The organism is Streptomyces aureus, from assembly GCF_000725495.1.
GTDB classification, from domain to species: Bacteria; Actinomycetota; Actinomycetes; order Streptomycetales; family Streptomycetaceae; genus Streptomyces; species Streptomyces aureus_B.
This window is the reverse complement of record NZ_JNZD01000019.1, coordinates 57672-114532: the sequence shown is the minus strand read 5'-3', so window position 1 is coordinate 114532 and position 56861 is coordinate 57672. Positions and strand designations below refer to the sequence as shown.

Below are 56861 nucleotides of genomic sequence, written 5' to 3'. Positions count from 1 at the left end.
GTGACCAGGCCGTGTCCGGAGGCGGCGGGTTCCAGCCAGCAGCCGACCTCGCAGGTGCCCTGGTCCGCGTCGAGCTTCATGCAGAGCACACCGCCGACGAGCTTCCCGTCCAGCCACAGGCCGTGCAGGGCCCCGGTGCCCTCGGTCCGCATGTCGGCCCACCGCCGGAGCTCGGTCCGTGCGGAGGCCACGTCCGTGGCCCCGGCGCCGAAGGGGATGAACCGCCCGATGAACTCACGCCCGCGGTCCAGGTGGGCGAGGAACTCCTCGTCGTGCCAGGTCTCCAGGGGCCGCAGTTCCGCTCCGTCGTCCCCGAGGCTCCTGGCGTACACCCGTCAGCGCTCCTTCGTCGTCACATCCGTCGGTCCGGCGTCCGCCACGTCGACGTCCCCGGCCTCGGCCGCGGCGCGGCCCAGTACCTCCGCCGCCTCGGCGTCCGTGGCCTCGGCCAGCCTCTCATGGGCGGCCCGGCACTCGGGCGGCTCGATGCTGATGCGGGGCAGCCGCTTGTCGAGCGCGCGGGGCAGCCACCAGTTGGCGTCGCCGAGCAGGTGCATGAGCGCGGGGACGAGGAGGGTGCGCAGGACGAAGGCGTCCAGGGCGACGGCGGAGGCCAGCGCGATGCCGAACATCGCGATCACGCGGTCGCCGCTGAGCACGAAGGCGAGGAAGACCGAGATCATGATGACCGCGGCGGAGTTGATCACCCGGCTGGTCTCGGCGAGGCCGACCCGGACGGCACGCCGGTTGTCACCGGTCTCGAGCCACTCCTCGTACATCCGGCTGACCAGGAAGACCTGGTAGTCCATGGAGAGCCCGAAGAGCACGGACACCATGATCACCGGGAGGAACGGCTCGATCGGGCCCGCGCGGCCGAGACCGAGCAACTCGCTCCCCCAGCCCCACTGGAAGATCGCGACGACGACGCCGAACGCCGCGGCGACGGCGGCGATGTTCATGGCCGCGGCCTTCAGGGGGATGCCGATCGAACGGAACGCGAGCAGCAGCAGGACGCAGCCGAGGCTGATCACCACGCCGACGAACAGCGGGAGCTTGCCGATGATGACGTCCGCGAAGTCGTCGTAGCTCGCGGTCACCCCGCCGACCTGGACGTCGAGGGAGGTGCCGGACTCGGCGCGCGGCAGGACGTCGTCGCGCAGCCGGTCGACGAGGTCGCTGGTCTTCTGGGACTGCGGAGCGGAGGCCGGGACGACGGTCAGGAAGGCGGTGTCGCCGGAGCTGTTGTAGGTCACCGGGGTGGCCGAGGCGACGCCCTCGGTGGCCCGCAGGGTGGCGTCCAGGTTGTCCAGGGCGAGCCGGTCCTCGGCGCCGCCGACCTTCGTGACGAGGGTCAGGGGCCCGTTCACACCGGGGCCGAAGCCCTCGGAGACCAGGTCGTACGCCTGCCGGGTCGTCGTCGTCTTCGGGTCGTTGCCCTGGTCGGACGTACCCAGGTGGAGGGAGAGCGTGGGCAGGGCGAGGACGGCCATCACGACGACGGCCACGACGCCGAGCAGCTTGGGGTGGCGCTCCACGAAGGCGGACCAGCGGGCGGCGAACCCGGTGGCCATCTCCGGCTCGGGCCCGTGCTCCTCCAGGCGCCGGCGCTCGCGGCGGCTGAGCGCGCGCGGCCCGATGAAGGACAGCAGCGCGGGCAGCAGGGTCACGGAGGCCGCGACGGTGAGGACGACGGTCAGGGACGCGGCGATCGCCACGCCGTTGAGGAAGCTGAGCCTGAGGATGAGCATGCCCAGCAGGGCGATGCAGACCGTGGCTCCGGCGAAGACGACCGCGCGTCCGGTGGTGGCGACGGCGTTCTGCGCCGCCTCGGCCACCGGCAGCCCGCGTTTGAGGCCGCGCCGGTGTCTGGTCACGATGAACAGCGCGTAGTCGATGCCGACGCCGAGGCCCACCAGCATGCCGAGCATGGGGGCGAAGTCGGCGACGGTCATGGCGTGCCCGAGGAGCACGATGCCGAAGTAGGCGGTGCCGACGCCGACCAGGGCGGTGGCGATGGGCAGCATCGAGGCGGCGAGGGAGCCGAAGGCGAGGAAGAGGACCACGGCGGCGACGGCCACGCCGACGATCTCGGCCATGTGCCCGCCGGAGGGCTTGGTGAGGGCGATGGCGGTGCCGCCCAGCTCGACGTCGAGCCCCTTGGACTCGGCGGCCTTCGCGGTGTCGACGACGGCCTGGACCTCGCCCTTGTCGAGGTTCTCGGCCCGGTCGGCGAAGGTGATCGTCGCGTACGCCGTCCGGCCGTCCCGGCTGATCTGTCCGGCCGCGTCGGTCCGGCCCGACCCCTGGTGGGTGTACGGGCTGTCGACGGAGGCCACTCCGGGGAGCTTCTCGATCTTGTCGAGGGCCTGGGTCATGCTCTGCTCGACGTCGGCCGAGCGCACGGTGCCCGGATCGGTGTGCCAGACGATCGTGTCGCTGTCACCGCCGAGGCCGGGGAAGCCCTTGTTCAGGAGCTGCGTCGCGTGGCCCGACTCCGTGCCGGGGACCTCGTAGTCGTTGGAGTAGGCGGAACCCGTCACGGCAGCGGCGGCGGTCACACCGCCGAAGGCCAGAAGCCACAGCAGAACGGCGACGAGGCGATGCTGGACGCACCACCGTGCAAGGGCTGCCACGAGCGAGCTCCCTGGGGGATTTGTGGATCTTTATCGGGAACTGCCCGCAAAGAACACATGACTAATGCGTCATCACTCTTGCAGCCGGAAATGATCCTTTGTCGCATTCGTGGGCTTACTCACAGGACTGCGACCGAGGTCACAGCAGGTTTCCGTGGTCCGCGTCACCCTGTCGGACCCGCTCAGTCCAGTTGGTCACCCACGGCCATGACCATCACCCCGACGATCATCAGCCACAGGGCCCGCCGGGTGCGGCCCTTGGCCCCGAGCGCCGACGCCCCGGCACACAGGAGGGCTCCCGCGGCGTAGGAGAGGGGTATGAGGGCGGTTCCGGAGACGGAGGTCCGCATCACCGACGCGGCGAGTCCGGCGACGGTCAGCAGGACGCCCGTCGCGACCGCGGTCCAGCGCGCCCGCCGCGCCTGCGGGTCGTACTCGTCGTATTCCGAGTCGTCATCGTGCGGGTCACCGCCGTCGGGGTCGTCACCGTCGGGGTCGTCACCGTCGGGGTCGTCACCGTCGGGGTCGTCACCGTCGGGGCGGGGGTCTTCGGGGGCGGGGCCCTCCGGGGCCCGGTCGCCGTCCCGGTCCTGCGTCTCCGGGGCCGCCGTCGGGGCCGGGACCTCCGGGGTCCGGACCCGGTCGTCGCGGGTCTCGCGGTCCTGCGTCGTGCGGTCGGGCGTCTCGGAGTCCGTACTTCCACTCATGGCGCGGGAGCGTAGCGCGTTGACCTGAGCACGCCGACACAGACCCCAGGGGGTGCGCCGGTGACGGCGCACCCCCTGGGATGTGGGAAAACCCGGATCTCAGCCCTCGGAGACGCCCAGCTTCTCCAGGATGAGCTCCTTGACGCGCGCGGCGTCGGCCTGGCCGCGGGTGGCCTTCATGACCGCGCCGACGAGCGCGCCCACGGCCTGGACCTTGCCGCCACGGATCTTGTCGGCGATGCCCGCGTTCCCGGCGATGGCCTCGTCGACGGCGGCGGTGAGCGCGCCCTCGTCCGAGACGACCTTCAGACCGCGCTTGTCGACGACCTCGTCCGGGGTGCCCTCGCCGGCGAGGACGCCCTCGATGACCTGACGGGCCAGCTTGTCGTTCAGGTCACCGGCGGCGACCAGCGCGGACACCCGGGCGACCTGTGCCGGGGTGATCGGCAGGTCCTCCAGGGCCGTGCCCGACTCGTTGGCGCTGCGGGCCAGCTCGCCCATCCACCACTTGCGGGCGGAGGTGGAGTCGGCACCGGCCTCGATCGTCGCGACGATCGAGTCGATGGCACCGGCGTTCAGCATCGACTGCATGTCGTGGGCGTTGACGTCCCACTCCTCGCGCAGCCGGTTGCGGCGGGCCAGCGGCTGCTCGGGCAGCCCGGCACGCAGCTCCTCGACCCACTCGCGGGAGGGGGCGACGGGGACGAGGTCGGGCTCCGGGAAGTACCGGTAGTCCTCCGCCTCCTCCTTCACGCGGCCCGAGGTCGTGGACCCGGTGTCCTCGTGGAAGTGGCGGGTCTCCTGGATGATCGTGCCGCCGGAGTTCAGCACCGCGGCGTGGCGCTGGATCTCGAAGCGGGCGGCCCGCTCTACGGAACGCAGGGAGTTGACGTTCTTCGTCTCGGAACGCGTGCCGAACTTCTCACGCCCGTGCGGGCGCAGGGAGAGGTTCACGTCGCAGCGCATCTGGCCCATCTCCATGCGGGCCTCCGACACGCCGAGCGCCCGGATGAGCTCGCGCAGCTCGGCGACGTACGCCTTGGCGACCTCGGGGGCCCGCTCGCCGGCGCCCTCGATCGGCTTGGTGACGATCTCGATGAGGGGGATGCCGGCGCGGTTGTAGTCCAGCAGGGAGTGCGAGGCGCCGTGGATGCGGCCGGTGGCACCGCCGACGTGCGTCGACTTTCCGGTGTCCTCCTCCATGTGGGCGCGCTCGATCTGCACGCGGAAGACCTCGCCGTCCTCCAGCTGGACGTCCAGATAGCCGTTGAAGGCGATCGGCTCGTCGTACTGGGAGGTCTGGAAGTTCTTCGGCATGTCCGGATAGAAGTAGTTCTTCCGGGCGAAGCGGCACCACTCGGCGATCTCGCAGTGCAGCGCGAGGCCGATCTTGATGGCGGACTCGACGCCGGTCGCGTTGACGACCGGCAGGGCGCCGGGCATGCCGAGGCAGGTCGGGCAGGTCTGCGAGTTGGGCTCGGCGCCCAGCTCGGTCGAACAGCCGCAGAACATCTTCGTCTTGGTGCCGAGTTCGACATGGACTTCGAGGCCCATGACGGGGTCGTACGACGCCAGCGCGTCCTCGTACGACACCAGGTCGGTCGTGGTGGTCACGGTGAAAACTTCCCTCTCAGCCCAGCAGGACGTCGTCGTCGCCCAGGCGCTTGAGCTCCCGGTAGAGGATGGCGAGGCCGGTGACGATGGCGGCGGCGGACACGGCCGCGTCGATGAGGCGCAGCGTGTCGTTCTCCTTGCGGGCCTTCTTGACCTGCTTCGCGACACCGATGGCACCGAACGCGGTGCCCGCCATGGACAGATACGTGCCGGACTTGGACTTCTTGAAGCCCTTGGCCTTGGACATTGCCTTGCTCACAGCGACGGAGCCTCCTCAAGCAGCGGGTGACCCCACTTTTCCACGAAGGCGGCCTCGACGGCGGCACCCACCTTGTACAGGCGGTCGTCCTTCAGCGCCGGAGCGATGATCTGCAGGCCGACCGGGAGGTTGTCCTCCGGGGCGAGACCGCAGGGCAGCGACATGGCGGCGTTGCCGGCGAGGTTGGTCGGGATGGTGCACAGGTCCGCGAGGTACATCGCCATCGGGTCGTCGGCGCGCTCGCCGATCGGGAAGGCGGTGGTGGGCGTGGTCGGCGAGACGATCACGTCGACCTGCTCGAACGCCTTCTCGAAGTCGCGCGTGATGAGCGTGCGGACCTTCTGGGCGCTGCCGTAGTACGCGTCGTAGTAGCCGGAGCTGAGCGCGTACGTGCCGAGCATGACGCGGCGCTTGACCTCGGGGCCGAAACCGGCCTCACGGGTGAGGGCGGTGACGTCCTCGGCGGAGCGCGTGCCGTCGTCGCCCGTGCGCAGGCCGTAGCGCAGGCCGTCGAAGCGGGCGAGGTTGCTCGAGCACTCGGACGGCGCGATCAGGTAGTACGCGGAGAGCGCCAGGTCGAAGGACGGGCAGTCCAGCTCGACGATCTCGGCGCCGAGCTCCTTGAGCATCGCGACGGACTCGTCGAAGCGCTGCACGACACCGGCCTGGTAGCCCTCGCCGCGGAACTGCTTGACGACACCGACGCGCATGCCGCTCACGCTGCCGTTGCGGGCGGCCTCGACGACCGGCGGGACCGGGGCGTCGATGGAGGTCGAGTCGAGCGGGTCGTGCCCGGCGATGACCTCGTGGAGCAGGGCCGCGTCGAGGACCGTACGGGCGCAGGGGCCGCCCTGGTCCAGGGAGCTGGAGAACGCGACCATGCCGAAGCGGGAGACCGCGCCGTACGTCGGCTTGACGCCGACCGTGCCGGTGACGGCGGCCGGCTGGCGGATCGAGCCGCCGGTGTCGGTGCCGATGGCGAGGGGCGCCTGGTACGAGGCGAGGGCCGCGGAGGAGCCGCCGCCGGAGCCGCCGGGGATCCGGGTGAGGTCCCAGGGGTTGCCGGTGGGGCCGTACGCGCTGTTCTCGGTGGAGGACCCCATGGCGAACTCGTCCATGTTGGTCTTGCCGAGGATGACGACGTCGGCGGCCTTGAGCCGCTTGGTGAGCGTCGCGTCGTACGGCGGGATCCAGCCCTCGAGGATCTTCGACCCGACGGTGGTCGGGATGCCCTCGGTGGTGAAGATGTCCTTGAGCGCGAGCGGCACGCCGGCGAGCGGGCCGAGCTTCTCGCCGGCCTCCCGCTTGGCGTCCACGGCGCGCGCCTGGGCGAGGGCGCCCTCGCGGTCGACGTGCAGGAAGGCGTGCACCTTCTCGTCGACGGCCTCGATCCGGGCGAGGTGCGCCTCGGTGACCTCGACGGCGGTCAGTTCGCCCGCGGCGATCCTGCCGGCGATCTCGGCCGCGGTGAGCTTGATGATGTTGACGTTGGTGTCCGTCATGGTGATTAGTCCTCCCCCAGGATCTGCGGCACCTTGAAACGCTGCTGCTCCTGGGCCGGGGCGCCGGAGAGCGCCTGCTCGGGGGTGAGCGACGGACGGACCTCGTCCACGCGCATGACGTTCGTCAGCGGCAGCGGATGAGAGGTCGGCGGTACGTCTTGGTCGGCGACCTCGCTGACGCGGGCGACCGCGCCGATGATGTCGTCCAGCTGGCCTGCGAAGTGGTCGAGCTCTTCGCCCTTCAGCTCCAGACGCGCCAGCCGTGCGAGGTGGGCGACCTCCTCGCGCGTGATGCCAGGCATGCAGCGATCCTCTGGGGGTGAGTGCGTGTGTTTTGGCCCAATCCTATGGGCCCCGCCCCCATGCCCGCGCCCGGGTTTGCCACCACCCCGACCACCCGCCCCTCCAGCCGGACGACTCACCGGCCTCCGGCCGGGCGTTCCCCGCCCACGCACCACCCGTTCGCCCCCTGCCAAGCCGGGCTCCGCCGCCTTGGTGGCGCGCCGCCGGCGACCGCCGGACGGTTGAACCCATCGGCCTCCGGCCGGGTCTTCCCCGCCCACGCACCACCCGTTCGCCTCCTGCCAAGCCGGGCTCTGCCACTTTGGTGCTGCGCCGCCGGCGGCTGCCGGACAGTTGAACCCACCGGCCTCCGGCCGGGTGCTCCCCGCTTCTGCCCCGCGGCCGCACGCCGCCGACGGCGGGGCGGGAAAGCGGGCGAGCCCGGGTTGTCAGCTGGGGGTGAACGGGTGGTGCGTGGGCGGGGAACACCCGGCCGGAGGCCGGGGATACTCCCCTGCTGCCCCGCGACCGCATGCCGCCGACGGCGGGGCGGCGAAGCGGGCGAGCCCGGGTGGTCGGCTGGGGGTGAACGGGTGGTGCGAGGGCGGGGAACGCCTGGCCGGAGGCCGGGGGGAGTTACTCCGCTGCCGGGAGTGCGGCTCGGGGGCGTTGCCAGCCTCGGACGCCCCGCGCCAGGAGCCACGCCGTGGCCTCGTCCGGCGGCATCGCCGCGGCCACCAGCCACCCCTGCACCGCGTCACACCCCAGATCCCGCAACCGCTCCCACGTCTCGTCGTCCTCGACGCCCTCCGCCACGACGAGAAGCCCCAGCGAATGCGCGAGGTCGACGGTGCACCGCACGATCTCCGCGTCCTCGGCGTCCACAGCGAGCCGCGCCACGAACGAGCGGTCGATCTTCAGCTCGCTGACCGGGAGCCGGCGCAGATGCACCAGCGAGGAGTACCCCGTGCCGAAGTCGTCCAGGGACATCTTCACGCCGTGCCCGGTGAGCGCCGCGAGCGTGTCGGCGGCCCGCTGCGGGTCCTCCAGGAGCACATGCTCCGTTATCTCCAGTTGGAGCGCTCCCGCGGGAACTCCGTGCCGCGCGAGACGAGCGGCGACGGCACCGGCGAACCCCGGCGTGTGGACGTCGCGCGGCGACACGTTGACGGCGACGGGCACGTACAGCCCCTGGGCCCGCCAGCGCGCGACCTGCCCGAGGGCCGTCTCCAGGACGTACTCGGTGAGATGGGGCATCAACCCGGAGGACTCGGCGATGGCGATGAACTCGTCCGGCGGCACCTTGCCGCGCTCGGGATGCACCCAGCGGACCAGGGCCTCGAGGCCGGCCACCTGCCCGTCGAAGCGGACCTTGGGCTGGTAGTGCAGCTGGACGTCGCCGGTGTCCAGGGCCCGGCGCAGATCGCCGAGCAGGCCGAGCCGGTCGGGCGTGTTGGAGTCCCGCTTGGACTCGTACACCTCCACTCCCGTGCGGTCCCGCTTCGCCTGGTACATCGCGATGTCCGCGCGGCGCAGCAGCCCCTCCGCGTCGAGCGCGTGGTCGGGGAAGACGGCGAGCCCGGCGCTGGCCTCCAGGACGAGGGTGAGTCCGTCCAGGTCGAGCGGCGAGCCGAGGGTGGCGACCAGATTGCGGGCGACCCGGGTGGCCGAGGTGGTGGAGTCCGCGACCGGCAGTAACACGGCGAACTCGTCTCCGCCGAGCCGCGCGGCCTCCGCCCCGCGCGGCAGGGCCAGCCTCAGCCGCTCGGCTATCTGGACGAGCAGCCGGTCACCGGCGAGGTGTCCCAGCGTGTCGTTGACCGAACGGAAGCGGTCCAGGTCGATGAGCATCAGGGCGGAGCGGGCACCGATGCGCTCGGCGTCGTCCAGCGCGGTCCAGGTGCGCTCCAGCAGCCACTGACGGTTCGGCAGCCCGGTCAGCGGGTCGCGCAGTTGTTCCTCGGCCCGCGCGCGGGCTATCCACAGGGTGGAGTCGAGGGCGATCAGGGGGATCGAGAACAGCGGCAGCAGCGCCGGCTGGGCCGTCGCGACCACGCAGATCAGCGGCGCGATGCCGAGCAGCGCGACGGCGACGAGCCCCTGTCTGACGAGGGCGGTGCGGGCGACGGTGGGCAGGCCGCCGCCCGGTGTGTTCAGGTACCAGAGCAGGGCCCGGGTGACGGCGAGATAGGCGCCGGCGACCAGCACGAGCTGGGGTACGGCGTAGAACGTCCAGGTGGCGGGGGCCCAGGGGGTCTCGACGCTCGGGAACCGTCCGAACGAGGCGAGGACCAGGGCTCCGGCGCCGATGCCGAGGATGTCGACGGCGCCGTGCAGGACGCCCTGGCGCCAGCGGTTGCGGCGGGCCGTGCCCACCAGGACGACGACGGTGAGGCTGACCATGCCGGCCGGCACCCAGCCGTACAGCAGCAGGACCGCGAGGGTGAGGGCGGCTCCGGAACCGGTGCCGCCCCACCAGCGGGCCCGGCCGAGCGCGACCAGGTGACCGACGATGACGCCGGTGAGCAGCGCCAGCGCCCAGCCGACCGTGCCGCACGGGAAGAGCGCGTGATGACCGCTGAACGCTCGGTAGAACCCCGCGCCCAGGACGAACGCGGCGATGGCCACGACCGCCGCGGGCAGCGCGGGCCAGGACAGATGTCGTTCGGGGTCCTGTCCCGGCAGGCCGGTGCCGCGCTCGGCGGTGAGGGTGCCGGGGACGGCGGGAAGGTTGCGCGGCGCGCCGGCTCCGCCCCGGGCGGCGCGGTCCGGAGCCCGTCCCGCCCGCAGGCCGCTCAGCCACGCGCCGGTCGTCCGGCGCAGGCGCAGCCGTGAGTCGGGAGCGGCGCTCTCGGTCGGTTCCATTCCCGTCCCTCTCACTGCCGGCGGTACCCACGCCACGCGATCCGTCGCCGGCGACCACTGCCAACGGTGCCGCGTCGGAAAACCCTTCCTCCGGCTCCTCGGGAGCGGAGGATGCGCCGACCGCTGCCGGGCACGGTGGGCGCACACGTCAACAGTAGGCCGCGGAAGGCTTCCACGGGCAGCGGTCGTCGACGGTTGCCCGAATGCGGCCTGGTCACCCCTATGCATCCGATATGCGCCGAACGGGTGGTGTTCAACCGCTATTCCTCGACGGAAAGCGCGGCCTCCGCGGCCGCGTCCGGTCCTTGCTCCAACAGCACGGCGAAGCCCTCCTCGTTCAGGACCGGAACCTTCAACTGCATCGCCTTGTCATACTTCGATCCGGGATTGTCACCCACTACAACGAAAGATGTCTTTTTCGAAACAGAGCCGGTCACCTTTGCTCCACGGCTCTGCAGTTCGTCCTTCGCCCCGTCCCGCGTGTGGTGTTCGAGCGTGCCCGTGACCACGACGGTGAGGCCTTCGAGGGGACGCGGTCCCTCGTCCTCACCAGCGCCTTCGTCCTCCATCCGGACTCCGGCCGCCTTCCACTTGCGGATGATCTCGCGGTGCCAGTCCTCGGCGAACCACTCCTTGACCGAGGTCGCGATGATCCCGCCGACCCCGTCGACCGCGGCGAGTTCCTCCTCGGTGGCCTGCTCGATACGGTCGACGGAACGGAACTCGCGGGCCAGCGCCTCGGCGGCCACCGGACCCACGTGCCGGATGGAGAGCCCGTTGAGGAACCGGGCGAGCGGACGGGTCCTCGCCTCGGCGATCTTCTCCAGCAGGGCAAGCGTGTTCTTCTTCGGCTCGCCCTGCTGGTTGGCGAAGACCGTGACGACCTTCTCCTCCCCGGTCTTCGGGTCCCGCTTGGGCAGACCGCTGTCCGAGTCCAGGACGTACGCCTTGATCGGGAGCAACTGCTCGACGGTGAGGTCGAAGAGGTCGCCCTCGTCCACGAGCGGCGGGGCCACGGGCTCCAGCGGACGGGTCAGCGCCGCCGCGGCCACGTTCCCGAAGTGGTCGATGTCCAGGCACTCCCGGCCCGCGAGATAGGCGACGCGCTCTCTCAACTGCGCCGGGCAGGAACGGCCGTTGGGGCAGCGCAGGTCGATGTCGCCCTCCTTCATCGCGCGCAGCGGCGTCCCGCACTCGGGGCACTCGGACGGCATCACGAACTCCCGCTCGCTGCCGTCCCGCAGGTCGGCCACCGGTCCGAGGATCTCGGGGATGACGTCACCGGCCTTGCGCAGCACCACCGTGTCCCCGATGAGGACGCCCTTGGACTTCACGACCTCCTGGTTGTGCAGGGTGGCGAACTCGACCTCGGAGCCGGCGACCGTGACCGGCTCGACCTGCGCGTAGGGCGTGACCCGGCCCGTACGGCCCACGCCGACCCGGATGTTGACGAGCTTGGTGTTGACCTCCTCGGGCGCGTACTTCCAGGCGATCGCCCAGCGGGGTGCGCGCGCGGTGGAGCCGAGCCGGCCCTGGAGCGGGATCTCGTCGAGCTTGACGACCACACCGTCGATCTCGTGCTCCACGGAGTGACGGTTCTCGCCGTAGTACGCGATGAACTCCCGTACGCCGTCGAGGTCGTCGACCACCTTGGCGTACCGCGTGGTCGGCAGCCCCCAGGAGTGCAGCAGGCCGTAGGCCTCGGACAGCCGGCCGAGCCCCTCGAAGCCTTCCAGGGCACCGATGCCATGGACGACCATGTGGAGCGGGAGCGTCGCCGTGACCTTGGGATCCTTCTGCCGCAGCGAACCCGAGGCGGAATTCCGGGGGTTGGCGTACGGCTTCTCTCCGGCGGCCACACGTCGCGCGTTGAGGTCTCCGAACGCCTTCATCGGGAAGTAGACCTCGCCGCGGATCTCGACGAGCCGGGGAAAGTGATCGCCCTTCAGCCGGTGCGGGATCTCGGCGATCGTCATGACGTTCGGCGTGATGTCCTCGCCGGTCCGGCCGGTGCCACGGGTGGCGGCGCGGGTGAGCCGTCCGTCCTCGTACGTCAGGTTCACGGCGAGACCGTCGACCTTGAGCTCGCACAGGAAGTGGTAGTCGGACGTGCCCACGTCCTTGGCCACCCGCCCGGCCCACAGGGCGAGCCCCGCGTCGTCGAAGACGTTGTCCAGGGAGAGCATGCGCTCGCGGTGCTCGACCTCGGCGAGGTCGGTCTCGTACTCGACGGCGACCTTCTGGGTCGGCGAGTCCGGCGTCCGCAGCTCGGAGTACTCCTCCTCCAGCGCCTCCAGGGACCGCAGCAGCGTGTCGAACTCCGCGTCGGAGACGACCGGGGCGTCCTTCACGTAGTACCGGAAACGGTGCTCCTCGATCTGCTCGGCGAGCTGCGCGTGCCGCTCCCGTGCCTCGGCGGGTACCGATGTGGGCTCTGCGTGCTCTTCGCCGGCCACCGTTGTGTCCTCCCGTTACTCTGGGTTGTCCGCGAGGGATCTCGCCGCCCGGACGCAGTGGGCCAGCGCCCTGCGCGCGAAGTCGGGGGAAGCCCCCGCGAGTCCGCACGACGGAGTGAGCGTGACCGCCTCCGCGAGCAGACCCGGCCGCAGCCCCAGCCTGCGCCACAGCGTCCTGACACCCATGACGCTACCGGCAGGGTCGGACAATGGGACGTCCACTCCGGGGACGACACCGGCGAACAGCCGGGTGCCGCCCTCGACCGCCTCCCCGATCGCCTCGTCGTCACGCTCGGTGAGAAGGGAGAAGTCGAAGGAGACCGCCGCCGCGCCCGCCCGGCGCAACAGGGCGAAGGGGACGTCCGGCGCACAGCTGTGGACGACGACGGGACCGCCGCCGTTCGCCCCGATGACGTCCCGGAGGGTGGCCTCCGCGATCTGCCGGTCCACCGCGCGGTGGGTGCGGTAGCCGCTGGCGGTGGGCACCCTGCCGCGGAGCACGGCGACCAGGGAAGGTTCGTCGAGCTGGAGGACGACCTCGGCGCCGGGCACCCGCCGGCGGACCTCGTCGAGGTGGAGGCGCAGTCCCTCGGTGAGCGATCCGGCGAGGTCGCGGCAGGCGCCCGGGTCGGAGAGGGCGGACTCGCCGTTCCGCAGCTCCAGCGCGGCCGCCAGGGTCCAGGGACCGACGGCCTGGACCTTGAGCGGGCCCTCGTATCCCTGGGTGAACTCCTCCAGGGCGTCGAGGTCCTCCCCCAGCCACGACCTGGCGCGCTTGGTGTCCCGGCCGGGCCGGTCCCCGAAGCGCCAGCCGCTGGGCTCCACGCGCGCGTACAGCTCGACGAGCATCCCCGCGGTCCGGCCGATCATGTCCGCCCCGGGCCCGCGCGCGGGCAGTTCGGCAAGGAAGGGGAAGTCCTCGAAGGAACCGGTGACGGTCTTCGCGGCCTCCCGCGCGTCACCGCCCGGCATGGACCCGACCCCGGTGGCGGGACCGAACCTGAACTCGCTGTTTTCGCTCACCCCGGAAGCCTACGGAATCCCGCGGGCACCCCGGCCTCCCGGGCGTCCCCCGCGGACCGCAGGCCTCAGCCGCCCGGGCGCACCGTCAGGTCGTTGACCTCGGCGTCGCGGGGCAGGTCGAGCGCCATCAGGATCGTCGTCGCCACCGACTCGGGGTCGATCCACTTCGAGGCGTCGTACTCCTTGCCCTCCTGCCGGTGCACCTTGGCCTGCATGGGACTCGCGGTGCGGCCGGGGTAGACGGAGGTCACCCGGACCCCGGCCGCGTGCTCCTCGTGGCGCAGGGAGTCGGCGAGGGCCTTCAGGCCGTGCTTGGAGGCGGCGTAGGCGGACCAGTCGGCGTGGGCGTTCAGACCGGCGCCGGAGTTCACGAAGAGCACGTGGCCCTGGGCGAGACGCAGCTGGGGCAGGAAGTGGCGGGTCAGCTCGGCGGGGGCGATCAGGTTGACGTTGAGCTGGTGGCGCCAGGCCTTGGGGGTCAGTTCGCCGACCGGGCCGAGGTCGACCACGCCCGCGATGTGCAGCAGGGAGTCGACGCGGCCGGGGAGCGCCTGGTGGGAGAACGCCCAGGACAGCTTGTCGGGGTCCGCCAGGTCGCCGACCAGGGTCTTCGCCCCGGGGAAGGCCGCGGCCAGTTCCTTCGCGCGGCCGGCGTCGCGCGCGTGGAGCACGAGTTCGTCCCCGCGCGCGTGCAGACGGCGGGCGACGGCCGCGCCGATGCCGGAGCCGGCCCCGGTGATCACATGTGTAGGCATGGACGCCATGCTCGCATCACCGGCGGCCGGTCCCGGCCACCCGCGGGTGGCTCAGGGGGTGCCTCAGCGGATGCCGACGCTCTCCTCCAGGTAGGCCAGCGCCCCCACCGGCTCCTCGGCGAAGAACACCAGGTCGGTGAGCGGGCGCGGCAGGAAGCCCTCGGCGTCCATCCGCCGGAACTGCTCCTTCAGGCCGTCGTAGAAGCCGGCCGTGTTGAGCAGGACGACCGGCTTCTCGGTCTTGCCGTGCTTCTTCAGCTCCAGGATCTCGGTCGCCTCGTCGAGGGTGCCGGTGCCGCCGACCATCACGACCACCGCGTCGGCCTTCGCCAGCAGCAGTGCCTTGCGCTCGGCCAGGTCACGGGCCACGACCATCTCGTCGGCGCCGGGGCGGGCCCGGTCGGCGAGGAAGTCCACGGAGACGCCCACCAGCCGTCCGCCCGCCTCCTGCACGCCGTCGGCGACCACCTTCATCAGACCGACGTCGGAGCCGCCCCAGACGAGCGTGTGGCCGCCCTTGCCGAGGAGTTCGGCGAACTCCCGGGCGGGGCGGGTGTAGCGGTCGTCGAGGTCGGCGGCGGAGAGGAAGACACAGATGTTCATGGCTTCACCGTACGCGGGAACGAATCGGGACCCGCGAGCGCTTTCCGTACATGGCTGAAGGACACACGATCACCATCGAGCAGGGCACACGGCACGTCCGCGTCGTGCACGACGGCCAGGTCCTGGCGGAGAGCGACCGCCCCCTGGTCCTGCGCGAGACGGGCTGTCCCGTGCGCTACTACCTCCCGCCGGCGGACGTCCGGCTGGACCTGCTGACGCCCTCCGACACCCACACGTACTGCCCGTTCAAGGGCACCGCGTCCTACTGGTCGCGTCCCGGCGCGGCCGATCTGGTGTGGGCCTATCCCGATCCCAAGCCGGACGTGGCCGCGATCAGGGACCACCTCTGCTTCTACGAGGCGGAGGTGTCCTGAGTTCCGGACGGCCCGGGCGTGGTGCCCCGATGAGTCCGCGGGCGGCGGGCAGTCTCTTACCGCATGGACAACAAGACCCTCTCGCGCGACGGGACCCCGATCGCGTACGAACGCCACGGTGACGGCCCGACGGTCGTGCTGGTCGGCGGCGCCATGTGCACGGGCGCCACGCTGGCGCCCCTCGCCGAGGCCCTCTCGGACCGCTTCGGCGCCGTCACCTACGACCGGCGGGGCCGCGGTGCCAGCGGCGACACCGCGCCCTTCGCGGTGGCCCGCGAGGTCGAGGACATCGCGGCGCTGATCGACGTCTTCGGGGGCAGTGCGGCGCTCTACGGCATCTCGTCGGGCGGCGCGCTGGCCCTGGAGGCCGCCATGAGCGGACTGCCCGTCCGCGAAGTCGCCGTCTACGAGACGCCGTTCGCGGTGGACGAGGTGGCGGGAAAGCAGCGGGCGGAGTACACGGAGCGGCTGGCCGAGCTGCTCGGCCAGGGCCGGCGCGGCGACGCGGTCGAGCTGTTCCTGGCCCTGGTGGGCACGCCCCCGGAGATGATCGCCGGGGTGCGCATGTCCCACGCCTGGCCCGGGATGGAGGCCATCGCGCCGACCCTGGCGTACGACGACGCCGCGATGGGCGAGAGCCGGGTCCCGGGCGAACGGCTGGCCGCGCTGTCGGTGCCCCTGCTGTCCGTCGCGGGTGACGCGAGCCCCGCGTGGATGCGCGAGGCGGCGCGGCGCATCGCCGAGGCGGCGCCGAACGGCTCGTACCGCACGCTGGAGGGGCAGACCCACATGGTGGACCCGGGGGTGCTCGCACCGGTGCTGGCGGAGTTCTTCCGCACGGACGGATAGCCGGCGTCCCGTGCGGCCCGGCGGCACCTGCGCCGGGCCGGGCCGGGCCGGGCCGCACGGGACGGGGAGTTCTAGACGTCCGCCGTCGCGCGCGTGGTCGTCGCGATGGTCGCCGAGCCGACGACGCGCGTGCCGTCGTACAGGACGATCGCCTGGCCGGGAGCGACGCCGCGGACCGGCTCCTCGAAGGTCACCCGCAGCTCGCCGTCGACGAGTTCGGCGTCCACCTCGGTCTCGCCCCCGTGGGCGCGCAGCTGGGCGGTGTAGGTGCCGGGGCCGGCCGGGGCCGCGCCGCACCAGCGGGGCTTGATCGCGGTCAGCGCGGACACGTCCAGGGAGGCGGCCGGTCCGACCGTGACCGTGTTGTTCACCGGCGAGATGTCGAGCACGTACCGGGGCTTGCCGTCGGCGGCCGGGGTGCCGATGCGCAGTCCCTTGCGCTGGCCGATGGTGAAGCCGTACGCGCCCTCGTGGGTGCCGATGGTGGCTCCGGACTCGTCGACGATGTCGCCCTCGGCCTTGCCGAGCCGGTTCGCGAGGAAGCCCTGGGTGTCGCCGTCGGCGATGAAGCAGATGTCGTGCGAGTCCGGCTTCTTGGCGACCGCCAGGCCCCGGCGCTCGGCCTCGGCCCGGATCTCGTCCTTGGTGGTGACCGTGTCGCCGAGGGGGAACAGCGCGTGGGCGAGCTGACGGTCGTCCAGGACGCCGAGGACGTACGACTGGTCCTTGGCCATGTCCGAGGCGCGGTGCAGCTCGCGGGTTCCGTCCTCGCGGACGATCACCTGGGCGTAGTGGCCGGTGCAGACGGCGTCGAAGCCGAGCGCGAGCGCCTTGTCCAGCAGCGCGGCGAACTTGATCTTCTCGTTGCAGCGCAGGCAGGGGTTCGGGGTGCGGCCGGCCTCGTACTCGGCGATGAAGTCCTCGACGACGTCCTCGCGGAAGCGCTCGGCGAGGTCCCAGACGTAGAACGGGATGCCGATGACGTCGGCGGCCCGGCGGGCGTCGCGCGAGTCCTCGATGGTGCAGCAGCCGCGCGCGCCGGTCCGGAACGACTGCGGGTTCGCCGAGAGGGCGAGGTGGACGCCCGTCACGTCGTGCCCGGCCTCGGCGGCACGGGCGGCGGCTACGGCGGAGTCCACTCCGCCCGACATGGCGGCGAGGACGCGGAGGGGGCGCTGCGAGGTGTCAGTCATAACCCCTCCAGGGTACGGGGCCGCGGGAACCGGAACCCGCGAGTATCCGTTGAAGATCGCATGGGGGCGAAAAAGGGGAAGCCGGGCGGGCCGCGGAGCCGGGCGGCCGGGGCGGGGGACGCGGACCGGCCGGTCGGGCGGCGGGTGCTGCTCTTCGGCGGTCTGGCGGCCGCCGTGAGCGCGGCCGGGCTCGCCCGTGAGGAGCTGTCGCACCTGTGGTGGCGGCTGCCGGGCGTGGAGAAGTCACGCGTCGCGGGCGCGGTGGACTTCCGGGGCGCGCGGTGGATCGCGGCCTCGGCGGCGAACTGGCGGCGGGCCGACCGCCCCGACGACTACGCGATAGACCGCGTCGTCGTCCATGTCACCCAGGGCGGGTACGCGAGCGCGGTGCGGGCCTTCCAGGACCCCGGGCACGGAGCGGCCGCCCACTACGTGGTCCGCAGGGACGGCCGGGTCACGCAGATGATCCGCGAGCTGGACGTGGCGTTCCACGCGGGCAACCGCTCGTACAACGAACGCAGCGTCGGCATCGAGCACGAGGGTTTCGTGGACCGGCCGTCGTCGTTCACGGACGCGATGTACGAGGCCTCGGCGCGGCTGACGGCCGCGATCTGCGGTCGGTACGGCATACCCGTGGACCGCGAGCACATCGTGGGGCACGTCGAGGTCCCGGGCACCGACCACACGGACCCCGGGCGGTACTGGGACTGGGACCGGTACATCCGGCTCGTACGGCGGGCCCGGACGGCGTCGGCCTGACGGGGTCCTCCCGGTCCTCCCGGTCCTCGCCACCACCGGACCGGGCCGCGATCAACCGCCACCCCGCCGGGCCGCGATCAGCCGCCGCCCCACGGGGCCGGTGTCAGCCGCCACCCCACGGAGCCGGTGTCAGCCGCCGCCCCGCCGGGCCGGGATCAGGCGCAGCCCCACCGGGCCGGGATCAGGTGAGACCCGCCCGGCGCGCCCGTTCCACCGCGGGACCGATCGCCCGGGCCACCGCCTCGACGTCCGCCCGGGTGGAGGTGTGGCCGAGCGAGAAGCGCAGGGTGCCCCGGGCGAGGTCCGGGTCGGTGCCGGTGGCGAGGAGGACATGGCTCGGCTGGGCCACCCCGGCCGTGCAGGCCGAGCCGGTGGAGCACTCGATGCCCTGCGCGTCGAGCAGCAGGAGCAGCGAGTCGCCCTCGCAGCCCGGGAACGTGAAGTGCGCGTTGGCGGGCAGCCGGCCGCCGGGGGCCGGGTCGCCGCCGAGGATCGCGTCGGGCACGGCCTTGACGACGGCGTCGGCCAGGTCGTCGCGCAGGGCGCCGATCTCGCCGGCGAACCACTCCCTGCGCTCGGCGGCCAGCCGCCCGGCGACCGCGAAGGAGACGACGGCGGGCACGTCGAGGGTGCCGGAGCGGACGTGCCGCTCCTGGCCGCCTCCGTGGAGCACGGGGACGGGGCTGTACTCACGGCCGAGGAGCAGCGCGCCGATGCCGTAGGGTCCGCCCACCTTGTGGCCGGAGACGGTCATCGCGGCGAGGCCCGAGGCCGCGAAGTCGACGGGGACCTGGCCGAAGGCCTGGACCGCGTCGGCGTGCAGCGGGACGTCGAACTCGGCCGCCACGTCGGCCAGTTCACGGACCGGCATGACGGTGCCGATCTCGTTGTTGGCCCACATGACCGTGGCGAGGGCGACGTCGTCGGGGTTGCGGGCGATGGCCTCGCGCAGGGCGCCGGGGTGGACGCGGCCGAACGCGTCGACGGGCAGGTACTCGACGGTGGCGCCCTCGTGCTCGCCGAGCCAGTGCACCGCGTCGAGGACGGCGTGGTGCTCGACCGGGCTCGCGAGGACGCGGGTACGGGCCGGATCGGCGTCCCTGCGGGACCAGTACAGGCCCTTCACCGCGAGGTTGTCGGCCTCGGTGCCGCCGGAGGTGAACACCACCTCGCTGGGACGGGCGCCCAGGGCGTCCGCCAGGGTCTCGCGGGCCTCCTCGACGGCGCGTCGCGCGGCGCGGCCGGCGGCGTGGAGGGAGGAGGCGTTGCCCGTGACGCCCAGCCGGGCGGTCAGGGCCTCCACCGCCTCGGGAAGCATGGGGGTGGTCGCGGCGTGGTCGAGGTAAGCCATGGTGGGCTCGATTCTACGGGCCCGCTCCGGCTCGCCCCGGCCCCCCGTGGCTCGGCGCCCGCCTCTGGCCGGGACCGGGCCCCGGATGTCTCAGAAGCTCCAGGAGACCGTGTTGTCGAACTGCATGAAGGCGACCAGGACGACCAGGTCGGCGACGCCCAGGCCGAGGCCGAGGAAGGCGCGGCCGCGGCGGGCCGTGCCGCGCCAGAGGGCGGCGGAGGCCAGGACGATCGCGATCGGGCCGAGGAAGAGGTTGAGCACGAGGAGGCCGAGCAGCCCGAGGACGAAGGAGGCGACGGCCATGCCGTCCGCGTCCTTGACGCCGGTGCGGCGCTTCGCGGGGGCGGCCTGGGCCGCCTCGGCGGGGCGGACGGCCCCGGCGGTGCGCTCCGCGCCGGCCGGACGGGCCGTGACGGCCGAACGGGCGGTGCGGGTGGTGCCGGTGGTGCGCGCGGTGAGTTCCATGACGTGAGTCAGCTCCCAACGGTCGGTTGGTGAAGGGTGGGACCAACGGCCGGTCGGCAAAGGTGCGGGACCAACGGTCAGTTGGCGGAGGAGTGGCGTCGGCGGGCCCCGCGCTCGCGCAGCGCGAAGACGACCAGCCAGACGCCGATGACGGACGCGGCGACGAGGCTCACGGTCAGCGGCGCGTGCGCCACGGAGCCCATCACGACGCCGAGCAGCAGGAGTGCGGCGACGAGGAACAGCATGGGATGCCTCTCGGAGAAGTCTCGGAGTCCGGTCCCGGAAGGTCCCGGGACCTCAACGGTGAACCCCCGGTGTTTCCGCGACTTGACGTTCCAGTGAACGGTTGTAGTAACAGTTGTTCACTGACTCTTGAGTCTAGCGCGCTCCACGGCTTTTCAATTCCAGAGAACAGTTGTTAACTGCATGGTATGAGTCACACTCTCGGCATCCGCCAGGCGCAGAAGCAGAAGACCCGACAGGCGCTGCTGGACTCGGCGTTGGGGCTTCTGGAGCACCAGAGCCTGAGCAGCCTGGGGCTGCGCGAGGTCACGCGGGCCGTCGGAGTCGCCCCGACGGCCTTCTACCGGCACTTCCGCTCGACGGCGGATCTCGGCGTGGCACTCGTCGAGGAGGCGCTGGGCAGTCTGCACCCGATGATCGAGGACACGGTGTCCACGGCCGGCGACAGCGACGAACGCATCGCCCGTGCCGTGGAACTGATCGCCCACCATGTCGGGGCGCACCCGGCGCACGTCCGCTTCATCGCGCGCGAGCGGCACGGCGGGGTGCAGCCGGTGCGCGACGCGATCCGGGAGCAACTGGCCCGGTTCGCCGAGGAGGTCGCCCACGCGCTGGCCGAGCACCCCGAGTCGGCCGGGTGGAGCGACGACGACCTGCTGATGCTGGCGGGTCTGTACGTCGACCACATGCTGATGGCGGCCTCGGCGTTCCTGGAGGCGCTGGACGGCTCCGAGGCGGAGCGGGAGCGGGTGGCCAGGACGGCGAGCCGTCAGATGCGTCTGATCAGCATCGGCCGCCGCCACTGGCTCGGCTGACCGCCCGCCGCCCCGTACGACGGCGGGCCCTGTTCACGCCGGCCCTGAACGACGGGCCTCCCCCGCCGGCCCCGCACGGCCGATTCCCCCCCGCCGCCCCAGAGCGGCGGGCCTCCCCCGCGTCAGCCCTGCGCGGCCGGCCGGCCCTGCCCCTGGCCGCCCATCTGGCCGCCGCAGCCGCCCTGGCCGCCGCCCATGCCGCCGCCGGGGGCGCCGCTCGGCATGCCCGAGGGGAAGTCGCTCGGCGTCCCGGACGGGAATCCGCTCGGCATGCCCGAGGGCGCGCCCGACCGCGAGGGCATGCCCGACGGCGCGCCGCTGGGGCGTCCGGAGCCGCCGCCCGGCATCCCGGAGGGGGGCGTGCAGCTCTGCCCGCCGGAGGTCTTGCCGTCCGAGGAGGACGTGTCACCGGAGCCGCAGGCCGCCAGGAGGGGCGAGAACGCGAGAAGGGCGACGAGCGGAACGAGGCGGGCACGACGGTTCATGGGGCAACTCCCAGTCGGTTCACGTGGGCCGGTCGGCGGTGGCCGGACGAGCGGGAGCCAGAGGATCAGATCCACGTAGGGCCGCGCTGTGCCCGGACTGTGGGTTCCTGTGCGGGCACAGGCGGGACGGCGGGGCTCAACCCCCCTCGTACACCGCGGTGATGGCGGCGGCCGTCTCCGCCAGCTCGGTACGCGCCTCGGCCGGCGCCAGGACTTCGAGCGCGTCCCCGAAGGCCAGCAGCGTGCGGGTCTCGCGCACCGAGCCCAGGGAGAGGCGGGCGGTCACCCACTCGCCCGTGCCGTCGTCCTCGGGCAGTTCGGCGAGGGAGGACCCGTGGAGGCGTACGAACATGTCGAGCCGGGACCGCCGTACCCGGACCGTGACGTCGACGCCTCCCGGCCGCTCCTCGACCTGGCGGCGCAGCACCTCCCAGGCGTCGGCGAGTTCGACGCCCGGGCGGCGGCGCACCGGGTCCGGCAGGAGGGCGGCCGAGCGGACCCGGTCGGCGCGGAACAGCCGCGGGGCGCCGCGCCGGTCGGCGACCAGGTACCAGACCCCGGCCTTGGAGACGAGACCGTACGGGTCGACGGTGTAGGTGCGCGGTTCGGCGTCCCCGCCGTGGCGGTAGCGCAGCCGCAGCCGGCGGTCGGAGAAGACGGCGTCCTGGAGCACGTCCAGATCGACGGCCGGCCGGGGGCCGCCCTTCCAGCGTGTGGCGTCGACGAGGACCCTGCGGCTGGTGACCTCGGCGGCGGGCCGGAAGGGCGCGGGCAGGGCGGCCATCACCTTGCGCAGCGCCGAGCCGAGCGCCGCGTCCAGACCGAGGGCGGCGTGCGCGCCCTGGGCCGCCAGGATGAACAGCGAGCGGGACTCGTCGGCGGTCAGTCCCGTGACGTCCGTACGGAATCCGGCGAGGAGTTCGATGCCGCCGTGGCGCCCGCGCTCGGCGTAGACCGGGACGCCGGAGGCGGACAGGGCCTCCACGTCCCGGTAGATCGTGCGCACCGACACCTCGAGCCGGTCGGCCAGTTCGTGCGCCGGGACGCGGCCGCGGGTCTGGAGGAGCAGCAGGATCGAGAGCAGCCGGTCGGACTTCACGCGTCCAGGATCGCGTCCGCCCGGGGCCGTCCGCAAATGTTGACGGAAACTGTCAGGTTATGGGTCGACAGTGGGGCACACACCGAGACACGGAAGAGGTAGTCATGAACGCCCTGGACCCCCGCCCCCTGTACGCCCGCGCCGCCGCCCAGATCGCCTCGCTGATCGCGACCGTGCGGCCGGAGCAGCTGGACGGCCCCACGCCGTGCGACGAGTTCGACGTCCGCCGACTGCTGTCGCACATGGTCGGCGGGACCCGGCGGATCGCCGTGATCGGGGCGGGCGGCGACGGGCTCGCGCTGCCGCCGTTCGCCGACGGCGTCCCGGACGACGGCTGGGCCGCCGCGTACGAGGAGGTGCGGGAACTGGTCCGCGCGGGCTGGGCGGACGACGCCCGGCTGGACGCCCTGGTGCGGGTGCCGTGGGGCGAGGCCCCCGGCCGGATCGCGCTGGCCGGGTACGTGATGGAGGCGGTCACCCACACCTGGGACCTCTCGGAGGCGCTGGGCCGGCCCCTCGCGCTCGACCCGGAGCCGGCCGAGTTCGCGCTCATGATCGCGGCCCGCGTGCTGCCCGACGAGGGGCGCGAGGACCCGGAGCTGCCGTTCGGGGCGGTGGTGCCGGCGCCCGAGGACGCCGACGCCTACGACCGTCTGGCGGCCTGGACGGGCCGCCGCCCCCTGGTGAACGCCTGAGAGCACGGGAGACCGCGTCCGGGGCCCGGAGAGGCCCCGGACGCGCGGAAGCGCACAGCCGGTCCCGCACCGCTCCTGCGCCCCGGGTTCCGGGTCGTGAACCTCGCCGCCGGGCCGAGGCGGGCATGCCGAGGCAGCCGGGCAGCCCCGGTCGACGCGGACCGTCAGCTCAGGCGGGCACGGGCCAGTTGGCGGGACTGGGCGACCAGGCGGTCGGCGCTGTCCCAGACCTCCGCGTCCTCCTCCAGGAACCCCCCGGCGAGGTTGCGGGTGGTGATCGACACCCGCAGTGGTCCGGGCGCCGGGCGGCACCGCACGTGCACGGTCAGCTCGACGGTCGGCACCCAGCCGGAGAGACCGATCTCGAAGGCCGTCGGCGGCAGCGCGTCGACCGCGAGCAGCAGCGAGAGCGGATCGGCGTCCCGGCCGTCGGCCAGCCCGAACCACGACCGCATCTCGCCCTTCCCGGACGGCGCGCCGAGGGCCCAGCCGAGCGTGGCGGGGTCGAGCTTGAGGAACAGCCGGTCGGTGATGGCCGAGCTGCCGGGGATGGGGGCCGGGGCGTCCTGCGGGCCGAAGCACTGGTCCATGGGCGGGATCGCCGGCGGCAGCGCGGTCGTGCGGACGTCGTCGGGCAGGGTGTCGAGGTCCCCGTACGAGGCGAGCACACGGATGCGCTCGACCTCACGGCCCTCTTCGTCGTACTGGAAGAGGGAGGCCTGCCCGGTCGAGAGCGTCCGTCCGGTGCGGACGACGTCCGTGCGGATGACCGCGGCGCCCGGCTGGGACGCGGTCAGATAGTGCGCGGAGACCGTGAACGGGTCGGAGTGCGGGAGGGCGTCGGCGAGCGCGCGGCCGAGGACGGCCAGCAGATAGCCGCCGTTGACGGCGTTGATGATCGTCCACCCGGCGGAGAGGTCGACGTCGTAGACGCCGTCCCCGCGCGGGGTGACGGAGGTGTCCCGGTCGAACTCGCTGTCGCCGATCGTGGCCCGCAGGGCCTGTACCGAAGCTGCTTCTGCCATACGTGAACGGTACAACAGGAAATTACTAAGCGGTAGCTTTTACCATCGCGGCCTCGCGGGCGCCCCGCCTTCCGTCCAACCAGGTGAGGATTCGGCAATTTCTTGTTAAGTGTCCGCAATCATCCGTGACCAATCGGCCGCGGTTCTCCTCTGTTGGGACATGAGCCTCACCGGGACAACGTTCCTCCTGACCTCCTTCGTGCTGTGCGCGGTCGCCCTCCTGCTGCCCCTGGTCCTGTGGTCCCGGGTACCCGGACCGTCGCCGGTGCGCGCGGCGAGCCGGCTGCTGATGCTGCTGTTCGCGCAGGGCACGGCGATCAGCCTGGTGTTCGTCCTCGTGAACAACGCCAACAACCTGTACGACAACTGGGCCGACCTCCTCGGCACCGGCAACCACGTCCAACGGGCCGCCGACCTCGGTGTGGACGGCACCGGGGGGATCTCGCTGAAGACCCTGCCCCGGGTGCGGCAGACGTTCGTGCCGGCCCAGGGCCCGCGCATGGGCTCGGCCGGCGGGGTTCGCGTCACCGATCTGAAGGGACGCGTGTCGGGAGTGAACGCCGAGGTCTACGTCTGGCTGCCGCCGCAGTACGACGAGCCCGCCTACCGGCACAAAAAGTTCCCCGTCGTGGAACTGCTGCCCGGCTACCCCGGCTCCGCCAAGGCGTGGTTCGGCTCCCTGCGGGTGCACGAGCAGCTGCGGCCGATGATGCTCGACGGACGCGTCGCGCCGTTCATCCTGGTCGCCCCGCGGACCAACCTGCTGGCCCGCGCCGACACCGGCTGCGCGAACATCCCGGGGACGGTGAACGCGGAGAGCTGGCTGAGCATCGACGTGCCGCGGATGGTCATGGACAACTTCCGCGCCGAGCCCGCGCCGGACGGATGGGCCACGGCCGGCTACTCGGCCGGGGCGCACTGCGCCACCAAGCTGGCCGTGGCCCATCCCGACCGCTACCGGGCCGCGGTGAGCATGTCCGGGTACAACGACCCCAAGGGCGAACGCAGTTCCCTGGCCGGCCGGACCCTCGAACTGCGCCGGCGCAACAACCCCTGGCTGCTGCTGCGCGCCGACCGCGTCCCGCCGCGGATCGCCCTCTACTTCTCCGGCGAGTCCGGGGACGGGTACCAGGCGGGCGCCGCGATCCAGGCGGTCGCGAAGCCGCCGACGCGGGTGGACGTGGTGCTGCTGCCGCGCAGCGCGGGCGGCCACGACATGGGGCTGTGGCGGCCTCAGTTGCCGGAGGTGTTCCGCTGGCTGACCGCGCAGTTCGACGCCGGGAAGAGGGGCGCGGCGGGCGCCGGCCGCACGGCGGGCGGGACGGGCGCGCCGGGTACGGGCACCACCGGGGGCGCCGGCACGGTGGCCGGCGCCGACCGGATCAGGAGCCCTCGTCCTCGCGCACTGTCGAGCGGCGGTTCCACGCGCGCGGAGCTCGCCAGTGGTACCGCATCGCGAACAGGCGCAGCACGAAGGCCGTGACGACGGCCAGACCGCTGGTGAACGGGGTGAGCGCGTCGTACCGGATGCAGATCACGACCATCGTGGCGCCGACGATCGCCGGGACCGCGTAGAGGTCACGGTCCCAGCGCAGCAGGGAGGGGACCTCGTTGGCGAGGACGTCGCGCAGCACACCGCCGCCCACGGCCGTCGCGAGGCCGAGGGCGGCGGAGGCGGTGAGGCCGAGCCCGTAGTCGTACGCCTTGACGGTGCCGGTGACGCAGAACAGTCCGAGCCCGGCCGCGTCGAAGACGTTCACGCCGACCTGGATGCGCTCCACCTGCGGGTGCAGGAAGAACACGATCAGGGCGCAGACGATCGGGGTGGTGAAGTACCCCAGGTCGGTGAAGGCCGCCGGGGGTACGGCACCGATGATGATGTCGCGCAGCAGCCCTCCGCCCAGCGCGGTGATCTCCGCGAGAACGGCTATCCCGAAGACGTCGAAGTTCTTGCGGACGGCCAGCAGGGCGCCGGAGATCGCGAAGACGAAGATGCCGATCAGGTCGAGCGTGTGCTGGACGGAGGGGCTGAACAGTTGCTGGAGCACCCCCACATTCTCACCTGTCGCGGGGTGTGCGCCTTACGAAGGAAGGTCTAGAGGGCGGGCTTGCCTGTGGTGAACAGCCAGGTCTGGAAGAGATCGTCGAGCTGCTGCCCGGAGATCTTCTCGGCGAGGGCGATGAACTGGGCGGTGTTCGCGTTCCCGTACCGGTGCAGCTTCGTCCACGCGGGCAGCAGCTTGAAGAACGCGGTGTCGCCGATGCGCTCGCGCAGCATCTGGAGCGTCATCGCGCCCCGCTGGTAGACCGCGGAGGCGAACATGGTGTCCCGCTGCGGGTCGGCGACCTTCGTCTGCCAGAAGGCGGAGTCGGCGGGCCGCTGGTTGTATCCGGCGACGAAGGAGTCGTGCGCCGAGCGGACGCCCTTGTGCTCGGCCCACAGCCACTGCGCGTAGGTCGCGAAGCCCTCGTTCAGCCAGATGTCCTTCCAGCGCTCCACCGAGACGGAGTCGCCGAACCACTGGTGGGCCAGCTCGTGCACGATCGTCGACTCCGAACGCACCGCCGAGTACGCGGGCTTCGACTGCACCTCCAGCGAGAAGCCCGCCTGGGGCATGTCGTCGACGATGGCCCCGGTCTCCTCGAACGGGTACGGGCCGAACACCTGCGACCAGTAGTCGGTGGCCTCGGCGGTGACGGCGTACACGTCGACGCTGTTGCTGTTCGCGAGCACCGGGTCGACGGCCACGTAGATCGGCGTCCCGGCCGGCGTCCTCCCGGTCCGCACGTCGAACTTCCCGATGGTCGCCGTCGCGAGGTAGGTGGCCATGGGCCGGCCCTCGCGCCAGTGCGTGACCGTGTTCGCGCCCTTGTCGCGGGTGGATATCAGGCGTCCGTTGGAGACCGCCGTCAGGCCCTTGGGAGCCGTGATGCGGATGTCGTAGGTCGCCTTGTCCGAGGGGTGGTCGCTGGAGGGGAACCAGGTGGAGGCCGCGTTGGGCTCGCAGGCGACGAAGACGCCGTCCGGGGTCTTCATCCAGCCGTAGTCGGAGCCGAACACGATCGGGCCGTTGAGGGCCTCGGGGACACCGCCGTAGGTGACGGCCACCGTGAAGTCCTTGCCGCGGGCGAGCGGGCCGCGCGGGGTGATGTGGATCTCGTCGCCGTCCCGCGTGAAGCGGGCCGCTCTGCCGTTCACCTCGATCCGCGTGACGTCCAGCTTCTGGAGGTCCAGGTCGAAGGCGGAGAGGTTCTGGCCGGCGCGGGCGGTGAGGGTCGTGACGCCGTCCAGCCGGTCGGTGTCGGGGTTGTACACCACGTCCAGGGTGTAGTGGCGGGCGTCGAAGCCGCCGTTGCCCAGCCGGGGGAAGTACGTGTCGCCGATGCCGTCCGCGCCGGGGGTGGGGGCGGAGGAGGCGGCGACGAGGAGGAAGGAGGCCGCCGCGGTGGCGAGCGCGCCTAAACGTGCCGAACGGGAGAGTGCCATTTCGCGTCCCTTTCGTACGTGTGCCGATCATTTCTGATCAGACGGACACGCAGGACTCTGCACTCTCCCGCTCAGGCATGTTCATGACTTTGCCAAGTCGTCACGGCCTACTTGTCGGTTGACTCCTGACGATCGGCTTCCGCACCCGCGGAGTCCGACGCGGTGCCGGTCTCCTCGGTGGCGGCGGCCTCCTCGACGGGAGCCTCCTCCGTGGCAGCCTCAGCCTTGGCGGGGGCCTCCGTGGCGGCCTCCTCCGTGGCGGCGGCCTCGTCCTCGGCGGCGAGCTCGGCCGGAGCCGTGCCCGACACCTCGGCGGATTCCACGCCGGAGACCAGCTCGACCGCTTCGCGGGCGGCCGAGAGCAGGACGACGTCCTGCGGAGCCTGGTCCGGGGCGTTCTCCGGGTGGTGGCAGGCCACGCGCTGACCGGGCCGCAGCTCGATGAGCGGGGGCTCGGTCGTCTTGCAGACCTGGGTGGCCTTCCAGCACCGGGTGTGGAACCGGCAGCCGCTCGGCGGCGCGATCGGCGAGGGAACGTCGCCGCGCAGCAGGATCCGCTCGCTCTTGGCGCCCCGGCGCTTGGGGTCCGGCACCGGCACGGCCGACATCAGGGCCTTGGTGTACGGGTGCATCGGCGCCTCGTACAGCGAGGTGCGGTCGGCGAGCTCGACGATCTTGCCGAGGTACATCACCGCGATGCGGTCCGAGACATGGCGCACCACGGAGAGGTCGTGCGCGATGATCACGTACGTCAGGCCCAGCTCGGACTGCAGGTCGTCCATCAGGTTCACGACCTGCGCCTGGATCGACACGTCGAGCGCCGAGACCGGCTCGTCCGCCACGACCAGCTTCGGCTTCAGGGCGAGCGCGCGGGCGATGCCGATGCGCTGGCGCTGACCGCCGGAGAACTCGTGCGGATAGCGGTTGTAGTGCTCGGGGCTCAGACCCACCAGCTCCAGGAGCCGCTGGACCTCCTTCTTCACACCGCCCTCGGGCTCCACGTTCTGGAGCCGGAAGGGCGCCGAGACGATCGAGCCGATGGTGTGACGGGGGTTCAGCGACCCGTACGGGTCCTGGAAGATCATCTGGATGTCGCGGCGCATCGGACGCATCTTCGAGGCGCTGAGCCGGGTGATGTCCCGGCCCTCGAACTCGATGGTGCCGCCGGTCGGGTCCTGGAGACGGGTGATGACCCGGCCCATGGTCGACTTGCCGCAGCCGGACTCGCCGACGACGCCCAGCGTCTCGCCCTTGCGGACCTCGAAGTCGATGCCGTCGACGGCCTTGACCGCGCCGACCTGACGCTGGAGAACGCCCTTCCGGATGGGGAAGTGCTTCTGCAGCCCCTGGACCCGGAGGAGGACCTCGCTGCTCTCCGAGGACTTCGCGCGGTGCGCGGGAGCCGCGGCCTGCTGCGGGATCACCGCGCCGGCGCCGTCCTTCTTGTTGTTCTCACTCACAGCTTCGGCGCAATCTCTTCGGTCCAGATCCGCGTGCGGTCCTCCTGCGAGAGGTGGCAGGCGGTGTAGTGGCCGCTGTCCACCAGCTGCAGTTCGGGGCGCACGGTGCGGGTGACATTGCCCTTGGGCAGGTCCGCGTACGGGCAGCGCGGGTGGAAGGCACAGCCCGAGGGGACGTTGATGAGGCTCGGCGGCTGGCCCTTGACGGGGATGAGCCGCTCGGACGTCTCACGGTCGATACGGGGCATCGAGCCGAGCAGACCCCAGGTGTAGGGGTGCTGCGGCCGCTCGAAGACCCGATCGGCGGAGCCGCGCTCCACGCACCGGCCGCCGTACATCACGAGGACGTCGTCGGCGATCTCGGCCACCACACCCAGGTCGTGGGTGATGAGGACGACCGCGGAACCGAACTCCTTCTGCAGGTCGCGGATGAGGTCGAGGATCTGCGCCTGGACGGTCACGTCCAGGGCGGTCGTCGGCTCGTCCGCGATGAGCAGCTCGGGGTTGTTGACGAGCGCCATCGCGATCATCGCGCGCTGACGCATACCGCCCGAGAACTCGTGCGGGTAGCTGTCGACGCGCTTGCCCGGCTCGGGGATGCCCACGCGGTCGAGCATCTCGATCGCCCGCGTGCGGGCGACCTTCTTGCTGACCTTGTGGTGGGTGCGGTACGCCTCCACGATCTGGTTGCCGATCGTGTAGTACGGGTGCATCGCCGACAGCGGGTCCTGGAAGATCATCGCCATCTCGCGGCCGCGGAGCTTGCGCACCTCGTCCGGGTCGGCGTTGACCAGTTCCTTGCCGCCGAGCCAGATCTCGCCCGACATCTGCACGTTCTTGCCGCGCGCGCCGAGGCGGTGCAGGCCCATGATCGCCAGCGAGGTGACGGACTTGCCGGAACCCGACTCGCCCACGACGCAGAGGGTCTTGCCCTTCTCCACCGAGAAGGTGAGCCCGTCGACGGACTTGACCAGGCCGTCGTCGGTCGGGAAGTGCACCTTGAGGTCGCGTACTTCGAGGAACGCCTTGGGAGCGTCCGAGGGCGAGGAGACGGGCTCGCCGACCGCGGCGCCGGTCTTGGACAGTTCGGTCACGAGAGCCTCACCCGCGGGTCGGCGGCTGCGTAGAGCATGTCCACCAGAAGATTTGCGATGACAACGAAGAAGGCGGCGAGAAGCGTCACGCCGAGGATCTGCGGCAGGTCGTTGTCGGTGATGCCGTCCACCGCGTACTCGCCGACACCGTGGAGAGAGAACACGCTCTCGGTGATGACGGCACCGCCGAGCAGCAGACCGAGGTCCATGCCGAAGACGGTGATGATCGGGGTGAGGGCGGCCCGCAGTCCGTGCCGGACCACGACCTTCCGCTCACGCAGGCCCTTGGCGCGGGCCGTGCGGATGAAGTCCTCGTTCATCGTCTCCAGCATGCCCGAGCGGGTCAGCCGCGCGTAGATGGCGGAGTACAGGAGAGCGAGCGAACACCACGCCGGGAAGAGCGTGTTGGCCCACTGCGCGGGGTTCTCCATGAACGGGACGTAGGTGCGGCCGAAGATCGGCCACTTGTAGGTGAAGAGCAGCAGAGCCAGGTTGCCCGTGAAGAACATGGGCAGCGAGACACCGGCGAGCGCGACGCCCATGAAGGTGCGGTCGAAGAACGAACGCGGCTTGAGGGCGGAGATCACGCCGATGGCCACACCGGAGACCAGCCACAGCACCGCGGCACCCGCGGCGAGCGACAGGGTGATCGGCAGGCGCGAGGTCAGCTGCGGCCAGACGGCCTGGTGGGTCTTGAAGGAGTACCCGAAGCACGGTGCGTCACAGTGCACCGTGGTGGGACCCAGGTCATAGGTGGCGCCGCTGACGATCCCCTTGATGAAGTGCCAGTACTGGACGTAGACGGGCTGGTCCAGACCGAGATTGTGCTTGACCGCGATGATGTCGGCCTTCGTCGGGCTCTTCCCGATGTACTGCTGCGCGAGCTGGTCGGCGGTCTGGCCGGCCAGTCTGGGCAGCAGGAAGAAGATGGCGAAGGTGACCGCGGAGACGACCAGGAGCAGGATCGCTGCCGCTGCCGTCCGACGGAGGATGTACGAGATCACGGGGATCGGCGCTGGTGCCCGCGGGCTGAGCCCGCGGGCACCAATGCCTTCACCTGCCTTCCGGGGCTACTTCTTCGTGGTGCCGATGTTGAGGTAGTCGTACTGACCGCTGAAGGCCGCCGTGGAGACCAGGTTGGTCGCGTACTGCGGGCGGGCCAGCAGAACCTTGAAGTAGGTCAGCGGCACGAGGACGGCGTCGTCCATGGTCTTCTTGTCGATCTCGGTGTACAGGGCGTTGCGCGCGGCGTCGTCCTGCGTACCGATCGCCTTCTCCAGGAGGGAGTTGACGTCCTTGTTGTTGTACTGCGACAGGTTGGTGTTACCCGACTGACCGATCGCGGAGCCGTTCAGGATCTGCTGCAGGAAGCCGTAGCCGGAAGGCCAGTCGGCACCCCACTGCATCATGATCAGGCCGATGTTCTGCTTCTCGGTGAACTTCGGGACACCCGCGTAGTCGGTGAAGTACTTGCCCGACGGGTACTGCTTCAGGGTGGCGTTGATGCCGGCGGCCTTCAGCGAGTTGATGATCGCCGTGGCGGCGTCGATCTCCTGCGGACGGTCGCTGCGGGCCGAGATGTTGGTGCTGATCTTCGACTTGCCGCAGGCCTTGAGCTGCTCCTTGGCCTTGGCCGCGTCACCCTTGTTGCCGGCGCTCGCGTAGACGTCCGACTTGGCGTAGCCCGGGATGTCCGGCGGGAGGACCGTGGAGGCGATGTCGCCGCGGATCGGGCCGCCCTCGGCGGTCTGCACCGAGACCTTGTCGATCGCGAACTGCACGGCCTTGCGGCACGCGACGTTGTCGAACGGCTTCACCTTGGTGTTGATCGCCATGTAGACGAGACGGCCACCGTAGGTGTTGTCCGTGTTCGCCTTCTTGTCGGCGGAGGTGAGCAGCTGCGCCTGGGTCGCGGCCTGGACACCGCCACCACCGAGGTCGATCGCGTCGCCCGCGAGGACGTCCTTGTCGATCGTCTCGGCGTTGACCTTCAGGTTGACGACGATCTTGTCCGGGTACTGCTTGCGCAGCGGGTCGGTCTTCGCGTCCCAGTTCTCGTTGCGCACGAGGACGGCCTGCTTGCCGTCCTGGTAGCTCTGGAACTTGTACGAGCCCGAGGACACGATGTTCTTGACGTAGTCGACGCCGTTGTCCTTGGCCTGCGGGACCGGAGCGGTCTGCGGCGAGGCGACGAGGTAGTCGAACTCCTGGAAGGCCGTCTTCAGGTGGAAGACGATCGTCGAGTCGTCCGGGGTCTCGATGGAGGAGAGGCCCTTGGCGCTCTTGTCCTTGTAGGGACCCTTGTACTTGTCGCCGCCCACGAGGAACTGCTGGAAGTAGTTCGGGCCGAGGGAGAGCACGTCACGCGCGAAGTTGGAGCGCTCGACCGCGTACTTGACGTCCTTCGACGTGATCGCGGTGCCGTCCTGGTACTTCACACCCGTACGCAGCTTGTACGTCCAGGTCTTACCGCCGTCGCTCGGGACACCCTTGCCGGAGGCGAGGTCCGGGACGAGGGTGTTGCCCTTCTCGCCGGCGCCGGGCTGGAACGTCATCAGCGGACGGGCGTACAGCCGGGAGAGGTTGTACATGTACGCGTAGTACGTGTTGCCCGGGTCGAAGGAGTCCGGCACGTCCGAGTACTCGTACGTGACCGTGCCCCCCTTCTTCGTGGAGGCGTTGACGACGTCCGTGGTCGCTGCGTTGGCCCCAGCTGACTTCGTGGTGTCGGTGTTCTTGTTGTCATCGGCCTTGCTGCAGCCTGCAACGAGCAGACTCGCGGAGCCGATGGCCGCAATGGCGGCCAGCGTTGACCTACGCATGATGGGCGGGTTCCCCTCCATTGTCGGAAACTTGATGATCTCTCGGGGTGCGTCAGGCATCAGCGGCTGCGCGGGTCGAGAGCGTCGCGGAGACCGTCGCCGAGCAGGTTGAAGGCGAGGACGGTCACGAAGATGGCAAGGCCGGGCACGATCATGAACTGCGGGTCGACCTGGTAGTAGGTGACCGCTTCACGGAGCATGCCGCCCCATGAGGCCTGCGGGGGCTGGATGCCGACCCCCAGGAAGCTCAGGGAAGCCTCGAAGAGGATGTTGGTCGGGATGAGCAGCGTCGAGTAGACGATGATCGGGCCGACCAGGTTGGGGAGCAGCTCCCGGAAGACGATGTAGGGGCCCTTGGCGCCCATGCCCCGGGAGGCGTCCACGAATTCCCGCTCACGCAGGGCGAGCGTCTGGCCCCGGACGATGCGGCCGAGGTAGGGCCAGTTGAAGAAGCCGATGACGAAGATCAGCACGCTCAGGTGGAGCGGAAGTCCCTCCAGGCCGAACGCTCCGCCCTGCAGCGTCGCGGAGATGGCGATCGCGAAGAGCAGGAGGGGGAAGGCGAGGAAGGTGTCCATCAGACGGCTGATGATCGAGTCGACCCGGCCGCCGTAGAAGCCCGCGACGACGCCGAGGATCGCGCCGATCACGTTCGACAGGATCGTGGCGCCGAAGGCGACCACCAGCGACACCCAGGAGCCCTCCAGGACTCGGGTGGCGAGGTCGCGCCCGAACTTGGGGTCCACACCGAGCGGGTGGTCGCCGCTCATGCCACCCATGCCGCCCTTGGGCAGCGAGGTGTTCGGGTCGATCAGGTCCTGGTGGAAGGCGTTCGGGTCCAGCCCCAGCAGGGACTGGAGAGGCCGGGCGAGGATCGCCATCAGGATGAGCAGTACGACGATGACACCGCCGGCGACCGCCACCTTGTCGCGCTTGAAGCGCGTCCAGGCGATCTGTCCCAGGGAACGGCCCTCGATCTGCCCCTTGCCGGCTCCGGCGAGCACAGCCTCTGGCTGCGCGTCCGTTGCCGCCGCGGTGGTCTCGATCGGTGCGGTCACAGTGACCCGACCCCTCTCGCCGGTGGTGACCGGCCTACGACTGCCGCTGTCTGCGGCTTGGTTCACTTGCCCGCCGGGAAGTTGACCGCAGATGGTGCGGTCCGATGACCCGGCTGATGATTCGACTTGCACTCGCTCACAGGATCGAAAACCCCGTGTCTGATGGGCGAGTCTTCAGTGCCGCCACGATCAGGTGCCAGGCCTCATGGAGAAAGTATGCGCAACCGTGATGCTTGTTGGGGGATTCCGTTATCCGAACAGTGGGTAACGGGAGTCGGACGACTGCCAATTGACCGTGAAGGACTCAAGAGAGTTCTTTTGGTGAGAAGTACTGCCAAAACGGGACATTCGGCACATGCATCCGCTTCCCCGCAGGTCAGCAGCTTGGAGCGCACGCCGCGTGAAGGCCGTGTGCAGACTCATGATGCCAGTCGATCTCGCACGGGCATGCGAGAGGTCCGGGATTCGGGACGCTCTCAGTAGCCGCCGCGGGCCGGCGGATAGCCGTAGCCGCCCGCCGTCGGCGCCTGCGCGGGAGCCCCGTGCGCCTCACGGTCGTAGAACGGGCGGGCGTTCGCGCGCAGCCACATCGCCACCGGGTCGAACTCGTCCGACATCGCGACGGTGGAGACGGGAAGTCCCTCCGGAACGGCGCCGATCGACTGCTGCATCATCGCCCGCACCGAGTCGACGGCGGGCGGTGAAGTGTCGTACACGTCAAGGCCGATGGCGAGATACGGCGCCCCGATCGCGGGCTGGACCCAGGCGCGGCGCAGCGAGCGCACGGCCGGTGTCCGATGCGCGTTCTGCGTGATCAGCGCGTAGAACTGCGGGATCTCGATGGCGGGTTCGGACAGCCGCAGCGGGCCCGCGGGCTGGCGTTCCAGGCCCGTGGCGATACGGCGCAGATCCAGCCAGGGCACACCGAGGCCGCCGCCGGGGGCGTGCGGGTTGAGCCAGAGCCCGAACTGGTCGGGGTACAGCGTCCGGGCCACGTCGAGGGCGTCCACGACCTCGTAACTGCGGTTCCAGCCACTGGCGGAGAGCTCCTGGGCCGACGTGACGCAGGGCGCGTACCCGAAGCCGTCCACGTGCATGTTGCCGTACTGGGCGTCCGGGGAGCCGGCCTGGCCGTGCCACAGCAGCATCCACACCTGGCCGGACGAAGGGGTCGCGAGCGCGCGAAGCAGCGCCTCGTAGGCGTCGTAACGCCCGGGCGTCACCTGGCGCAGCATGTGCTCGACCTGACCGGCCGCGGCCGTGCCCGACGCGCTCACCTTCAACCGCCCCTTCGCGAACAAATCACGACGAACTCATCCCTTACGCCCGAGGCACCGGTTAGCGACATGCGTCAACACCTCGACCAAGGCCATGAAACCAGCTTAAGCGGCGATCGCGCTCCGCCGGGGGAAGCAGTCGAGAGCCGGGATCCGCCGCGCGGGGCGGCCGGGCGGCCCCGCGGGGCGGGCACGAACGCGCGGCCGGACCCTCCCGGCACGGCCACGGTTCAGTGACCGTGCTGGTAGAACGGGCGCACCCGGTCCCGCATCCAGTCGCCGACCGGGTCCTGCGCCACGTCGAGGAGCACCAGGTTCACCGGGATGTTCACCGGGACGCGGCCGAGGGCACGACCCAGGGCGTCCAGGGGCAGCGCCCGGGCGTCGCCCTCCCACACCGCCAGCTCGACGCCGACGAACATCACCGGATCCTCGCCCTCGATGCTGGCCAGACAGCGGCGGGCGCTCAGGACGACTCCGGTCGCGGCGAACTCCGCCGAGGCCGCGGCGAGGAAGTCCATCGGATCGTCCTGCCAGTCGGGCTCGAACAGCCGCACCCGGCCCCCGCTCGCCGACCCGTCCAGCTCGGTCCGCCCCGCCCGGCACAGCTCGGCGACGGCCGGCGGCGGCAGCGGCACGCCGACCACGCCGTCCGGGTTGACGGCGATGCCCACCTGCGGCGGGAGCCCCCGGGCGAACTCCACGGCCGGCGCGATCGTGTACGACATGTGACCGCCGACGACCTGGCGGAACTGCTCCTCGGAGCTGAACACGGGGACGTAGACCATGCCCCCGATGTCCATCGTGGGCAGATCGAGCGGGCCGCTCTGCGGGCCGCCGCCGTTGGGCAGCGGGATCCAGACGAAGCTGCGGCCGAGCACCTCGACGATGCGAGCGGCCGCCGAGGGCCCCGCGGGCATGCCGAGGGAGGAGGACAACACCTCCTCCAGCTCGTTGCCGGGCCAACCGCCGTGCGGATGGGGGTGCGCCTGTGCCGGAAAGTCCATCTGTCTACCGCCCGCTTCGAACCACTGTTCCGGCTGGAAAGGTTAGTGGGCCGCCGCCGTCCGGTCAGTGGCCGAAGTCGATCCTGGTCAGCACGTCCGCCGCGGCCCGGTCGATGAGGACCGCCGAGCCGCATCCCTCGGGCAGGTCGCCCCGCTCGGCGGAGCGCAGCAGCCGGGCCACCGCGCCGCGATGGCGGGCGAAGGCGTAGCGCGAGACGCCCCGGCCGCGCCGGCGCTGGCCGTCCAGCGCGGTGTCCGGTGTGACGTCGAGCAGCAGCAGGTGCAGCGCGCCGCCGCGGCGGCGGGCCTCACGGGCGAGCCAGCGGCGCACCCAGGTCTGCGTACCGCAGTCGTGCACGACGAGTCCGCCGCCCGCGCGCAGGGCCCGGCGCAGACCGGCGTAGTGCGCGAGCCGGACCAGGGGGCGGTAGAGCGCGTAGGGCAGTGCCCGGGCCATCCGGCCCTCCCAGCGCTCCCGGGTGTCCTGCGAGTCGACGCGCGGACCCCGCACGGCCCGCCGCATCAGGGTCGACTTGCCGCTGCCCGGCAGTCCGGTCACCACGACGAGGTCGGACGCCCCGAAGCGGAGCCCGTGCGGGCTGTGTCCGACCCGGTCGCGCAGATCGCGCACGACGGCCGCCGGACGCGGTGCGCGGGCCTCGCGGGCCGGGGCGCCGCGCCGCCCGGACAGTGCGGGACCCGAGGTCGTCGCGTACGCCGTGGTCCTGTCCACCGTGACCGCCCTCCCCTTGGACGTGGAGTTCCCTCCCCGTCGAGTGTAAAGAGAAGGTAATGCCCGGCGCTTCCCATTTCCGTGCGCGGACTGCCACAGCCCCGTCACAGACCACGGGCTGCCGTGATCGGGGAACGCGTGCGATGATGGCCGCGCCAACTGCATACCGGCCGCTTGAATCCGCGCGGGAGAGTCCCGGGGTACGTGTACCCGGGCGCCGAAGGAGCAAGTCCCTCCCTTGAATCTCTCAGGCACCGTTACCGCGCGGGCGAGGCACATCTGAAAAGCGGGCCGCTCCGTCGGCTCCACCCAAGGTGCAAGTCGGGACCACCGTTTCGTGGGCTCCTGATGAACCTCTCAGGTTCCGATGACAGATGGGGAGGAACGACCTCGCCGTCATGCCCTGGGAGCCAGACCGATGAGCAGCAACGCACCCCGTCACACCGCGCTCGATGCCCTGCATCGTTCGCTCGGCGCGACCATGACCGACTTCGCGGGCTGGGACATGCCCCTGCGCTACGGCTCGGAACGCGACGAGCACCTCGCCGTCCGTACGAAGGCCGGTCTCTTCGACCTCTCCCACATGGGCGAGATCACCGTCACCGGGCCCGAGGCGGCGGCCCTCCTGAACCACGCGCTGGTCGGCAACATCGCCACCATCGGCACCGGCCGCGCCCGCTACACCATGATCTGCCAGGAGGACGGCGGCATCCTGGACGACCTGATCGTCTACCGCCTGGCCGACCACGAGTACATGGTCGTCGCCAACGCCTCCAACGCCCAGGTGGTGCTGGACGCGCTGACCGAGCGCGCCGCCGGTTTCGACGCCGTGGTGCGCGACGACCGTGACGCCTACGCGCTGATCGCCGTGCAGGGCCCCGAGTCCCCCGGCATCCTCAAGGCGGTCACCGACGCCGACCTCGACGGTCTGAAGTACTACGCGGGCCTGCCGGGCACCGTGGCCGGCGTCCCGGCCCTGATCGCCCGCACCGGCTACACCGGCGAGGACGGCTTCGAGCTGTTCGTCGCCCCCGCCGACGCCGAGAAGGTGTGGCAGGCGCTCACCGACGCGGGCACCCCGGCCGGTCTCGTCCCCTGCGGCCTGTCCTGCCGCGACACGCTGCGCCTCGAGGCGGGCATGCCGCTGTACGGGCACGAGCTGACCACCTCGCTGACCCCCTTCGACGCCGGTCTCGGCCGGGTCGTGAAGTTCGAGAAGGACGGCGACTTCGTGGGCCGCGCCGCGCTCGAGGCGGCCGCCGCCCGGGCCGAGCAGAACCCGCCGCGGGTCCTCGTCGGCCTGATCGCCGAGGGCCGCCGGGTCCCGCGCGCCGGTTACGCGGTCGTCGCCGGCGGCGAGGTGGTCGGAGAGATCACCTCCGGCGCCCCCTCCCCCACCCTGGGCAAGCCGGTCGCGATGGCGTACGTCGACGCCGCGCACGCCGCGCCGGGCACCGCGGGCGTGGGCGTGGACATCCGGGGCACCCACGAGCCGTACGAGGTCGTGGCCCTGCCGTTCTACAAGCGCCAGAAGTGACCCCGGTCCGCACCCCCCGGACCTGACCCGGACCCCCGCGGGCGCCGGCGCCTGCGGGCGCCCCCCGCCGGGCACCCGGACGTGACCCTGGGCACATCCGCCCGGCCGCCCACGCTTCCCACCAACAGCACTCCACCGCGTACAGGAGAATTCAGCTCATGAGCAACCCCCAGCAGCTGCGTTACAGCAAGGAGCACGAGTGGCTGTCCGTCGCCGAGGACGGCGTCGCGACGGTCGGCATCACCGAGTTCGCGGCCAACGCGCTCGGCGATGTCGTCTACGCCCAGCTTCCGGAGGTCGGTGACACGGTGGCCGCGGGCGAGTCCTGCGGCGAGCTGGAGTCGACCAAGTCCGTCAGCGACCTGTACTCCCCGGTCAACGGCGAGGTCGTCGAGGCCAACCAGGACGTCGTCGACGACCCGGCCCTGGTCAACTCCGCCCCGTTCGAGGGCGGCTGGCTGTTCAAGGTGCGCGTCGCGGACGAGCCCGAGGACCTGATGTCCGCCGACGAGTACACCGCCTTCACGGCCGGCTGAGGAGTCACCGCATGTCGCTCATGAACACCCCCCTCCACGAGCTCGACCCGGACGTCGCGGCCGCCGTCGACGCCGAGCTGCACCGCCAGCAGTCGACCCTGGAGATGATCGCCTCCGAGAACTTCGCCCCGGTCGCGGTCATGGAGGCCCAGGGCTCGGTCCTCACCAACAAGTACGCCGAGGGCTACCCGGGCCGCCGCTACTACGGCGGCTGCGAGCACGTCGACGTGGCCGAGCAGATCGCCATCGACCGGGTCAAGGACCTGTTCGGCGCCGAGTACGCCAACGTCCAGCCCCACTCGGGCGCCTCCGCCAACCAGGCCGCGCTGTTCGCGCTGGCCCAGCCCGGGGACACCATCCTCGGTCTGGACCTGGCCCACGGCGGCCACCTGACCCACGGCATGCGCCTGAACTTCTCGGGCAAGCAGTTCGACGTCGTCGCGTACCACGTGGACGAGTCCGGCCTGGTCGACATGGCCGAGGTCGAGCGGCTCGCCAAGGAGCACCGCCCGAAGGTGATCATCGCCGGCTGGTCGGCGTACCCGCGTCAGCTCGACTTCGCCGAGTTCCGCCGGATCGCGGACGAGGCCGGGGCCTTCCTGTGGGTCGACATGGCCCACTTCGCGGGCCTGGTCGCGGCGGGTCTGCACCCCAACCCGGTGCCGTTCGCCGACGTGGTCACCTCCACCACCCACAAGACCCTCGGCGGTCCCCGCGGCGGCATCATCCTGGCGAAGAAGGAGTTCGCGAAGAAGCTGAACTCCTCGGTCTTCCCGGGCTTCCAGGGCGGCCCCCTGGAGCACGTGATCGCGGCCAAGGCCGTCTCCTTCAAGGTCGCCGCCTCGGACGACTTCAAGGAGCGCCAGCAGCGCACGCTGGACGGGGCGCGGCTCCTGGCCGAGCGCCTGGTCCGGGACGACGTGAAGTCCGTCGGCGTGGACGTCCTGTCCGGGGGCACCGACGTGCACCTGGTCCTGGTCGACCTGCGCAACTCCGAGCTGGACGGCCAGCAGGCCGAGGACCGCCTCCACGAGGTCGGCATCACGGTCAACCGCAACGCCGTCCCGAACGACCCGCGCCCGCCGATGGTCACCTCGGGCCTGCGCATCGGCACGCCCGCCCTCGCCACCCGCGGCTTCACGGCCGAGGACTTCGCCGAGGTCGCGGACATCATCGCCGAGACGCTGAAGCCGTCCTACGACACCGCGGCCCTGAAGGCCCGTGTGTCCGCTCTGGCCGACAAGCACCCGTTGTACCCCGGCCTGAAGTAGTTCCGTAGGATTTCCTTCCTTTCATTTTCACCCGTACGGTCTGTATGCGTACGGACATCCGGGGCACCGCGCACACTGGAACCAGGGCGCGGTGCCCCGTTCCATGCGGTCCCGCACCACCTCGGCCGGACAACGGCGTCCGGCGAAACCAGCAAGGAGTTCCCGTGGCCATCTCGGTCTTCGACCTGTTCTCGATCGGCATCGGCCCGTCCAGCTCCCACACGGTGGGTCCGATGCGCGCCGCGCGCATGTTCGCGCGGCGGTTGCGCAACGAGGACCTGCTGGCCCCCGTCGTGTCGATACGCGCCGAGCTCTACGGCTCCCTGGGCGCGACCGGCCACGGCCACGGCACCCCCAAGGCGGTGCTGCTCGGCCTGGAGGGCGCCTCGCCGCGGACGGTGGACGTGGAGGGCGCCGACGAGCGGGTCGAGCAGATCAAGGCCTCGGGCCGGATCCGGCTGCTCGGCGAGCACGAGATCGCCTTCTCCTTCGACGACGACCTGATCCTGCACCGCCGCAAGGCGCTGCCGTACCACGCCAACGGCATGACGATCTTCGCCTACGACGCCTCGGGCGCCCTCGTCCTGGAGAAGACGTACTACTCGGTGGGCGGCGGCTTCGTGGTCGACGAGGACGCGGTCGGCGAGGACCGCATCAAGCTCGACGACACGGTCCTGAAGTACCCGTTCCGCACGGGTGACGAGCTGCTGCGGCTCACCAAGGAGACCGGTCTGTCGATCTCCGCCCTGATGCTGGAGAACGAGCGGGCCTGGCGCACCGAGGAGGAGATCCGCGAGGGGCTCCTCGGGATCTGGCGCGTCATGCAGGCGTGCGTCTCGCGCGGCATGACCCGCGAGGGCATCCTGCCCGGCGGTCTCAAGGTCCGGCGCCGCGCCCCCCTCTCCGCCCGCCAGCTCCGCGCCGAGGGCGACCCGCTGGCGCACGCCATGGAGTGGATCACCCTCTACGCCATGGCGGTCAACGAGGAGAACGCGGCGGGCGGCCGGGTCGTCACCGCGCCCACCAACGGCGCGGCGGGCATCATCCCGGCGGTGCTCCACTACTACATCAACTTCGTGCCCGGCGCGGACGAGGACGGCGTCGTGCGGTTCCTGCTCGCGGCCGGCGCGATCGGCATGCTCTTCAAGGAGAACGCCTCGATCTCGGGCGCCGAGGTCGGCTGCCAGGGCGAGGTCGGCTCGGCCTGCTCCATGGCCGCGGGCGCGCTCGCCGAGGTCCTGGGCGGCAGCCCCGAGCAGGTCGAGAACGCGGCCGAGATCGGCATGGAGCACAACCTCGGCCTGACCTGCGACCCGGTCGGCGGGCTGGTCCAGATCCCCTGCATCGAGCGCAACGGCATGGCCGCGGTGAAGGCCGTGACGGCCGCCCGCATGGCCATGCGCGGCGACGGCTCGCACCTGGTCTCCCTCGACAAGGTCATCAAGACCATGAAGGAGACCGGCGCCGACATGAGCGTCAAGTACAAGGAGACGGCGCGGGGCGGGCTGGCGGTCAACATCATCGAGTGCTGAGCCCCGGCACTCCCCGTCCCGGCATCACCCGTCCCGGCCCCCTCAGAGCCCGACGCGCTCGCACGCGTCGGGCTCGCGCGCGTCGGGCTCGGCCGCCCCGTCCCCGCGCGGTGTCGCCCTGTCCGGGTCCGTGACCGGTCCTGGAGCGGGCCGGGGCGTGCCGTGGGCCGCCATGATGCCGGCGATGACCAGCAGGGCCCCGAGCGGCTGGTTCCACGCCGGCCGCTCACCCAGCAGGATCACCCCCGCGGTGACGCCCACCACCGGGGTGAGATAGGTGACCGCGGCGGCGTTCACCGCGCCCCAGGCGCGGACGATGTTGTTGTTCCACAGATAGGCGAGCCCGGTGCTCAGCCCGCCGAGCGCCAGCATGCTCAGCGCGATCGGCGTGTCGATACGGGGTGCGGGCGCCGCGAGCCACGGTGTGGCCGCCAGCATGACGACGGCGGCGATGGTGACCTGCACGAAGGCGACGGCGACCGCCGGCAGTCCGCGCGGGGTGATGTACCGGCGCAGATAGACGAAGGCGACGCCGTAGCAGGTGGTGGCGCCCAGGCAGGCGAGCTCGGCCGTGAGCCGGCCGCCCCCGGCGAGGCCCGCCGGGCCGATCAGCACCAGGACCCCGGCGAAGCCCGCGAGCAGGCCCGCCGTACGGCGCCGGTCGAGCCGCTCGTCCGCCAGGGCGACCGTACCGGCCGCGAGGGTCAGCAGCGGCGTGGTGGCGTTGAGGACGCTCGCCATGCCCGAGTCGAGCCGCTGCTCGGCCCAGGAGAAGAGCAGGAAGGGCACGACGCACAGCAGGAGGGACACGACGGACAGCCGCAGCCAGAGCCCGGGGTCCCGGGGGATCCCGGTGCGGGTCACCGCCATGACCGCGCAGAGCGCCAGCGCGCCCAGCACCAGCCGGCCCCAGACCACCTGCGCGGGCGTCAGTCCCTCCAGCGCGACCTTGATGAACAGGAAACTCGAACCCCACGCACACGCCAGCGCGACGAACTGTGCCCCGATGCGCACCCGCAACCCGGTGCACCCCCCTCTTCTCTTCTTCTCTCTGCCTTCCGGAGTCCGCTCCGCGGGCTCCGTCGCCGGTTCCGGTCCCTACTCCGCGGCGACCGGGACCGCCGGCGCCGCGATGGGCGCCACCGCGGGCGCCACGATCCGTACGTAGTCCTCCGTGGCCATGACCACCGACCGGTCCAGCCGCCCCGCGTTGAAGGCGATCTCCTCGTGGGCCGCGAGGAACTCGGCGTCCACGACGACGGGCAGTTCCCCGGACAGCGACAGCGGCGGGATGGCGCCCACCGCGCAGCCGGTCAGCTGCTCGGCCAGGTCCGACGGGGCGAACCCGCCCTTCTTGCCCTCGACCGCGGCGACGACCTTCTTCAGGTCCGCGCGCCGGTCTCCCGCGAGCACGGCCAGCACCGCCGGGGAGTCGATCCCCTTCACCCGGCACACGAGGGCCTTGGCACCCTGCGACACGGTCGTGCCGCGCACCGCGGACACCTCCTCCGAGCGTCCTTCGGCCGGGTGCTCGACCACGCGGTACTTGGCCTTCTCACGGTCGAGGAGGTCGACGATCTGTTCAAAGGGACTCAACTGCGGCCTCCCGGGGCCTCTGCGGGCGTACGGCCACGGAGCGGCGCGGCGTAGCACCGCTCCAGCCGGCTGACGAAGGTCTCGACGAACGACGGCGGCGCCTCGGTCCAGGACCGCCACTCGCGTGTCGCCTCCGCAAGGTACGACATGCGCCGCACATGCTTCCAAGTCCCGTCACCCGTAGGCGAGTCGGGATCCGTGGTGAGGTCGACGGGCAGATGGGCGCGCAGCGCCTCCAGATAGTCGGCGTAGACCGTGCTGCCGAAGTTGACCCGGGCCACCCCGTGTCCGGGCAGGGACGCGAGGTCCACCCGCGAGAGCGAGCTGCCTCCGTGCACGACCAGCGCGCGGCCGGTGCCGTCCAGGACGCCGGTGAACGCCCGGACGAGCCCGTGGTCGATCGCCGCGTACCGGTGCCCGCGCGCGGGGTCGACGGCGAAGACCTCGTCCCACAGTCCGGTCTTGCGCCGGGCCTTGGCCAGCCGCCGCTCCAGCCACTCCCGCTCCAGGGCGTCGAGCAGGGGCCGCTGGAACACCGGGACGCGCGTACGGGCCTCCCGGAACACCGCGTCGAGCCGCGGCCCGGCGTCCGCCCCGTCGCCTTCCGTCGTGGCCCGGCGGGCCAGCGCGGCCACCAGCCGGTGCTCGGCCGAGTAGGCGGGCAGCCCCGAGTCCGTGAGGTCCTTCTCGACGCGCGCGCAGGCCTCGGCGAAGGCGTGCAGGTCGTCGCCTGTGGCGCGGTCGTCCAGCAGGGCGGCCTCGGCCATGGCCCGGCGGGTGGCGGCGAAGCCGTAGTCGAAGCTGTGGAACTGGCCCACGTGCGCCCCGACCAGGTCGAGGTCCGTGTTCTCGACGAAGCGGGTGAAGTCGCTCGTGGTCGTCTTGTTCCACTTGCGCAGCCCGGCTCCGTCGATGGAGCCGATCTCGCCCTCGACCAGGACGCCGTAGCGCCGGGCCAGTTCCGTGGCCGCGTTGGTGAACAGCACGTTCTGGTGCAGGGTGCGGCCGGACCCGTCGACCATGACCGAGTCGAACCCGGCCTCGCAGGCGGCCTGGACCACCTCGTGGTCGTCCGCGTGGTCGAGGTGCAGCCGCAGCCGGGAGCCGAGCGCGGTGTTGAGCTGGTCGACGTCCCGGCGCAGGGTGCGGAAGACCCGGTCGACGGCGGCGACCGGGCCCCGGTCGGCGCTGTCGGCGACGAACAGGAGGGCTTCCTGCGGCGAGATCTCGCAGTAGACGTCCCGCCGTGTACGCGCCGACAGCAGGGCGTAGGGCAGCAGCATGGACGGGTGCTTCACGTTGAAGTTCGGTACGGTCCCGCTCCAGCGGGCGGGGGACGCCTGCGTCCTGCCGGCCGGCGGCGTACCGGGCCGCCGGTTGCGCAGCTCCCAGTGGAACTCGTGTCGTGCGCGCCGCACCTCGTCGAGGAACGCGGGCAGGTCGGTGTCGCCGGGCGACAGGGTGCGCACCAGCGGGCCGAGGGCACGGGGGTCCAGGGCCCGGTGGTCCTCGACCATGAAGACCACGCCGAGCAGCGGGTCGTCGCGGCGCAGCGCCTCGGTGCGGCGGGCCGCCCAGGTCATCGCGGCCAGGCCGCTGACCGGGAGCTCCTCGCAGACGAACGCCACCGACTGGGCGGCGAGCGTGTCGAGCACCCGCTCGCAGGACAGCCGCTCGTCGGCGATGACCGTGCGCAGCCCGAGCCGCTCGAGGAGCGGGCGGGCCCACTCGGTGTGCCAGACCTCCGCCGCGATCACGGCGTGCGGTGCGTCGGCGCGGCGCGGCCGTGAGGCGGCACCCGGCACGCCGGGCGGCAGCGGCCGCCGGAGGACCGGGCCCGTCCCCGGGGACCCGGAGCCCGCGACGGGGGTCCGGGCCGGGGAGGCGGTGGTCTCCGGGGCGGGTGCGGCCGCCGGGGTGGTGGCCGTCACCGGAACACCTCGCCCAGCAGGCGGGCCGCCGCCGGAGAGTCGACGTGGGCGTCGAAGGAGTAGGCGAGCTCGTCCAGGGGGTGGTGCCGCAGCAGGTCGGCGACCTCGGCGCGGACCGCCGTGGGCTCGGCCCGGCGCAGCACCACCTTGGCCACCAGCCGTGCGACCTCGCGCATCTCCGCCTCGCGCAGCCCCCGCCGGGTCATCGCCTGGACGCCGAGCCGCAGGCCGTGCAGGCCGTTGGCGCCCGGCACCTCGATGTTGGTGGTGCGGATACCGGCGTGGGCCAGGTCGCCCAGCGACAGGCGCAGCGCGTCGGCGGCCGATCCGGTGATGACGTGCACCTGATGCGTCTCGGTGAATCCGAAGGACTCCCCGGAGACCCGCACCCCCTCCTCGTGCAGGGCCTGCGCGAGGACCTTGGCGTTGGCGACGATCTGACGCGCGTAGTCGTGGCCGTGGAGGGCGATCTCGGACAGGGCCACGTACATGGGCGCGATCAGCTCGGCGTGCGAATTGCTCTGCATCTGCGGGCAGACCCAGTCCGAGACCGCCCTGAGCTTCGGGTGGTCCGCGTCCCGGAAGGCGATGTACGCCTTCTGCGGTCCGGCGATGGTCTTGTGGGTGTTGCCGTGCACGGCGTCGGCGCCGAGCAGGGTCGGCTGCGGCAGCACCCCGCCCGCGATCAGGGCGCCGTCGTGACTGGAGTCGTAGGCGAGGAACACGCCCTCGGGCAGCGCGGCCCTGATCTGGGCGAGCGGCTGCCAGCGCAGTTTGAACGACTGGTCGAGGATGACGAGTTTGATCTCCGGGTGCTCGCCGCACAGCGTGGCCAGCCGGTCCACGTCGATGAGCAGGGTCCGGTCGACCATCGGCAGGTGGTAGGTGTTGATGCCGGCCGCGGCGGCCAGCGACTCCAGGGCGAAGTGGCCGCCGTCCTTGTGGGCGAAGTGCACGAAGCCGTCGCCTCGTCCGCAGGTGCCCAGGAGCACGGCCTGTTCGGCGACCGAGCCGCCGTTGGGCCGCCAGTCGAAGGTGGCCGCTTCGAAGAGCTGGCGGCCGATGCCGGTCAGCTTCCCCACCAGGGACGCGTTCGCACCGGAGTCGGGGAAGGCCCACTCGCCCGCCTCGGCCGGGTACGGCGGGGCGAACTCGTAGAAGCCGCCCTGGAGTCCGCTGCCGAGCATGCGGACCAGCTTGCTCGGATAGTTCTCGCTGGCGGTGAGGCTCAGGTGCTGCTCGCGGTAGGTGTTGTCGAGCACGAAGTCCGAGGCGAGCCGCTCCAGCAGGTGGGCCACCCGGTCGTCCGACCAGGCGTGGCCGAAGACGCCGCCGTCACCCCCCGACGCCTCGTCGATGATCTCCTCGGCCGCCACGACCGCGGCTTGTGCCTCGTCGTCGACGACGCCGATATCACTGTCTTGTTCCGCCGCACGCATGAATCAACCCCGTTGCATGTCGAAAAGAACCGGAAAGAAGAAGAAAGGGAGACGCTGGAAAGGAGCGAGGGGCGGCACCCGTGCACGACGTTGTGCGGGGCCATGCGCCGGGAAAGCCGAACGCATCCCTCGACGCTCGGCGCCCTCGATTCCCGTCCCGATTACCGAGGGCTGCCATACGCCAATGTCGCCGACTGTACACGGGGAAGATCAACTTCGACCCGCCGCGATTCGGCCACTCTACATCCGGCCTTTTGTCACGACCGCCGCACTCCACGGGCCGTGCGCGACACCGCCGAATCCGCCTGAACTCCTGGAACGCTGTCCCGATTGCCCCCATAGATCCCTTGGCCCGATGTGGCTGGGCGCGGATCCCGAAGCATCCGGAACCCCGCCGTCGATCTGACTCGAATTCCATCCCCCCGGGCGCCGCTTTCCGGCCTCCACCAGCCGCTCCACGGCTCGGCGAATGACCGGAACGCCCTCGACAGAGGCGCCGACGGGCCGCACCAACGGAAAACGGACGCGCCTGAGAAGCGCGCTCCCGCGTTTCCTCGTTTCAAACATCGACATTCGGTCAAACCGCGGACGGAATCGACCGATTCGGCACTGGACCGCCCGGCCGCCGAATGCGATGAACGCGAGGCCCGGTCCGAGAAATCGACCTGTCCGTATTCCGGAATGTCATTGCGCATTCTCGTGGTCGTCATGCAAGATCCACACCGCCGAGGGGCCGGAAGACGCCCCTCGCCGGACGTGACCCTGTCCGCGCTTCGCAAAAGAAGGGCAATGCGTGCTGCCTGAATCTTCATCGGCAGCGGGATCCGGTTCCAAGGTCGCGGAAACCGTTCTCAATGCCTTGGTAAAACGTGGTCATTCCCACTTCACCGGCGTACCGTGCTCACTGCTGAAAGGGCTCTTCCGATTACTGGAGGACCCCGGCTGCCCCGCCGCCTACATCCCCGCGCCCCGTGAGGACAGCGCCCTGGGGGTGGCCTCCGGTCTCGCCCTCGCCGGCGCCCGGCCCGTGGCCCTCATGCAGAACTCCGGCCTCGGCTACTCGCTCAACGTCCTCACCTCGTTCAACCTCATCTACGACGTCCACCTGCCGATCGTCGTCAGCTGGCGCGGTCACGACGGGAACGACGCCGTCGAGCACGACGTCATCGGCCGCGAACTCACCCGGCTGCTCGACGTGTTCGGGATTCCCTGGACCGTGCTGGACAACGCGCGCCCCGAGGACGGCGTGGAGGCCTTCCTCAAGCAGTACGACTCCGGCCGGAGCACCGCCGTACTCATCGTCCGGGAAGGGATCTGAGCGTTGCTGGACATCCGTGACGCCCTCGCCGCACTGCTGGACCGCGAGCCCGACGCCCTGACGGTGAGCACCTGCGGCTTCATCACACGCGACCTGTACAACCTCCGCGACCGCGCCGAGCACTTCTATCTCGTCGGTTCCATGGGCATGGCCGCGCCGATCGGGCTCGGCATCGCCCTGGCCCACCCCGGCCGCCGGGTGCTCGTGCTGGACGGCGACGGCTCGTTCGCCATGAACCCCGGCTGTCTGCCGATGATCGCCGAGCACCGGCCGAACCTGGTCCACGCCGTCCTCGACAACGGCGCCCACGAGAGCACCGGCGGGCAGCGCACCGTCGCCCTCGGCGACCCGGCGGCCACGGCCCTCGCGGCCGGCTACGCCGCCGCCCACACCGTGGACGACCTCGACGAACTGGCCGCCCTGGACCTGACCGGCACCCCCGCCCTGGTGCGGATCCGCTGCGCGCCGCGCAGCCACCCCGCCGGACAGCGGGTGCGCCAGACGCCCCAGCAGCTGGTCGAACGCTTCCGCACCCGGCTGGGCGTTCCGCAGCCGCACCTGGAAGGAGCCGTGTGAAACCCACCCTGCTCGACTGCACCCTGCGCGACGGCGGGAACCAGAACGACTGGCAGTTCACCGCCACCGACGTCCGCACCATCGTGAGCACCCTGGACGCCGCCCGCGTCGACGTCATCGAGGTCGGCTACCGCGGCGGGTCCGGAAGCCGGGCCAGCGCCACCGCGGGCCCCTCGGCGAACTGCTCGCCCGAGTACCTCGCGGCGCTGCCCGACGTCTCGCACGCCGAGCTGGCGGTGATGGTCGTCCCCACGGTGTGCCCGGTCGGCGCCATGGACGACCTGCCCGACAGCCCCGTGTCCATGGTGCGCATCGCCGCCTACCCGTGGAACATCGACGCGGTCCCCGCGTACGTCCGTGCCGTGCGGGCGCTCGGGCTGAAGGCCGGCGTGAACCTGATGGCCGTCAGCTACACCACCGAGGAGCAACTGGCCGAGGTCGCGGCGGTCGTGGCGTCCGAGCGGCCGGACGTCTTCTACATCGCCGACTCCTTCGGCGCGCTCACCCCGGACGACGTCCGCCGGCGCGTCGGACTGCTGGCCGAGCGGCTGCCCGTCCCGCTCGGCATCCACGCCCACAACAATCTCGGCCTGGCCGCGGCCAACGCGCTCGCCGGCCTGGACGCGGGCGTGAGCTGGCTGGACGCCTCGCTGTGCGCCATGGCGCGGGGCGCCGGGAACCTCGCGACCGAGCAGGCCGCGGCCTTCCTCACCGCGTGGCCCCGGTACGACACCCACGTCGATCTGCCCCTGGTCTGCGAGGCCGCGGAGTACGTGGCCGAACAGGTGCTGCCGCGCCCCATGACGGTGCGCCGGGCGGAGATCGCGGCCGGGATCAACGACCACCACTTCTACTTCCAGGACCGCATCGAGAAGATCAGCGCCCGCCACGGACTCGACCCGTGGGCCGTCGGACACCGGATCGGCGCGGCCCGGCCGCGCAAGGTCCTCGACGAGACGGTCGAGGACGTGTGCCGGGAACTGGCCGGGCGGACCGCAGGGACCGAACACACCACCGGAGGGAACGCATGACCGCGAGCCGACCGCCCCAGCAGGACCGGAACGACCCGCCGGACGGAGCGGCCCGGCGGCTGCGCGCGGCGCTCGCCGCCCCGCGGCTGACACGTGCCATGGGCGCGCACAGCCCGCTCAGCGCGCGGCTCGCGGAGGAGGCGGGCTTCGACGTCGTCTGGTCCAGCGGACTGGAGATCTCCGCCGCGGCCGGCGTGCCCGACGCCAACATCCTCGCCATGGGCGAGTGCCTCGACGCGGCGGCCGGCCTGGCGTCCTCGGTGGACCTCCCCGTGCTCGCCGACTGCGACTCCGGATTCGGCAACGTCAACAACGTCATCCACATGGTGCGTTCCTACGAGGCGCGCGGCGTGGCCGGGGTGTGCATCGAGGACAAGCAGTTCCCCAAGCTCAACAGCTTCGTCGAGGGCAATCAGGATCTGGCCCCGCTGGACGACTTCGCGGCCAAGATCCGGGGCGCCTCCGAGACCCGTACGGACATGGTCGTGGTGGCCCGGCTGGAGGCGCTGATCTCCGGACAGGGCATGGCGGAGGCGCTGCGCCGGGCCGACGTCTACGAGCGGGCCGGCGCGGACGCCCTGCTCATCCACTCCAAGCGCAAGGACCCGGAGGAGGTCTTCGCCTTCCGCGAGGCCTACCGCGGCGACCTTCCGGTGATCGTCGTGCCGACCACCTACAACCAGGTCACCGTCGAGGAGCTGGAGCAGCGCGGATTCGCCATGGCGATCTACGCCAACCAGGCGCTGCGCAGCTCGATCCGGGCCATGCGGGAGACCCTCACCCGGATCATGCGGGACGGCACCACGCTGAACGTGGAGCCCGAACTCGCCCCGCTCAAGGAGATCTTCGACCTGCAGCGCATGCCCCAGATGCTGGAGCAGCAGGAGCGCTACGAGTCCCTGGGACGCGAACTCGCGGAGGCAGCACAGTGACCACCCGACCCACCGCCCTGCGGCTGGACTTCCACGGCACCCCGCTCGACCTGGAGGTGGCACACGGTGCCGGCGTCGAGGACGCGCTGGCCTTCCTGGCCACGCATCTGACCGCCGAGGAGGCCAAGCCCGACGAGACGGGCCGCGAGCCGGTCGCCACGCTCCGCGTGCACGCCGGGGACCCGGGGCTTCTCGCGCCCCCTGCCGGAACGGCGGCGGAGGACATCCACCTCCGCAAGAGCGCCAGCGAATTCTTCACCGTGCCGGCCCGGCGGGCCGCGGTGGACGGCCGGGAGTACCTGGAGTGCACCAAGACGGGCAGCCGCTTCGTCTTCGACCGCGCGTCCCGTGTGATCGACGTGGCGCTCGGGTCCGGCGGACACATGGACCTCGTCGAGCTGGTGCGCGACCTGGTGCTGAAGCACCAGGAGAACACCGGCGCCGCGGTGCTGCACGCGACCGCCGCCTACCGGGACGGCACGGTCGTGCTGGTCACCGGCGCGAAGGGGGCCGGCAAGAGCACGGTGCTCCTGGAGCTGGTGGAGCACTTCGGGTACGAGATCCTCAGCGGCGACAAGACCGTGGTGCACGAACTGCCGGACGGCTCCGTCCTCGCGGCCGGCTGGCCCGACTATCCGCACCTGGGCTACGGCACCGTCGCCAAGTACCCCGGGCTCAGGGAGATCGCGGGCATCGCGGACGACTACGTGCCCGCCGAGGGCCACGCGTTCTCGCCCGTGGGGAAGTTCGCGGTGGACCCGCTTCCGTTCCGGGACCGCTTCCCGAGCGCCCCCGCCGGGGTGCGCGTGCCCGTCGCGGCGATCCTGCACCCGGCGATCGGCCCCGGTGAGCACACGGTGGTCGAACCGCTCACCGGCGGCCGCGAGGAGCACGCCGAAGTGCTGCGCGCCAACGTTGAGTCGGCGTTCGACGGCGCCAACGCCGGCTGGCACCACTACCTCGACGACGACCGCGCCGCCCACGCCGAACGCGTCACCCGCATCACCGATGTCCTGGCCGGGGTGCCGGCCTGGACGCTGACCGGCCCCGGCGACCTGACGGCCCGGAACGTGCCGGCGCTGATCGCCGGGTCCGCGGAGGCGGCCCTGTGATCGAACTGACGGTGCACAGCACCGGCCTCAACTCCCACTACGACCTCACCGACACGATCGCCGACAGCCTCCGCGAGCACGGCGCGGGCGACGGACTGGCCGGGGTGTTCGCGCACGGCAGCACCATCGGGCTCACCGTCATGCGCTACGAGCCCGGCGCCGTGCAGGACCTGCTGCGGACCCTGGAACGCATCGCGCCGGAGTCCCCCGCCGGCGTCGGCCGCTATCTGCACGAGCTGACCACCGAGGACCCCAACGGCTTCTCCCATCTGAAGTCGTCGCTGCTCGGCACCAGTCTGCTCGTGCCCTTCCGGGACGGCGCCCTCGCCATGTCGCCGAGTCACCGCGTGGTGCTCTTCGACTTCGATCTGAAGCCCGCCACCCGCCGCGTCTTCCTCGACGCGCCCCGGACCGCGGCACCCGCCCCCCACACCGACACGGTTACGGAGAAGAGCCTGTGAAGCTGCGGCTGGCCACACCCGGGCCCACCGAAGTCCCCCAGCGTCTGCTGCTGGCCGGGGCCCGCGAGATCATCCACCACCGCTCCACCGAGATGGAGCAGCTGATCCACGAGATCAGCGGCGGCCTGCCCCCGCTGTTCGGCACCGCCTCCCCGGTGTACACCATCGCCTCCTCCGGGACCGGCGCCATGGAGGCCGCGGTCGCCAACTGCTTCTCGGCCGGCGACGAGGTCCTGGTCGTCTCCAACGGCTACTTCGGCGAACGCTTCCAGGCGATCTGCGCGTCGTACGGTCTCGTCGTGCACGTCGTCGAGAGCGACTGGGGCACCAGCGCCGACCCCGAGCGGGTGGCGGCGGCCTACCGCGAACACCCCGCGATCCGCGGCGCGTTCGTGGTCTACAGCGAGACGTCCACCGGGGCGCTCAACGACGTCGAGGCGATCGGGCGGATCTTCCGCGACACCGACGTGATCACGGTCGTCGACGCCATCAGCGGTCTGCTGGTGCACCCGCTGGAGATGGACGCCTGGGGCCTGGACGTGGTCCTCGCCGCCTCCCACAAGGGCTTCATGCTGCCGCCGGGCCTCGCCTTCGTCGCCCTGTCCGACAAGGCGTGGACGGCCGTGGAGCGTTCCACCGGGCCGAACTACTACTGGTCGTTCGAGCGGCTGCGCCACTTCTACCCGATGTCCTCGTCGTCCCCCGCGGTGTCCCTGCTGCTGGCCCTGCACGAGTCGCTGAAGATGCTCGGCGAGGAGGGCACGGACACCTTCCGCGCGCGCCACGCCGTGCTGGGCAAGGCCGCCGAACGCGGTCTGCTGAAGCTCGGTTTCAGCACCTTCGTCCAGGCCCCGCACCGGCGCAGCCACGTCATCACCGCGGCTCTCGCCCCCGAGGGCATCGACACCGGCCGGCTCCTGAAGACGCTGTCGACGTCGTACGGGGTCACGATGACCGGCGGCCAGGCGCATCTGAAGGGCAGGCTCATCCGGGTCGGGCACGTGGGCGCAGCCGACTCCCTCGACCTGATCGGGATCTTCGGCGCCCTGGAGATGGCCCTGCTCGACCTGGGCCACACGTTCACGCCGGGCTCCGGCGTCGGCGAGATCATCCGCACGTTCCACGAGGAGGGCCGCTGATGCTCGTCCTGTTCCAGCGGGAGACCTGCCCGGACTGCAAGCCGGTGCGCGAACTGCTCACCCGGCTCCAGGTCTCCTACGTCAACGTCAACGTGCCCAAGCCGCGCGAGGAACGGCACGAGCTGATCCGCACGACGGGCAGCAAGTTCATCCCCGCCCTGGTCGACGGCGCCACCGTCATCCCGGGCAGGCTGCGGGAGAACGCCGACATCATCGCCTATCTGGAGAAGCGCTTCGGCGACCCGGAGACGGTGGCGCCGACGGCGGTCGCCGGCGACGAGGCCCGGCCGGGAACCGAGGCATGACCTTCGGGCAGCGGGTGCCCGCGACACCGCGCGTCGCGGTGGTCGCGGGCACCCCGCAACTCGTGCGCGCGGCCCGCGCCCTGGGCATCGGCACCGTCCTCGTGCACGACCGGGCGCGGCCGGCGCCGACGGTGGCCGCGGAGGCCGGCGCGGCCGTCGCCGTGGACCTGGCCGACACCGACGCCCTGCACGCGGCCCTGGCGCCGCTGCACGCCGCCCACCCCTTCGGGCGCGTGCTGTCCCTCACCGAGAGCGGACTGCTGCCGGCGGCCGCGGTGGCCGGACGGCTCGGCCTGCCCGGCAACTCCCTGCGCACGGTGGACCTGCTGCAGGACAAGCGGCGCATGCGGGAGGTGCTCAACGCCCGTGGCATCGGCCCGGTGCGCACCACCGCTCCGCGTGACGCGGCCGGCCTCGCCGCGTTCTGCAGTGCGGCCGGCGGGCCGGTCGTCCTCAAACCCGCGGCCGGCACGGCCAGTCAGGCCGTCTTCGAGGTGGCCGGGCCCGCGGAGGCCGAGGCCGTCTGGCGGGCGTTCGAGGCGGCGGGCGGCACCGGGCCCATCGCCGAGGAGTACCTCGACGGGCCCGAGATCAGCGTGGAGAGCTTCTCGTACGACGGACGGCACACCGTCCTCGCCGTGACCGACAAACTGACCGGCCCCGCGTTCGTCGAGACCGGGCACACCCTGCCGAGCTCCCTGCCCGCGCCCGTCCTGAACGAGGTCACCGCGCTCGTGGTGGCCTTCCTGGACGCCGTCGGCCTGACGGAGGGCCCCGCCCACACCGAGGTCAAGGTCACCGCGAAGGGCCCCCGGATCCTGGAGTCGCACAACCGCATCGGCGGCGACAAGATCCGTGAACTGCTGCGCCGCGCCTACGGACTGGACCTGGTCGCCCTCACCGCGGGCTGCCCCTTCGGTCTGCTCCCGCCGCCCGGTGCCCCGCCCGCCGCCCGCCGGGGAGCGGCGATCCGCTTCCTCACCCCGCCGCCCGGAACGGTACGGGGGATCGCCCTGCCCGACACCGGCGGCACCACCGCCGAGATCCGGCTGGACGTCACGGTCGGCGACCCGGTCCGCCCGGTGCGCCGCTCGCAGGACCGCGCCGGGTACGTCATCGCCGACGGCACGGACGCGGCCGACGCCGCCCGTGTCTGCGAGGCGCTGGCGAGCCGGGTACGGATCGAGACGAGTGGGTGAGGGCGTGCGCCATGCCGTCGTGACGGACGTTCACGGGGACACCGCCCGGCTGCGGGCGGTGCTCGGAGCGATCCGTGAGCAGCGGGTGGACCGGGTGATCTGTCTCGGCGACGTCCTCGAGTGCCGGGTCGGGAAACGGGAGGCGGCCGGCTACGCGTTCGGCGGCCGGCTGACGGACGTCTTCGACCCCGACCCCGAACTCGCCCGGCTCCTGGACGGGGTGCGGCTGGTGCGGGGCAACCAGGAGGAGCGGATCCGCGCCCTCGTGCCCGAGGCCGCCCTGCCCGGCTGGACCCGTCCGCTGCTCCACGCCCCCCGGGAGCACCGCACCGGCTTCGCCCTGTACTGCCACGGCCACCCCCTGCCGTGGCGCGAGCTGGAGCCGGGAGTGTGGTGCCCGGCCGACGCGGACTTTCCCGGCCGGGCTCTGGTGCACGGGCACCATCACCGCAGCGCGCTGTACCGGCTGTGGCCCACCCGTACCGGCCCGGTGCGGGCCGAGCGGCTGCCCGTACGGTTCGGGACCCCGGTCCCGCTGGCCCCGGACGGCCGCTACGTCGTCAACGTCGGCTCCGTCGCCCCGTGCGCCCCGGACCGCGGCCCCTCCCCCGCCTGGGCCGTCGTCGACGAGGCCGCGTCCACCGTCACCTACCACCACGCACCGCACCCCACGGACCCCCGGCCCCTGGACCCCAGACCCACGGACCCCCGACCCACGGAGAAGCAGTGACCCGGCAGGTACTCCTGCTCAACTCGGACAAACCCGAGGTCCTCCACGCCCTGGCCCGCCGCCCGGGTGTGACCGTCCGCGTCATCACCCGCCCGGTGTACGCGGGCCTGTACGAGAACCACGAGACGGCGTACGTCGACAGCTTCGCCGACCTCACTCAGGTCGAGCGGGCGGCGTACGAGATCGCCGCGCACGGCCCCGTCGACCACGTCATCGCCGCCACGGAGAAGAGCGTGGTGGCGGCCGGCCTGGTCCGCGCCCTGCTCGGGGTGCCCGGGCCGGGGTTCGACCAGTCCCTGCGGGGCGCCCACAAGCGGGCGATGAAGGACAGGCTGCGCGCCGCGGGCATCCCGGTGACGGACTACGCGCAGGCCCCGACCCTCGACGCGGTGCCCGCGGCGGCGGAGCGGACCGGCTGGCCCGTCATGATCAAGCCGGTGTTCGGCGCCGCCTCGAAGTGCACCCACCGCGTCGACTCCCCCGGGGAGTTCGCGCGACGGCACCGCGCCGGCGACTTCGCCGACCTCGCGGACACCCGGCTGCCGGTCCAGGTCGAGCGCCTGGTGCGGTTCACGCACGAGTACCACTGCGACGGCGTCGTCCACGGCGGCGAGGTGGCCCGCGCGGCCGTCTCCCGCTACTTCCTCCCGCCGCTGCACACCTCGCCGGACCTGAACAGCGGCTACCTGGCCGACCAGAGCGACCCGTTCTCGCGCGAGGTCCTGGACCTGCACCGCCGGGTGGTCGCCACGCTCGGCCTGCCGGCCGGGGTCACCCACCTGGAGGTGTTCCGCACCGAGGACGGTCCGGTCGTCGGCGAAGTGGCGGTACGGCCGGGCGGGATGGGCATCTCCCGGATGTGGTGGCACGCCTTCGGGGTGGACCTGTGGGAGGAGTTCGTCCGGGTCTCGGCCGGTGAGCGGCCCGGCCGGCCCGCCCGCGAACCCCGCGCCGGCACGGTCGGCCGCAGCCGGCTGCCCGCGCTGCCCGGTCTGCGCGCGCGGGTGCTGGCCCTGCCCGGCGTGCTGGAGGTGCTGACACCCGAGGAGTGCGCCAGCCCGGGGCGTCTGGAGGCCTACTTCGCGGCCGAGGACGAGCCGGCCGCGGAGCGCTTCATCGCGCGGCTGCACGCGATGGCGGGGCACGGGGCATGAGCGCACCGGCTCCCGGCAGGGCGCGCCGTCTGCTCGACGCCGCGCTGCCCGCGCCCGGCGACCCCCGGCTGC

At 71.7% G+C, this 56861-nt stretch carries 55 protein-coding genes and 2 riboswitches (2 of these 57 cut by a window edge); of the genes, 22 read left to right on the top strand and 33 right to left on the bottom strand.

The window, feature by feature from the left end:
- The 12 genes from IO36_RS23305 to IO36_RS23250 form a co-directional block, all read right to left on the bottom strand.
- Window positions 1-332, bottom strand: partial view of a GNAT family N-acetyltransferase gene (locus IO36_RS23305; protein ID WP_037622636.1) — the 5' portion only. 244 nt of this gene lie to the left of the window's left edge; 332 of the gene's 576 nt are visible here — the first part of the coding sequence; the start codon lies at window positions 330-332; its stop codon lies beyond the left edge, outside the window.
- Window positions 333-335: 3 nt separating this feature from the next.
- Window positions 336-2633, bottom strand: a complete 2298-nt coding sequence (locus IO36_RS23300; RefSeq protein ID WP_037622633.1) for an MMPL family transporter — start codon at window positions 2631-2633, stop codon at window positions 336-338.
- A 182-nt stretch (window positions 2634-2815) separates the two neighbouring features.
- On the bottom strand, window positions 2816-3340 hold the full coding sequence (locus IO36_RS46075; protein WP_209441256.1) for a hypothetical protein: 525 nt from the start codon (window positions 3338-3340) through the stop codon (window positions 2816-2818).
- A gap of 99 nt (window positions 3341-3439) precedes the next feature.
- Complete coding sequence (gene gatB, locus IO36_RS23290; protein ID WP_037622630.1) at window positions 3440-4954, bottom strand: Asp-tRNA(Asn)/Glu-tRNA(Gln) amidotransferase subunit GatB; 1515 nt, start codon at window positions 4952-4954, stop codon at window positions 3440-3442.
- A 16-nt stretch (window positions 4955-4970) separates the two neighbouring features.
- Window positions 4971-5201, bottom strand: coding sequence for a hypothetical protein (locus IO36_RS23285; RefSeq protein WP_037622628.1), 231 nt, complete (start codon window positions 5199-5201; stop codon window positions 4971-4973).
- 8 nt (window positions 5202-5209) lie between these two features.
- Entirely contained in the window at window positions 5210-6715 is a 1506-nt protein-coding gene (gene gatA, locus IO36_RS23280) for an Asp-tRNA(Asn)/Glu-tRNA(Gln) amidotransferase subunit GatA (RefSeq protein ID WP_037622625.1), read from the bottom strand.
- Window positions 6716-6720: 5 nt separating this feature from the next.
- Window positions 6721-7017: an Asp-tRNA(Asn)/Glu-tRNA(Gln) amidotransferase subunit GatC gene (gene gatC, locus IO36_RS23275; RefSeq protein WP_037622623.1), complete on the bottom strand. Its 297-nt coding sequence runs from the start codon at window positions 7015-7017 to the stop codon at window positions 6721-6723.
- Window positions 7018-7633: 616 nt separating this feature from the next.
- Window positions 7634-9862, bottom strand: coding sequence for a putative bifunctional diguanylate cyclase/phosphodiesterase (locus IO36_RS23270; protein ID WP_037622620.1), 2229 nt, complete (start codon window positions 9860-9862; stop codon window positions 7634-7636).
- 260 nt (window positions 9863-10122) lie between these two features.
- The gene (gene ligA / locus IO36_RS23265; protein ID WP_037622618.1) at window positions 10123-12318 is read right to left on the bottom strand and encodes an NAD-dependent DNA ligase LigA; all 2196 of its coding nucleotides are present in this window, start codon (window positions 12316-12318) and stop codon (window positions 10123-10125) included.
- 15 nt (window positions 12319-12333) lie between these two features.
- Window positions 12334-13341, bottom strand: coding sequence for a methionine synthase (locus IO36_RS23260; RefSeq protein ID WP_037622615.1), 1008 nt, complete (start codon window positions 13339-13341; stop codon window positions 12334-12336).
- A 65-nt stretch (window positions 13342-13406) separates the two neighbouring features.
- Window positions 13407-14096, bottom strand: a complete 690-nt coding sequence (locus IO36_RS23255; RefSeq protein WP_209441255.1) for an SDR family oxidoreductase — start codon at window positions 14094-14096, stop codon at window positions 13407-13409.
- A gap of 63 nt (window positions 14097-14159) precedes the next feature.
- Entirely contained in the window at window positions 14160-14699 is a 540-nt protein-coding gene (locus tag IO36_RS23250) for an LOG family protein (protein ID WP_037622611.1), read from the bottom strand.
- 50 nt (window positions 14700-14749) lie between these two features.
- On the opposite strand from IO36_RS23250, the gene IO36_RS23245 reads away from it, so the two are divergent.
- Both IO36_RS23245 and IO36_RS23240 read left to right on the top strand, forming a co-directional pair.
- Window positions 14750-15073, top strand: coding sequence for a DUF427 domain-containing protein (locus IO36_RS23245; protein WP_037622610.1), 324 nt, complete (start codon window positions 14750-14752; stop codon window positions 15071-15073).
- Window positions 15074-15136: 63 nt separating this feature from the next.
- The gene (locus tag IO36_RS23240; RefSeq protein ID WP_037622609.1) at window positions 15137-15922 is read left to right on the top strand and encodes an alpha/beta fold hydrolase; all 786 of its coding nucleotides are present in this window, start codon (window positions 15137-15139) and stop codon (window positions 15920-15922) included.
- A gap of 71 nt (window positions 15923-15993) precedes the next feature.
- Here the strand turns inward: IO36_RS23240 and mnmA are convergent, their stop codons facing one another.
- Entirely contained in the window at window positions 15994-17115 is a 1122-nt protein-coding gene (gene mnmA, locus IO36_RS23235) for a tRNA 2-thiouridine(34) synthase MnmA (protein ID WP_037622607.1), read from the bottom strand.
- A gap of 60 nt (window positions 17116-17175) precedes the next feature.
- Here mnmA and IO36_RS23230 point away from each other — a divergent pair, with 60 nt between their 5' ends.
- Entirely contained in the window at window positions 17176-17874 is a 699-nt protein-coding gene (locus IO36_RS23230) for an N-acetylmuramoyl-L-alanine amidase (protein ID WP_037622604.1), read from the top strand.
- Between the two features lie 181 nt (window positions 17875-18055).
- Here the strand turns inward: IO36_RS23230 and IO36_RS23225 are convergent, their stop codons facing one another.
- The 3 genes from IO36_RS23225 to IO36_RS47425 all read right to left on the bottom strand — a co-directional run bounded on the left by IO36_RS23225 (window position 18056) and on the right by IO36_RS47425 (window position 19935).
- Window positions 18056-19225 (bottom strand): cysteine desulfurase family protein, encoded by a 1170-nt coding sequence (locus IO36_RS23225; protein ID WP_037622602.1) that lies wholly within the window; start codon window positions 19223-19225, stop codon window positions 18056-18058.
- Window positions 19226-19315: 90 nt separating this feature from the next.
- Window positions 19316-19690 (bottom strand): DUF4190 domain-containing protein, encoded by a 375-nt coding sequence (locus IO36_RS49370; protein WP_425535546.1) that lies wholly within the window; start codon window positions 19688-19690, stop codon window positions 19316-19318.
- Window positions 19691-19767: 77 nt separating this feature from the next.
- On the bottom strand, window positions 19768-19935 hold the full coding sequence (locus tag IO36_RS47425) for a hypothetical protein (RefSeq protein ID WP_037622600.1): 168 nt from the start codon (window positions 19933-19935) through the stop codon (window positions 19768-19770).
- A gap of 186 nt (window positions 19936-20121) precedes the next feature.
- Here IO36_RS47425 and IO36_RS23210 point away from each other — a divergent pair, with 186 nt between their 5' ends.
- Window positions 20122-20748 carry a TetR family transcriptional regulator gene (locus IO36_RS23210; protein ID WP_037622599.1) on the top strand — a complete coding sequence of 209 codons (627 nt, stop codon included), beginning with the start codon at window positions 20122-20124 and terminating at the stop codon, window positions 20746-20748.
- A gap of 122 nt (window positions 20749-20870) precedes the next feature.
- Here the strand turns inward: IO36_RS23210 and IO36_RS23205 are convergent, their stop codons facing one another.
- On the bottom strand, window positions 20871-21233 hold the full coding sequence (locus IO36_RS23205) for a hypothetical protein (RefSeq protein WP_037622598.1): 363 nt from the start codon (window positions 21231-21233) through the stop codon (window positions 20871-20873).
- A gap of 136 nt (window positions 21234-21369) precedes the next feature.
- On the bottom strand, window positions 21370-22332 hold the full coding sequence (locus IO36_RS23200; protein ID WP_037622596.1) for a helix-turn-helix transcriptional regulator: 963 nt from the start codon (window positions 22330-22332) through the stop codon (window positions 21370-21372).
- Between the two features lie 104 nt (window positions 22333-22436).
- On the opposite strand from IO36_RS23200, the gene IO36_RS23195 reads away from it, so the two are divergent.
- Window positions 22437-23027 carry a TIGR03086 family metal-binding protein gene (locus tag IO36_RS23195; protein WP_037622595.1) on the top strand — a complete coding sequence of 197 codons (591 nt, stop codon included), beginning with the start codon at window positions 22437-22439 and terminating at the stop codon, window positions 23025-23027.
- Window positions 23028-23191: 164 nt separating this feature from the next.
- On the opposite strand, the gene IO36_RS23190 is transcribed toward IO36_RS23195, so the two are convergent.
- Window positions 23192-24052, bottom strand: a complete 861-nt coding sequence (locus IO36_RS23190; protein ID WP_037622593.1) for a thioesterase family protein — start codon at window positions 24050-24052, stop codon at window positions 23192-23194.
- A 160-nt stretch (window positions 24053-24212) separates the two neighbouring features.
- Here IO36_RS23190 and IO36_RS23185 point away from each other — a divergent pair, with 160 nt between their 5' ends.
- Complete coding sequence (locus IO36_RS23185; RefSeq protein ID WP_037622590.1) at window positions 24213-25535, top strand: alpha/beta hydrolase; 1323 nt, start codon at window positions 24213-24215, stop codon at window positions 25533-25535.
- Here the strand turns inward: IO36_RS23185 and IO36_RS23180 are convergent.
- From IO36_RS23180 to IO36_RS23135, 10 genes are all read right to left on the bottom strand, one after another.
- Window positions 25435-26100, bottom strand: coding sequence for a trimeric intracellular cation channel family protein (locus tag IO36_RS23180; RefSeq protein WP_037622589.1), 666 nt, complete (start codon window positions 26098-26100; stop codon window positions 25435-25437). The genes IO36_RS23185 and IO36_RS23180 overlap by 101 nt on opposite strands.
- 47 nt (window positions 26101-26147) lie before the next feature.
- On the bottom strand, window positions 26148-27539 hold the full coding sequence (locus tag IO36_RS23175; protein ID WP_037622588.1) for a M1 family metallopeptidase: 1392 nt from the start codon (window positions 27537-27539) through the stop codon (window positions 26148-26150).
- A 107-nt stretch (window positions 27540-27646) separates the two neighbouring features.
- Window positions 27647-28999: an ABC transporter ATP-binding protein gene (locus IO36_RS23170; RefSeq protein WP_051900847.1), complete on the bottom strand. Its 1353-nt coding sequence runs from the start codon at window positions 28997-28999 to the stop codon at window positions 27647-27649.
- A complete protein-coding gene (locus IO36_RS23165) occupies window positions 28996-30093 on the bottom strand; it encodes an ABC transporter ATP-binding protein (RefSeq protein WP_037622587.1) in 1098 nt (365 codons plus the stop codon). Before IO36_RS23165 ends, IO36_RS23170 begins: the two co-directional genes overlap by 4 nt.
- Entirely contained in the window at window positions 30090-31097 is a 1008-nt protein-coding gene (locus tag IO36_RS23160) for an ABC transporter permease (RefSeq protein ID WP_037622586.1), read from the bottom strand. The genes IO36_RS23165 and IO36_RS23160 overlap by 4 nt, the downstream gene beginning before the upstream one ends.
- 66 nt (window positions 31098-31163) lie before the next feature.
- On the bottom strand, window positions 31164-32936 hold the full coding sequence (locus IO36_RS23155) for an ABC transporter substrate-binding protein (protein ID WP_037622585.1): 1773 nt from the start codon (window positions 32934-32936) through the stop codon (window positions 31164-31166).
- Window positions 32937-32974: 38 nt separating this feature from the next.
- Window positions 32975-33973 carry an ABC transporter permease gene (locus tag IO36_RS23150; RefSeq protein WP_037622584.1) on the bottom strand — a complete coding sequence of 333 codons (999 nt, stop codon included), beginning with the start codon at window positions 33971-33973 and terminating at the stop codon, window positions 32975-32977.
- Between the two features lie 476 nt (window positions 33974-34449).
- On the bottom strand, window positions 34450-35250 hold the full coding sequence (locus IO36_RS23145) for an enhanced serine sensitivity protein SseB C-terminal domain-containing protein (RefSeq protein ID WP_037622727.1): 801 nt from the start codon (window positions 35248-35250) through the stop codon (window positions 34450-34452).
- A 230-nt stretch (window positions 35251-35480) separates the two neighbouring features.
- Window positions 35481-36257, bottom strand: coding sequence for an enhanced serine sensitivity protein SseB (locus IO36_RS23140; protein WP_037622583.1), 777 nt, complete (start codon window positions 36255-36257; stop codon window positions 35481-35483).
- 64 nt (window positions 36258-36321) lie between these two features.
- Window positions 36322-36990, bottom strand: coding sequence for an AAA family ATPase (locus IO36_RS23135; RefSeq protein ID WP_037622580.1), 669 nt, complete (start codon window positions 36988-36990; stop codon window positions 36322-36324).
- A 175-nt stretch (window positions 36991-37165) separates the two neighbouring features.
- Window positions 37166-37263: riboswitch (glycine riboswitch) on the top strand.
- Window positions 37264-37374: riboswitch (glycine riboswitch) on the top strand.
- Window positions 37375-37408: 34 nt separating this feature from the next.
- On the opposite strand from IO36_RS23135, the gene gcvT reads away from it, so the two are divergent.
- From gcvT to IO36_RS23115, 4 genes are all read left to right on the top strand, one after another.
- Window positions 37409-38527 carry a glycine cleavage system aminomethyltransferase GcvT gene (gcvT, locus tag IO36_RS23130; protein ID WP_037622579.1) on the top strand — a complete coding sequence of 373 codons (1119 nt, stop codon included), beginning with the start codon at window positions 37409-37411 and terminating at the stop codon, window positions 38525-38527.
- 158 nt (window positions 38528-38685) lie between these two features.
- A complete protein-coding gene (gene gcvH / locus IO36_RS23125) occupies window positions 38686-39063 on the top strand; it encodes a glycine cleavage system protein GcvH (RefSeq protein WP_037622578.1) in 378 nt (125 codons plus the stop codon).
- A gap of 11 nt (window positions 39064-39074) precedes the next feature.
- The gene (glyA, locus tag IO36_RS23120) at window positions 39075-40334 is read left to right on the top strand and encodes a serine hydroxymethyltransferase (protein ID WP_037622577.1); all 1260 of its coding nucleotides are present in this window, start codon (window positions 39075-39077) and stop codon (window positions 40332-40334) included.
- Window positions 40335-40498: 164 nt separating this feature from the next.
- Complete coding sequence (locus IO36_RS23115; protein WP_037622576.1) at window positions 40499-41866, top strand: L-serine ammonia-lyase; 1368 nt, start codon at window positions 40499-40501, stop codon at window positions 41864-41866.
- 42 nt (window positions 41867-41908) lie between these two features.
- Here IO36_RS23115 and IO36_RS23110 read toward each other — a convergent pair whose 3' ends face one another.
- The 4 genes from IO36_RS23110 to IO36_RS23095 all read right to left on the bottom strand — a co-directional run bounded on the left by IO36_RS23110 (window position 41909) and on the right by IO36_RS23095 (window position 46832).
- Window positions 41909-42880: a DMT family transporter gene (locus IO36_RS23110; protein WP_245173436.1), complete on the bottom strand. Its 972-nt coding sequence runs from the start codon at window positions 42878-42880 to the stop codon at window positions 41909-41911.
- An 84-nt stretch (window positions 42881-42964) separates the two neighbouring features.
- Window positions 42965-43462 carry a YbaK/EbsC family protein gene (locus tag IO36_RS23105; protein ID WP_037622574.1) on the bottom strand — a complete coding sequence of 166 codons (498 nt, stop codon included), beginning with the start codon at window positions 43460-43462 and terminating at the stop codon, window positions 42965-42967.
- Entirely contained in the window at window positions 43459-45393 is a 1935-nt protein-coding gene (locus IO36_RS43250; protein ID WP_051900845.1) for a class II fructose-bisphosphate aldolase, read from the bottom strand. The genes IO36_RS23105 and IO36_RS43250 overlap by 4 nt, the downstream gene beginning before the upstream one ends.
- Window positions 45390-46832, bottom strand: coding sequence for a PLP-dependent aminotransferase family protein (locus tag IO36_RS23095; RefSeq protein ID WP_037622573.1), 1443 nt, complete (start codon window positions 46830-46832; stop codon window positions 45390-45392). Before IO36_RS23095 ends, IO36_RS43250 begins: the two co-directional genes overlap by 4 nt.
- Before the next feature lie 793 nt (window positions 46833-47625).
- On the opposite strand from IO36_RS23095, the gene IO36_RS23090 reads away from it, so the two are divergent.
- The 12 genes in view from IO36_RS23090 to IO36_RS23035 are tightly spaced (at most 19 nt apart) and all read left to right on the top strand, a layout consistent with a single transcriptional unit that may run on beyond the window.
- On the top strand, window positions 47626-48150 hold the full coding sequence (locus IO36_RS23090; RefSeq protein WP_051900844.1) for a thiamine pyrophosphate-binding protein: 525 nt from the start codon (window positions 47626-47628) through the stop codon (window positions 48148-48150).
- Between the two features lie 3 nt (window positions 48151-48153).
- A complete protein-coding gene (locus IO36_RS43245) occupies window positions 48154-48726 on the top strand; it encodes a thiamine pyrophosphate-dependent enzyme (protein ID WP_209441254.1) in 573 nt (190 codons plus the stop codon).
- Window positions 48723-49757, top strand: coding sequence for a beta/alpha barrel domain-containing protein (locus IO36_RS23080; protein ID WP_051900843.1), 1035 nt, complete (start codon window positions 48723-48725; stop codon window positions 49755-49757). The genes IO36_RS43245 and IO36_RS23080 overlap by 4 nt, the downstream gene beginning before the upstream one ends.
- Window positions 49754-50689, top strand: a complete 936-nt coding sequence (locus IO36_RS23075) for an isocitrate lyase/phosphoenolpyruvate mutase family protein (protein WP_051900842.1) — start codon at window positions 49754-49756, stop codon at window positions 50687-50689. The genes IO36_RS23080 and IO36_RS23075 overlap by 4 nt, the downstream gene beginning before the upstream one ends.
- On the top strand, window positions 50686-51801 hold the full coding sequence (locus tag IO36_RS43240; protein WP_051900841.1) for a phosphoenolpyruvate carboxykinase (ATP): 1116 nt from the start codon (window positions 50686-50688) through the stop codon (window positions 51799-51801). Before IO36_RS23075 ends, IO36_RS43240 begins: the two co-directional genes overlap by 4 nt.
- Window positions 51798-52262, top strand: coding sequence for a YjbQ family protein (locus tag IO36_RS23065; RefSeq protein WP_037622571.1), 465 nt, complete (start codon window positions 51798-51800; stop codon window positions 52260-52262). The genes IO36_RS43240 and IO36_RS23065 overlap by 4 nt, the downstream gene beginning before the upstream one ends.
- The gene (locus tag IO36_RS23060) at window positions 52259-53401 is read left to right on the top strand and encodes a pyridoxal-phosphate-dependent aminotransferase family protein (RefSeq protein ID WP_037622569.1); all 1143 of its coding nucleotides are present in this window, start codon (window positions 52259-52261) and stop codon (window positions 53399-53401) included. Before IO36_RS23065 ends, IO36_RS23060 begins: the two co-directional genes overlap by 4 nt.
- Window positions 53401-53706, top strand: a complete 306-nt coding sequence (locus IO36_RS23055) for a glutaredoxin domain-containing protein (protein WP_051900840.1) — start codon at window positions 53401-53403, stop codon at window positions 53704-53706. The genes IO36_RS23060 and IO36_RS23055 overlap by 1 nt, the downstream gene beginning before the upstream one ends.
- Window positions 53703-54905, top strand: coding sequence for an ATP-grasp domain-containing protein (locus IO36_RS23050; RefSeq protein WP_037622568.1), 1203 nt, complete (start codon window positions 53703-53705; stop codon window positions 54903-54905). The genes IO36_RS23055 and IO36_RS23050 overlap by 4 nt, the downstream gene beginning before the upstream one ends.
- Window positions 54906-54924: 19 nt before the next feature.
- Window positions 54925-55635, top strand: coding sequence for a metallophosphoesterase family protein (locus IO36_RS23045; protein WP_158997436.1), 711 nt, complete (start codon window positions 54925-54927; stop codon window positions 55633-55635).
- Window positions 55632-56789 (top strand): ATP-grasp domain-containing protein, encoded by a 1158-nt coding sequence (locus IO36_RS43235; RefSeq protein ID WP_051900838.1) that lies wholly within the window; start codon window positions 55632-55634, stop codon window positions 56787-56789. The genes IO36_RS23045 and IO36_RS43235 overlap by 4 nt, the downstream gene beginning before the upstream one ends.
- Window positions 56786-56861, top strand: the start of a protein-coding gene (locus tag IO36_RS23035) for an MFS transporter (RefSeq protein ID WP_051900837.1). 1196 nt of this gene lie beyond the right edge of the window; only the first 76 of its 1272 coding nucleotides appear in the window; the start codon lies at window positions 56786-56788; its stop codon lies off the right edge, out of view. The genes IO36_RS43235 and IO36_RS23035 overlap by 4 nt, the downstream gene beginning before the upstream one ends.

Coding starts and splice junctions, on each gene's coding strand:
- IO36_RS46075 (WP_209441256.1), bottom strand. CDS start 3,340: ATGAGTGGAAGTACGGACTCCGAGACGCCCGACCGCACGACGCAGGAC.
- IO36_RS23285 (WP_037622628.1), bottom strand. CDS start 5,201: ATGTCCAAGGCCAAGGGCTTCAAGAAGTCCAAGTCCGGCACGTATCTG.
- gatA (WP_037622625.1), bottom strand. CDS start 6,715: ATGACGGACACCAACGTCAACATCATCAAGCTCACCGCGGCCGAGATC.
- gatC (WP_037622623.1), bottom strand. CDS start 7,017: ATGCCTGGCATCACGCGCGAGGAGGTCGCCCACCTCGCACGGCTGGCG.
- IO36_RS23270 (WP_037622620.1), bottom strand. CDS start 9,862: ATGGAACCGACCGAGAGCGCCGCTCCCGACTCACGGCTGCGCCTGCGC.
- IO36_RS23255 (WP_209441255.1), bottom strand. CDS start 14,096: ATGCCTACACATGTGATCACCGGGGCCGGCTCCGGCATCGGCGCGGCC.
- IO36_RS23250 (WP_037622611.1), bottom strand. CDS start 14,699: ATGAACATCTGTGTCTTCCTCTCCGCCGCCGACCTCGACGACCGCTAC.
- IO36_RS23245 (WP_037622610.1), top strand. CDS start 14,750: ATGGCTGAAGGACACACGATCACCATCGAGCAGGGCACACGGCACGTC.
- IO36_RS23240 (WP_037622609.1), top strand. CDS start 15,137: ATGGACAACAAGACCCTCTCGCGCGACGGGACCCCGATCGCGTACGAA.
- mnmA (WP_037622607.1), bottom strand. CDS start 17,115: ATGACTGACACCTCGCAGCGCCCCCTCCGCGTCCTCGCCGCCATGTCG.
- IO36_RS23230 (WP_037622604.1), top strand. CDS start 17,176: ATGGGGGCGAAAAAGGGGAAGCCGGGCGGGCCGCGGAGCCGGGCGGCC.
- IO36_RS23225 (WP_037622602.1), bottom strand. CDS start 19,225: ATGGCTTACCTCGACCACGCCGCGACCACCCCCATGCTTCCCGAGGCG.
- IO36_RS49370 (WP_425535546.1), bottom strand. CDS start 19,690: ATGGAACTCACCGCGCGCACCACCGGCACCACCCGCACCGCCCGTTCG.
- IO36_RS47425 (WP_037622600.1), bottom strand. CDS start 19,935: ATGCTGTTCCTCGTCGCCGCACTCCTGCTGCTCGGCGTCGTGATGGGC.
- IO36_RS23210 (WP_037622599.1), top strand. CDS start 20,122: ATGAGTCACACTCTCGGCATCCGCCAGGCGCAGAAGCAGAAGACCCGA.
- IO36_RS23205 (WP_037622598.1), bottom strand. CDS start 21,233: ATGAACCGTCGTGCCCGCCTCGTTCCGCTCGTCGCCCTTCTCGCGTTC.
- IO36_RS23195 (WP_037622595.1), top strand. CDS start 22,437: ATGAACGCCCTGGACCCCCGCCCCCTGTACGCCCGCGCCGCCGCCCAG.
- IO36_RS23190 (WP_037622593.1), bottom strand. CDS start 24,052: ATGGCAGAAGCAGCTTCGGTACAGGCCCTGCGGGCCACGATCGGCGAC.
- IO36_RS23185 (WP_037622590.1), top strand. CDS start 24,213: ATGAGCCTCACCGGGACAACGTTCCTCCTGACCTCCTTCGTGCTGTGC.
- IO36_RS23175 (WP_037622588.1), bottom strand. CDS start 27,539: ATGGCACTCTCCCGTTCGGCACGTTTAGGCGCGCTCGCCACCGCGGCG.
- IO36_RS23155 (WP_037622585.1), bottom strand. CDS start 32,936: ATGGAGGGGAACCCGCCCATCATGCGTAGGTCAACGCTGGCCGCCATT.
- IO36_RS23140 (WP_037622583.1), bottom strand. CDS start 36,257: ATGGACTTTCCGGCACAGGCGCACCCCCATCCGCACGGCGGTTGGCCC.
- gcvT (WP_037622579.1), top strand. CDS start 37,409: ATGAGCAGCAACGCACCCCGTCACACCGCGCTCGATGCCCTGCATCGT.
- gcvH (WP_037622578.1), top strand. CDS start 38,686: ATGAGCAACCCCCAGCAGCTGCGTTACAGCAAGGAGCACGAGTGGCTG.
- glyA (WP_037622577.1), top strand. CDS start 39,075: ATGTCGCTCATGAACACCCCCCTCCACGAGCTCGACCCGGACGTCGCG.
- IO36_RS23095 (WP_037622573.1), bottom strand. CDS start 46,832: ATGCGTGCGGCGGAACAAGACAGTGATATCGGCGTCGTCGACGACGAG.
- IO36_RS23075 (WP_051900842.1), top strand. CDS start 49,754: ATGACCGCGAGCCGACCGCCCCAGCAGGACCGGAACGACCCGCCGGAC.
- IO36_RS23055 (WP_051900840.1), top strand. CDS start 53,401: ATGCTCGTCCTGTTCCAGCGGGAGACCTGCCCGGACTGCAAGCCGGTG.
- IO36_RS23050 (WP_037622568.1), top strand. CDS start 53,703: ATGACCTTCGGGCAGCGGGTGCCCGCGACACCGCGCGTCGCGGTGGTC.